The organism is Paracidovorax anthurii, from assembly GCF_003269065.1.
Taxonomy (GTDB): Bacteria; Pseudomonadota; Gammaproteobacteria; order Burkholderiales; family Burkholderiaceae_C; genus Paracidovorax; species Paracidovorax anthurii.
Map to the genome: position 1 here is coordinate 1 of NZ_QLTA01000027.1, position 55,801 is coordinate 55,801.

Consider the following 55,801-nt stretch of genomic DNA (forward strand, 5'->3'; position numbering starts at 1 on the left):
GCGTCGGCACACCGTGCTGAAGTCCGGCACCGGCCAGTCCAGCTTGGCCAGCCGCAGCAGGCTGTCCACCATGCCCAGCGCCTGCCGCAGGGGCTGGCCGAACAGGCACTTGATGCTCAAGCAAAACTGGATGGCTGCGTCCGAGAACGTCGGGCTGCGCCCGCGCTTGCCGTTCGGCTTGCCAAGCCACTGCATGCCTTCATCCAGCCACATCGTCAACGATCCTCGCGCCTTCAGCGCTGCGTTGTAGGCTTTCCAGTTCGTCGTGCGGTACTTGGTCCGCCTCTCGCTCTTTGCTTCCGTCACGCCTTCAGTCTACCGGTGTGGCCGGGGTGATTTGTGCAACAAAGCCGGTCTGGCATACGACAGACGCGCCGTAAGATTCTCCGGATTGCTTGATGCATATCCAAGGTTTCAAAAGCTGTAGCCGACGAAAATAGAGGCGCCCGCACAGGTCGCGCGACAGGTGGAAGCGGATGCTCTCCCAGTTGCCGGGCACGTCAACCAACGCCGCCACCACGCGCCGGGCCAGGAGACGGCCCGCCCGCCATTCGCTACTCTTTCAATAGCAAACTATTGAGCATTTACGGCGACATGGAGGCCAAGTCACCTGATTAGCGACGAATCTCAGACAAACGTAGCACTTTCACTGGCAGGGGCCTTGTAGTCGCCAACGCTCGCAGCAGCCTGGGCAGCATGGCTGGCAAATCAAAGCGGCGGTTGAAGCGGTAACAGAACTCCGCCAAGTAACGCGCCGCATATTTGGCATGGTCAAACGAATGGTACGTTCCCGCCATGCTGGTCTTGAGATTGCCCAGCAGGGTATTGACCCAGTGCAGTTGGGGCGTTTGAGCCCCTTGGCGGCCACCGCCGGTCACGTGGCGCTCATGTGTGGCCTGGGCCTGAAGCACCTGCGTGAAAGCGCGCGTGCCATCGCTGACCACATGGCATCCGGCAGCTAGGTAACGCTGGGCCCATTGCTGCATGTCCTTGTTCGTGAAGTCCTCCACGGGCGTCAGGCGCATGTACAGGGGGCTGCCATCTTCGCGCGTCTGCACGGCGGCCACGAAGGCGGTCTTGTTCGCTGCCTTGCGCCCACCGTTGATACTGCCTGCGCGCTCGCCCCCCAGGTAGGCATCGTCGATCTCCACACGCCCGCTCAAGAGATAACGCGCATCGCGCTGCGCCATGGTCTGCATCAGCTTGTGCTTGAGCAGCCACGCTGTCTTGTAGGACACGCCCAACTGGCGCTTGAGCGCCAGGGCACTGATGGCGTTCTTGTGCTGGGTGAGCAGGTACATGGCCAGGAACCACAGCCGCAGGGGTAGATGAGTGTGTTCCATCACGGTGCCCACGATGCTGGAGCTTTGGTAGCCACAGACAAAGCACTCCCACAGCAACCTCCCGGTGCCATTGCGTGTGTGAAAGAAGCGCTTGCAGCCGCAGTGTGCGCACTGCCAGCCGTGAGGCCAGCGAGCGGCCACAAGGGCGCGCTCGCACTGCTGCTCGGTGCCGTACAGGGCCTGGAATTGGGGCAGCGACAGGCCGTGCTGGAACTGGATGGCGTTGATGGACATACCGCGCTCCTTGGTCGATGACTCGGCATGGCATGTTGGATATCTGCCATGGCGCAACGTTCACGGCGGGTCTGAGGTTTGTCGCTAATCAGGCCAAGTCACTCCCAAACCCCGCTCACGGCCGCCGCAGGGCCGCCTGCGCGCGCACCCCGACCCCTACGGCCACCAGCACCGCGAAGCCGAACACCCACCCCGAGAGCGCCCCCGCGATGCCGCCCGACAGCAGCGTGCCGATGGTGCAGCCCAGGCCGGTCATGGCCCCCCAGCCCAGCAGCACGCCGCCGCCCAGGCCGCGCGCGGCATCGCGCCCGGTGGGCCAGCGGGGCGCGAACTGCCGGCTGGCGAACGCCGCCACGAACGCCCCCGCCACGATCCCGGCGAGCAGCACGGCATTGGGCGTGAGCCACTGCGCCTGCGGCGCGGTCGCGCAGCCGCCCAGGCTGTCGAGCCCCTCCAGCCGCTGCGGCACCCAGCCCCAGGCGGTGCCCAGCGCGCGGGCCGCGCCGCCCAGCGTGGCGGTGACGCCCAGCGGGCGCATGCGCACGATGACGAAAGCGGCGATCAGCCCCACCGCGAGGCCGCCCGTCCAGTACGGCCAGCGGCCCGCCCAGAGCCGCCGCCACACCGCGCCCAGCGGCGGCACGCCGGAGGCCGGGGCCGCCGCGCCCGCTGCACTCGCCTCCGCCGCCGGCCGCGCGAAGCCGCGCCAGAGCAGCGCCGCCCCGAGGGCCAGCACGCCCCCCTGCAGCGCGAGCGCGCCGCCATAGCCCAGGTGCGCGGGCAGCCAGACCACCGGCGCATCGGCGATCACGCCGGTGTAGAGCGGGTTCCAGGTCTGGAACCCGAGCAGGAACCCGAGCGCCGAGCCCACCAGCGCGAACGGCGCCACCGGCGAGCCCTCGGCCAGCCGGTACCAGTGGGCGCTGATGCACGAGCCCGACACCACCATGCCGGCGCCGAACGCGAGCCCCGCGGCCACCAGCGCCACGCTCACGGGCCCGATGTGCATGTCGGGCGGCAGCTGCCCCGGGGCCGGCACCGCCACCCAGCTGCCGAGCACCACGGTGGTGCCCAGGGAGCCCACGGCCAGCGCCAGCAGGATGGCCAGCAGGCCGCGCGGATCGCGCCGCTCGAACCAGTCGCGCGCGTGGCAGTAGAAGCAGAACCGCGTGCGCTGCAGCACGAGGCCGAGCACCGCGCCGCTCGCCAGCGCGAAGGCGAGCGTGCGCCCGCCGCCTGACGTTTGCTGCAGCGCGTGGCCGGCGGCCACGAGCCCGATCAGGAGCGCCACCGCGAGGGCGCGCGGGAACCAGGAAGAGAAAGCCATGGCATGAAGGCCCCGGGGTTGCCGGAGCGCGCGACAACGCCCCCGCGGGCGTCCCGGAGGCAAAAAAAAACCCGCGGGAGGCGGGCTGTCAAAAGAGACCCCCTACTGACAAACTCTCTGCCGCGCGCGGCGCCGGGGAAGCGTGCACGCTGGCCGCGCGGGCGGCGGGAGGCTCCGCCCGCGCGGCCCGGCCTTCATTTCGAGGCCCACACGGTGCCGGCCGGATTCGTGATGGGCACGCCCACGGCGTTGCCGTACTCGGTCCAGGAACCGTCGTAGTTGCGCACGGAGTAGCCCAGGATCTTGCTGAGCGCGAACCAGGTGTGGCTGGAGCGCTCGCCGATGCGGCAATAGGTGATGACGGGCTTGCTGCCGTCCACGCCCACGGCGGCGTAGAGCCTGCGCAGCTCGTCGGCGGACTTGAAGGTGCCGTCCTCGCGCACGGCCTGCCCCCAGGGCACATTCACCGCGCCGGGCACGTGGCCCGCGCGCAGCGACAGCTCGGGCACGCCGGGCGGCGCGAACACCTTGCCGGAGAACTCGTCGGCCGAGCGGATGTCGATGAGCTTGGCGTCGCTCTTGCCCTCGGCCACCGCCAGGGTGTCGGCCAGCCGCGCGCGCAACTGGGTGTTGACCGCCGTGACGCGGTAGGTGGTGGCGACGGGGTCGGGCACGCGGTTGTTCAGCGGGCGGTTCTCGGCCTCCCACTTCTTGCGGCCGCCGTCCAGCAGCTTCACGTTCTTCACGCTGTAGATGTCGAACACCCAGGCGCCCCAGGCGGCGAACCAGTTGTTGGTGTCGCCATAGAGCACCACCGTGGTGTCGGGGCCGACGCCGGCCCGCGAGAGCAGCGATTCGAAGGCTTCCTTGCCCACGATGTCGCGGCGCACCTTGTCGTTCAGGTCGTTGTGCCACGAGAAGTTGACGGCGCCGGGCACGTGGGCGCGCTCGTACAGGCCCGGGTTCACGCTGACCTCGACGATGCGGACCTTGGCGTTGTCCAGGTTCTGCGCGAGCCAGTCGGTGGACACCAGCGGCCCTTCGGGGATGGCGGTGGCCGCGAAGGCCGCCGCGCCGGCCAGGGCGCCGCACAGCGCCAGCGTGGCGCCGCGGGCGGCACGCCGCAGGCTGGCGCGCCAGGGCGCGGTGTGCGCGGCCGCACGGGGCGGGTGCGCGGCGGCGGTGCGGGTGTCGATGCTCATCCCTCGTCCTTTCTGTGGTGCTCTCTCGGGTGGTGCCGCCGGGGAGATTCCGCCGGCGGCTGAGAGGCACTGTAGGCCGCGCCCCGGGCCGCGATAAGCGACAAGATCGCGCTTCGTTATGCGCGAACCGACGAAGGGTCGCACCACCCAGGCCGCTACCGCTCCGGGGGCGGCGGCGACTTCGACTGGATCGCCGCGCGGCAGGTTTCCAGGATTTCGTCCGCCAGCGGAGAGTCGTCGGGGCAGGCCCGCGACAGCACGAGCGCACCGACGGCATGCGCGACGGCGTTGATGTTCCTGGCGCGCGTCTCGCGCGACATGGCCGCATCCGCGGTTGCATCGGAATCCGGATCAGGATTCAGCACCGCAAGCAAACGCTCCAGCCCCGCAGCGAAGGTCTCTCTGATGGGCTCGGGCTGGCGCGCCGCGTCGGCGCACAGCGCGGCCATCGTGCACCCCTGGCCGGGAGCATCGCGGTGCTGCCTGGACAAGTACTGCTGCACAAACGCCGCGAGATCGGCACCCTCGGTCATTGCCGCCGTTTGCGAGAAGCCGCAAGCCGCCGCTTCCGCCATCAGGTCGCCTTTGGATCGGAAGTGTTTGTAGAAGCCTCCATGGGTGAATCCCGCGGCGGCCATCAGATCAGCAACACCGACGCCGTCGTAGCCACGCTCGCGAAAGAGCGTAGACGCCGTTTCGACGATGTGCGCCCGGTTCGCAAGTGCCTGTGCCTTGGTGACCTTCATATCGAACTTCATTCATCTCCGCTTGGAGGTGCCACTATACATTGATGTCGATCATCATCAAAATCCTTGACAACATAGATGTCGATCATCATCATTAATGGATCGGACTTGGAAAAGGACTTTGGAACCATGAGCAACAGCCACCTGACCGCACCCACGCGCTTCATCGAAGTCGATGGCGACAAATTCGCCTATCGCCGCTGGGGCAACGCCTCCGGCTCGCAACCTCCGCTGTTTTTCGTGCAGCACTTCCGGGGTGGCATGGACCACTGGGACCCGCTGCTGACCGACGGACTGGCCGAAGGCCGCGAGGTCATCCTCTTCAACGGCCGCGGCATCGCCTCGTCGAGTGGCACCCCACGCAACCGCATCGAGGACATGGCCGACGACATTGCGCAGGTGATCCAGGCGTTGGGTCTGCCGCAGGTGGATCTGCTGGGTTTCTCGCTCGGTGGCTTCCAGGTGCAGGAGGTGGCGCTGCGCCATCCGCAACTCGTGCGCAAGTTGCTGCTGCTGGGCACCGGGCTGCGCGGGGGCGATCCGGATATGGAGCCCGAGGTGCTCGAAGTCGCGCCCCGCCCGGTGCCCACGGCGGAGGACTTCCTCTACCTGTTCTTCGGACGCTCCGAAGCCGCCCGGCAAGCCGGGCGGGCCTTCTGGGACCGCCGCCACCAGCGCGTCGATCAGGACCCGCCCAGTTCCGCCGCGGTCGCCCAGGCACAGGCCGAAGCCCATGCGGCCTACCTGCCGCCGCTGGCAGGCGAGAACCCCTATGCCTACCTGGGTGCCATCCAGCAGCCCACGCTGGTGCTCAACGGGATCAAGGACGTGATGATCCCGACGATCAACTCGTGGCACCTGGCACAGAACATCCCCAACGCCCAGTTGCTGATCTACCCGGACGCCGGCCACGGCGCGCAGTTCCAGTACCCCGAGCGCTTCCTCCGGCACGCCATTCAATTCCTGGCGGAGTGACGGTGCAGGCGGGCACGCACGCCAGCCATTGACCTCCCCTCGCCGGCCGCATGCCGCGCATCGGCCGCACGCTCATCCCTTCCAGAGAACGAATACCCGCATGACCAAGAAAGCGCTCTTCGAGCCGTACCCGCTGGGGCCTCTGACGCTCGCCAATCGCATCGTCATGGCACCGCTGACACGCAACCGTGCCGGCGCCGGGCTGGTGCCCGGCGAACTGGCCGCGACCTACTACGCCCAGCGCGCTTCCGCCGGCCTGATCATCACCGAGGCCACCCAGGTGTCGGCCCAGGCCCAGGGCTACCAGGACACCCCCGGCCTGTACACGCCCGGGCAGATCGCCGGCTGGCGCAAGGTCACGGACGCCGTGCATGCCAAGGGCGGGCGCATCTTCGTGCAGCTCTGGCACGTGGGCCGCGTCTCCCACGTCGATGTCCAGCCTGGCGGTGCCGCGCCGGTCGCGCCTTCGGCCATCCGCGCGGCGACCAAGACCTTCGTCAACAACGGCTTTGCCGACACCTCCGAACCACGCGCCCTCGAACCTCACGAGTTGCCGGGCATCGTGAACGACTTCCGCCAGGCCGCGGCCAACGCCATCGCTGCCGGTTTCGACGGCGTGGAGATCCATGGCGCCAACGGCTACCTGCTGGAGCAGTTCATCAAGGACGGGGCCAACCAGCGCACCGACGCCTATGGCGGCTCCATCAAGAACCGCTCACGCCTGCTGCTGGAAGTCACCACCGCAGTGGCGAAGGAGATCGGCGCCGATCGCACCGGCGTGCGCATCTCGCCCGTGTCGCCAGCCAACGGCATCTCCAGCAGCGATCCCCAGCCGCAATACGACGACCTCGTCGAGCAGCTCAGCACGCTGGGCATCGTGTATCTGCACGTGGTCGAGGGTGCGACGGGCGGACCGCGCGACGTGGCGCCGTTCGACTACGACGCGCTGCGCCGCCGCTTCCAGCGGACCTATCTGGCCAACAACGGCTACGACCTGGAACTCGCCACAGCCCGGCTCGATGCGGGCAAGGCCGACCTGTTCGCCTTCGGCAGGCCGTTCATCAGCAACCCGGATCTGGTCGAACGCCTGAAGAGCGGCGCGCCGCTGGCGCAGTTCGACCCGGCCACGCTCTATGGCGGCGGCGCCGCCGGCTACACCGACTATCCCACGCTGGCCGAGGCCCGGTAAACACCAGGCGCCAGGCCGAACGCTGTGCCGTTGCGGCCCGGAGCCCCCCTGATCTGCGGAGTACTCTCACATGCCCCCCCATTCCACCGTCCTGATCACCGGCGCTTCGACCGGCATCGGCGCCACCTACTCCGAGCGCTTCGCGCAGCGCGGCCACGATCTTGTGCTGGTCGCACGCGACAAGGCACGCCTGGATGCCGTTGCGCAGCGCCTGCGCGGCGAACACAAGGTTGCCGTCGAAGTGCTGCCGGCCGATCTGACCCATCAGGCCGACCTGGCCGCCATCGAAACCCGACTGCGTGACGACGCCCGCATCAACATCCTGATCAACAACGCCGGCATGGCCCAGTCGGGCAGTTTTCTGCAGCAGACGGCAGAAAGCATCGAACGCCTGCTCGCGCTCAACACCACCGCGCTGACCCGGCTCGCCGCTGCGGTCGCTCCGCGCTTCGTGCAGGCGGGCGCGGGCTCGATCGTCAACATCGGCTCGGTGGTGGGCTTCGCACCCGAGTTCGGCATGTCGATCTACGGCGCCACCAAGGCCTTCGTGCTGTTTCTGTCGCAGGGCCTGAGCGTGGAGCTGGCGCCCAAGGGGGTCTACGTGCAGGCCGTGCTGCCGGCGGCCACCCGCACCGCAATCTGGGAGCGCGCCGGCATCGACGTCAATACGCTGACCGAAGTGATGGAAGTCGGCGAACTGGTCGATGCGGCCCTGGTCGGCTTCGACCGCCGCGAGGGGGTCACGATCCCGCCGCTGCACGTGGCCGGGCGCTGGGACGCACTGGACGGTGCGCGCCAGGCACTGCTTTCGGACATCCGGCAGGTCCACGCAGCCGAGCGCTATCGACTGCCATCCTGATCGCCGCCCACATCCCCATCGATCCCCTCCCCCCTCCCTTTCCCACAGAAACACCATGCTTTACCTCTCCCGAGTCGGCCTGTGCCTGCTCGCACTCTCCGCCACGCTGCTGCCGGCCTGCGCCACGGCCGACAAACCACCCGTGGCTGCCAGTTCACCCGCAACCATCGCTGCGACGCCGGGCACGACATGGAACACCGTGCCAACGCAGGTCCTGTCCGCGGGCGGCATCGACTTCGCTTACCGCGAGCTGGGCCGGAAGAACACCGGCACGCCGGTGATCCTGCTCACCCACCTGGCCGCCGTTCTGGACAACTGGGACCCCCGGGTGGTGGATGGAATCGCCGAGAAACATCACGTGGTCGCGTTCGACTATCGCGGCGTCGGGGCCTCCACCGGCTCGCCGGCCAACACCATCGAACAAATGGCGGACGACGCCATCACCTTCATCAAGGCCAAGGGCTTCGAGCAGGTGGATCTCTTCGGCTTCTCGATGGGCGGAATGATCGCCCAGGAGATCGTGCTGAAAGAGCCGCAACTCGTGCGCAAACTGATCCTGACAGGCACGGGCCCCGCGGGTGGTCCGGGCATCAGCACCGTGGCGGGCGTGGCGAACCTCGACCTGCTGCGCGCGGCGTTCACCGGCCAGGACCCGAAGCAATACCTCTTCTTCACGCGCACGCCGAACGGCATCCAGGCGGGCAAGGCTTTCCTGGGGCGCCTGCAGGAGCGCACCGAAAACCGTGACAAGGAGATTGCCGCGGGCGCCTACGTGGCCCAGCTTCAGGCGCTCAGTGCGTGGGGGCAGAAGCGCCCGGCCGACCTGTCGGTGGTCCGGCAGCCCGTCCTCGTGGCCAATGGTGAAGAGGACCGGATGGTGCCGACCCGCAATACCTACGACCTGGCCAGGCGTTTGCCCCATAGCGAGCTGATCGTCTACCCCGATGCGGGCCACGGGGGCATCTTCCAGTACCACGACGACTTCGTACGCAAGGCACTGGCCTTCCTGGCGAAGTGAAGCCACGTCGGCCTCTTGCAAGCGGCTCGGACATTCAGAGAAATCGAAAGACCACACGATGAAAGCCTTCACCATCGATCGCTACGGCAAGAAAGAAACCGGCCGGATTGCCGACGTGCCGGAGCCCGAAGTGCGGGACGATGACGTCCTGATCCAGATCCATGCGGCAGGTGTCAATCTTCTCGACGCCAAGATCAGGAACGGGGAGTTCAAGCTCGTCCTCCCGTATCGCATGCCCCTCGTGCTGGGCCACGACGTCGCCGGCACGGTGGTCCGGGTCGGCCCGCGCGTGCGCAAATTCAAGCCGGGCGATGAGGTCTATGCACGGCCGGATGATTTTCGGATCGGTACCTTCGCCGAGTACATCGCCGTCCAGGAAGGATCGCTTGCGCACAAGCCCGCCAACCTGACCATGGAGGAAGCGGCCTCCATACCACTGGTCGCCCTGACCGCCTGGCAAGTGCTGGTGGAAACCGCCCAGCTGAAGAAGGGGCAGAAAGCCTTCATCCAGGCAGGCTCGGGTGGGGTGGGCACCATCGCCATACAGTTGGCAAAGCATCTGGGCGCGTTCGTCGCGACGACCACCAGCATCAGCAACGTCGAGTGGGTCAAGGCGCTGGGCGCGGATATCGTCATCGACTACAAGAAGCAGGACTTCGCCACCCAGCTGCGTGACTACGACGTGGTGCTGAACAGCCTGCCCAGCGACGCGTTGGAAAAGTCGCTGCAGGTGCTCAAGCCGGGCGGCCATCTCATTTCCATCTCCGGCCCACCCACGCCAGAGTTTGCGGCCGACCAGAAACTGGCCTGGCCGCTCAAGCAAGTGATGCGCCTGATGAGCCATGGCATCCGGAAAAAGGCCCAGCGGCGCGGCATCCGCTACTCATTTGTTTTCATGCGGGCCAGCGGAAGCCAACTGGGCGAAATCAGTTCCCTGATGGAGTCCGGCGTCATCCGACCCGCCGTGGATCGGGTATTCCCATTGGACTCGGTCGCGGATGCCTTGGCCTACGTCGAGACAGGGCGGGCAAAAGGCAAGGTGATCATCCAAGTGAAGCCATGACACCTGAATCGCCCCAGGGGCGATTCACTCACCGCGCTCGCCGGCCAGCGCCTCGTCCACCGCCTCGCGCGTGAGCGTGGGCACGAAGGTTTCGATGAAGCGGTAGGCGAAGCCGCGCAGCCAGCTGCCGCGCCGCAGGCCCAGCCGCGTGAGGTTCACCTCGAAGAGATGGCGCGCGTCGATCATGCGCAGGTGGCGGTCGCGCTCCGCGTCCACGGCGATGGAGGCGACGATGCCCACGCCCATGTCCAGCTCCACGTAGGTCTTGATGACGTCCGCGTCCATGGCGGTGAGCACCACGTCGGGGTGCAGGCCTTCGCGCGCGAAGGCCTCGTCGATGTGGGCGCGGCCGGTGTAGCCCAGCTCGTAGGTCACGATGGGAAAGCGCGCGAGCTGCTGCAGCGAGGGCGGCCCGGGCAGGTCCAGCAGCGGGTGGCCCGGCGGCACGACGATGCTGTGCGACCAGCGGTAGCACGGCAGGGTGACGAGTTCGCCGTAGCCGGCCAGCGCCTCGGTGGCCACGCCGATGTCGGCCTCGCCCGAGAGCAGCATCTCGGCCACCTGCCGGGGCGAGCCCTGGTGCAGGTGCAGCGACACCTGGGGAAAGAGCGCGCGGAAGTCGCGGATCACCTGCGGCAGCGCATAGCGCGCCTGCGAGTGCGTGGCCGCGATGGACAGCTTCCCCTCCCCGCTCGCGCGGAAATCGTGGCCCGCGCGCCGGAGGTTCTCGGCCTCCAGCAGCAGCCGCTCCACGATGGGCAGCAGCGCGCCGCCCGGCGGCGTGAGCCCGGTGAGGCGCTTGCCGGCGCGCACGAAGATCTCCAGGCCCAGCTCCTCCTCCAGTTCGCGGATCTGCCGGCTCACGCCGGGCTGCGAGGTGTGGAGCATGTGGGCCACCTCGGTCAGGTTGAAGCCGCAGCGCACGGCCTCGCGCACGGAGCGCAGTTGCTGGAAGTTCATATCCGTTGCCAGTCGTTCTTTTTGCTATGTTTTTAAGAGCACACTATCCAGATTCGATGGCGACATGGAGCCCGCCAGAGGAGAAAACCGCCTCCGGTGCCCGCCCACGCCCCCTCCGAACCATTTTTTTCTCATGGCGCCAGCGCGCCGCCCGCAACGCATGAAACCGGCGCCGCGTCCCCCTTCCGATGGCCGCGGAGCAGGCCACGCCAGCAGACGCCGTGGAGCCGGCTCTGCCGGTCCACCGGCGTCGTCTCCCTCGGGGGGAAGGCGCCGCAGGCGACTCAGGGGGGGGGCCGCTCAATCTGCGATGAACCCCGACGCCTCCACCACCGGCCGCCATTTGGCGATCTCGGCCACGCGCAGCGCTTCGAGCTGCGCGGGCGTGCGCGGATCGGGGTCGAGCGCGAGTTCCGTCAGCCGGCCGCGCACGGCGGGCTCGCCCAGGGACTGGTTCAGCGCACGGTTGACGGCCGCCACGGCCGCGGGCGGCGTGCCGCCCCGCGCCCACAGGCTGTACCACCCGCTGCCCACGGCGCGCGGGTAGCCCGATTCGGAGAACGTGGGCACGTTCGGCAGCTCCCGCGTGCGCTTGTCCGAGAAGGTGCCCAGGATGCGGATGCGGCCCTGGCGGTAAAGCGGCAGCAGCTCGGTCACGGTCTGGATCGCGGAGCTGAGCTGGCCGCCGACCAGGTCGTTCAGCATCGGCGCGCCGCCCTTGTAGGCCACATGCACGATATCCACCTTCGCCGCGCTGCCCAGCAGCAGGCCGAAGAAATGCGGCAGGCTGCCCGCCGCGGGGCTGCCGAAGTTGGCGCGGTCCGGATGGGCTCGCAGCCAGGCGATGAACTCGTCCACGGTCTTCGCGGGGTGGTTGGCCGGCACCGCCAGCGCGAACTGGAAGTGCGCGACCAGCCCCACGGGCACGAAGTCGGTGGCCGGGTCGTAGCCCGGCTTGCGGTAGACGATCTGCGAGAGCACGGGCGTGATGAGCGGCGCGAGCAGGTAGGTGGCGCCATCGGGCGGCGCCCCCAGCAGCGCCTGCGCGGCGATCTGGCCGCTGGCGCCGGGCCGGTTGTCCACGATCACGTGGTGGCCGGGGCCGAGCAGCGGGCCGATGCGCTCGGCCACGGTGCGCCCCAGCAGGTCGATGCCGCCACCGGCACCGAAGCCCACGAGGATGCGCGCGGAGCCCGGCACCGGCGACACGGCCGCCGACGCTGACGGCGCCCAGCCGGCCGCCGGCAGCGCGGCCGCGCAGGCCAGGGAGCGCACGAGCATGGCGCGGCGGGTGGGATGCATGGCGGCCTGCGGCGCGGCACGGGTGCGGTCGGGAGCGGCCATCACAGCTTGGCGATCGACACTTCGGTCGATTTCACCAGCGCCACGACGTCGGAGCCGACCTGCAGGCCGAGGTCGTCCACCGAGCGGGTGGTGATCACGGAGGTGACGATGCCCCAGGGGGTTTCGACATCGACCTCGGAGACGACGTCGCCGCGGATGATTTCGCGCACTTTGCCCTTGAACTGGTTGCGCACGTTGATGGCTTGGATGGACATGGGGGTTGCTCCTGTGGTGGGTTGGAAAGAAAAAAAGAAACGAACGGATGGATGGAGGCGGACGGCGGCGGCGGCTCAGATCGCCCAGCGCAGCCCGTGCGCGGGCACGCCGGGCCAGCCCCCCGCGCCCGTGGAAGCCTCCGGGTCCTCGGGCTTTTGCAGCACGCGGTCCAGGATGCGCTTTTCGATGGCGGCGAAGTCCGCGTCGCCGTGCGAGCGCGGCCGCGCCAGCGGGATGCGCTCGTCCAGCGCGATGCGGCCGTCCTCGATCAGCACCACGCGGTCGGCCAGGGCCACGGCCTCCTGCACGTCATGGGTGACCAGCAGGGCCGTGAAGCGGTGGCGCAGCCACAGGCTCTCGATGAGGCGGTGCATCTCGATGCGGGTGAGCGCGTCCAGTGCGCCCAGCGGCTCGTCGAGCAGCAGCAGGCGCGGCCGGTGCACCAGCGCGCGCGCCAGGGCCACGCGCTGGCGCTGGCCGCCCGACAGGCGCGCGGGCCATTCGCCGGCGCGGTCGGCCAGGCCCACCTGGGCCAGCACCTCGCGGCCGCGATCGAGCGCCGAGGCCGGCAGGCCGAGCGTTACGTTGTCGAGCACGCGGCGCCAGGGCAGCAGGCGCGCCTCCTGGAACATGATGCGGGTGTCGCCGTGCAGGCCGGCCACGGGCTGGCCATCGACCTCCAGCGCGCCGCCGCTGGCGGCCTCCAGGCCGGCCACGAGGCGCAGCAGCGTGCTCTTGCCGCAGCCGCTGCGGCCCACGATGGCGATGAATTCGCCGGGCTCCACGGCGAGCTGCGCGCTGCGCAGCACCTCGCGCGGGCCGTAGCGCTTGGTCAGGCCCCGGGCCTGCAGGCGCACGCCGCCGGCGGTGGCTGCTGCGGCGGCTGCTGCGGACACGGGCGCGGAATCGGAAGACGGGGTGGAGGAAGGCGCGGTCATGGGGGATCAGGCTCCGATGGAAAAGAGGGGCGAGGCCAGCGCGTCCACACGGCGCGGCAGCAGCTTCTCGGCGAAGAAGGCATCGGCGATGCGCTGCTGCTCGGCCAGGCCGTCCCGCACGACCGGGCGCACCGCGTAGCTGCGCTGCGCGTTGGCCTGCTCGACGATGGCGGCGTCCAGCCCCCACACCGGCGCGAGCAACTGGGCGGCCTCGCGCGGGTTCTGCTTGACCCAGCGGCCCGCCTGCTCCAGCTCGGAGTAGATGGCCCGCACCACGTCGGCGCGCGCCTGGGCGTAAGCCATGCCGGCGAGGTAATAGCGCTGGTACGAGGCCAGGCCCGTGCCGTCGGCCAGCACGCGCGCGCCCGACTGCTGCCGCGCGGCGGTGAGGAACGGGTCCCACACCACCCAGGCGTCGATGGCGCCGCGCTCGAAGGCCGCGCGGCCGTCGGCCGGTGTGAGGTAGGCCGGCTCGACGTCCTTGAGCGAGAGGCCGGCCTTGTCCAGCGCGGCCAGCAGCAGGTAGTGCGCGCCGGCCGCCTTGGCGAAGCCCACCTTCCGGCCGCGCAGGTCGGCCACCGCGCGCAGCGGCGAATCCGCCCGCACCAGGATGGCCTGGGCCGTGGGCGACGGCGCTTCCTGCGCCACGAAGGTGATCTGCGCGCCCGCCGCCTGGGCGAACACCGGCACGGTGTCGGCCACGTCGGCGCTGAAGTCGATGTGCCCCAGGTTCAGCGCCTCCAGCAGCGGCAGGCCGCTGGTGAATTCATGCCACGTGGGCGCCACGCCCAGCGGCGCGAGCCGGCGCTCCAGCACGCCCCGGGCCTTGAGGACCACCGTGAGGGTGGACGATTTCTGGTAGCCGATGCGCACGGCGGCGGCCTCGGGCCGGGGCTGCTGGGCGCGGCCGGCCAGGGGGCCGGCGAGCGCGATGCCGCCCAGGGCGGCCAGCAGGGCGCGGCGCGTGGCGCGGGAGGAATCCTTGCGGTGCATGGTGCCCTCCTCCCCTCAGGCCTTGGCCTGGTAGCCGGGGTGCCAGCGCAGCCACCAGTGCTCCAGGCCGCGCGCGAACACGTCGGCCAGCTTGCCCAGCAGCGCGTAGAGCAGGATGCCCACCAGCACCACGTCGGTCTGCAGGAACTCGCGCGCGTTCATCGTGAGGTAGCCGATGCCCGCCTGCGCGGAGATGGTCTCGGCCACGATCAGGATCACCCACATCAGCCCGAGCGAGAAGCGCAGCCCCACGAGGATGGACGACAGCGCCCCGGGCAGGATCACCTCGCGGTAGAGCTGCCAGCGCGAGAGGCCGTAGGTGCGGCCCATCTCGATCAGGCCGGGGTCCACGTTGCGGATGCCGTGGAAGGTGTTGAGGTAGATCGGGAAGAACACCGACACGCTGATCAGGAACAGCTTGGCCGACTCGTCGATGCCGAACCACAGGATCACCAGCGGGATCAGCGCCAGCGCGGGAATGTTGCGCACCATCTGGATGGTGGAGTCGAGCAGCGTCTCGGCCGTGCGCAGCGAGCCCGTAAGCAGTCCCAGCAGCAGCCCCAGGCCGCCGCCGATCGCCAGCCCCGCGAGCGCGCGGCCAGCGCTCACCTTCACGTGCGTCCACAGCTCGCCCGACTCGGTGAGCTGCCACCCCGCCTTGAGCACGTCGAACGGCGCCGGCAGCACGCGGCTGGAGAGCCACCCCTGCGCCGAGGCCACCTGCCAGGCCGCGATCAGCGCCACCGGCACCAGCCAGGGCAGCAGCCGCTGGCCCACCGCGCCGGCCCACTGGCGCAGGACCGCGGGCAGCGGGGCCCCGGGGGAATCGGGCGTTTCCGTGGCGGGGGAGACCTGCAGTTCCCGCACGGCGGGGGAGAGATGGGGCGTTGTCATGCCAAGGCTCCTGGTTCGGTGTCGGGTTCGAGGAATTCGAGCTGGTTGCCCGCCGGGTCTTTCACGTAGAAACGCAGGTAGCCCGGCAGCGAGCGGTTCTCCACCACGGACAGCTCGGCCTGCAGCAGCCGGCCCCGCAGCTCGGGCAGGTTCTCCACCTCGAAGGCGAGGTGCGAGGCGACCGGCGCGGGCTGCCAGCGGGCCGTGGGCACCAGGGCGATGCGCTGGCTGCCGGCCACGAAATGCAGCGCGTTCTCGGCCGGATAGTTCACCTCGGGCAGGCCCAGCAGGCCGGTGTAGAAGTCGCGGATCTCGCCCTCCGACCCCGCCGGAAAGGCCAGTTGCACGTGGTTGATGGAATGGATGACCATGTGGTGCCCCCCTGCCCCGTCAGCTCTGCGCCGCGCGCGGCGCGTACTGGTTGCCCACGATCTCGCCGAAGGGCCCGGTCAGCGGGCGCCCCGGCCCGGCCCCGCCCGCGATGCGCTCGCGCGTCTCCAGCGGCAGCAGCGGGAACACCAGCTCCGCGAAGCGGTAGGCCTCCTCCAGGTGCGGGTAGCCCGAGAGCACGAAGGTGTCGATGCCCAGGTCGGCGTACTCCTGCATGCGTGCGGCCACCGTCTGCGGGTCGCCCACCAGCGCCGTTCCCGCGCCGCCGCGCACCAGGCCCACGCCGGCCCAGAGGTTGGGGCTGATCTCCAGGTCGGCGCGGCTGCGCCGGGCGCCTTGCACATGCAGCGCGGCCATGCGGCGCTGCCCTTCGGAATCCATGCGCGCGAACACCGCCTGCGCCTGCACCACGGTGTCGTCGGTGACGCGGCTGATGAGGTCTTCCGCGGCGGCCCAGGCGGCGGCCTCGGTCTCGCGCACGACCACGTGCAGCCGGATGCCGAAGCGCACCGTGCGGCCGTGGCGCGCGGCGCGCTCGCGCACGTCGGCCACCTTGCGCGCCACCTCGGCCGGCGGCTCGCCCCAGGTGAGGTAGGCATCCACCTGCTCGGCGGCCAGATCGTGCGCCGCCTCGGAGGAGCCGCCGAAGTACACCGGCGGATAGGGCGCCTGCAGCGGCGGATAGAGCAGCTTGGCGCCCTTCACCGTGAGGTGCTCGCCCTCGTAGTCGAAGCCCTCGCCCGCATGGCTGCGCGCCAGGATCTCGCGCCAGATGCGGATGAACTCGGCCGACTGCTCGTAGCGCTGCGCGTGGTCGAGGAACACGCCGTCGCCCTCCAGCTCCACGCGGTCGCCGCCAGTCACCAGATTGATGAGCAGGCGCCCGCCGGAGATGCGGTCGAACGTGGCAGCCATGCGCGCGGCCAGCGCCGGCTGGTGCAGGCCGGGGCGCACCGCCACCAGGAACTTCAGCCGCCGCGTGACCGCCACCAGGCTGGAGGCGACCACCCAGGGGTCTTCGCACGAGCGGCCCGTGGGGATCAGCACGCCCTCGTAGCCCAGGCTGTCGGCCGCGACGGCCACCTGCCGGAGGTATTCGTGGTTGACGGGGCGCGCGCCCTCGGAGGTGCCGAGGTAGCGGCTGTCGCCATGGGTGGGGATGAACCAGAAGACTTGCATGGGAATTTCTCGCGTGGAATGGGACTTGCCGGGGCCGGAGCGGTGCCGGCGTCGGTACGGGTCAGTACGAAATCGCCAGGTACGGGGCACGCCCGCGCACGGCCGCCAGGCGGCACACCGGGGCCGCGGACGGCCCGGCGGGCGCCAGGCCCCAGGCGCGGGCCGTGACCTCCAGCAACCGCCGCGCGCGCAGCGCCAGGGACAGGGACGAAGACAGGGTGGACATGGAAGGACTCCCCGGAAAATGCCGGCCGCGGCTCATGACAGATCCACCGGCGCGGCGTGGAGGACGTTGAGCTTCTTCGGGATCAGCTTGAGATCGAAGAAGGTGTCCGCGATGGCCTGCTGCTCGGCCAGGATCTCGCGGGTCACCACGCGCGTGCCGTAGCCCGCGCGGCCGACGAACAGCTCGGTGACGGAGCGGTCCAGGCCCAGCACCTGCGCCAGTTCGGCGGCGGCCTCGCCCTTGTTGCGGGAGACCCAGGTATCGACGGCATCGATCTCCTCGATGGCGGCGCGCAGCACGTCGGGGTTGCGGGTGGCGAAGTCGCGCGAGGTGAAATAGAAGGCCCGGTTGTTCGCCACGCCCGTGGCGTCGGCCAGCACGCGCGCGCCCAGCGTCTTCTCGGCCGAGGCGAGGAACGGGTCCCAGATCACCCAGGCATCCACGGCGCCGCGCTCGAACGCCGCGCGCGCATCGGGCGGCGCGAGGAACACCGACTGCACGTCGCGGTACTGCAGGCCGTGCTTCTCCAGCAGCCTGACCAGGAAGTAATGCACGTTGGAGCCCTTGTTGTAGGCCACGCGCTTGCCCTTCAGGTCCGCGACGCTGCGGATGGACGACCCCTTGGGCACCACCACCGCCTCCAGGCCCGGGCGCGGCACGGTGGCGCCGGCATAGACCAGCGGCGCGCCGGCGGCCTGCGCGAAGATCGGCGGGGCCTCGCCCACGTCGCCGAAGTCGATGGAGCCGACGTTCAGCGCCTCCAGCTGTATCGGGCCGGCGTTGAACTCCGTCCAGGTCACCTTGGCGCCCAGCGGGGCCAGGCGCTTTTCGAGCGTGCCGCGCGCCTTCAGCAGCGACAGCCAGCCCTTCTGGTGGCCCACGCGCAGCGTGCGCTCGGCGCCGGACGGCTGGGCCAGGGCCGGGATCGCGCCCAGCGCGGCGGCGCCCAGGCCGGCGGCGATCCAGCGGCGGCGGCTGGACGAAAGGGCCGGGGCCCCGGGACGGGAATCGGAAAGGGACATGGCGGAAAACTCCTTGCAATGCCAGGGGCCGCGCGGGCAAGGCTGCGCCCGGCCTCCTCCTGCGGAAGCGGCGGACCCCTGTGGGGAAACCAACGGTGGAGGACGCGGCCGGGACCGGCGCCGGCAGGCGGCGGGCCCCGCGGCGCGCGGGCGGCGGCGTCAGACGCTACATCGCACCTGCGCGAACGGCACCGGCGGAAAGCGCGTGGCCTGCACCGGCACGGATCGCAGGATCTCGGTGACCAGGATGTCCACCGCCTCGTCCAGCCGGCTGGAGATGTCGGGGACGATGTCGTAGGCCCCCTCGGGCGTGAGGGCCACCTGCGCGTCGGTGGCGTACACCCCGGGCAGGATGTGCTTGGCGCCCAGCGACTGCAGCACGGGCCGCAGCGCGTAGTCGAGCGCCAGCATGTGGTGCGGGCTGCCGCCGGTGGCCAGCGGCAGCACCGCCTTGCCCTTGAGCGCCGTCTGCGGCAGCAGGTCGAGGAACACCTTCAGCACGCCGCTGTAGGCCGCCTTGTACACGGGCGTGGCCACCACCAGCACGCTGGCCTGCGCCACCCGGTCCACCGCCTGGGCGATGGAGCGGTGGCCGGTGTCGGCCAGCAGCAGCGCCTGCGGCGAAAGATCGCGGATGTGCAGGCGGTGCACCTGGGCGCCGCGCACCGACAGCCGCAGGGACACGGTGTCCAGCAGCGCGGCCGAGCGCGAGCGCTCCGAGGGGCTTCCGGCGATCAGGAGAACGGACATGGGCAGGGGGCTTTCGTTCGAAGGGGGTGGGCGCGGGGCGGCGTCACTTCTTCGTGTAGATCTGGTCGAAGCTCCCGCCATCGGCGAAATGGTCCTTGTCCGCCTTGGTCCAGCCGCCGAACGCCTGATCGATGGTCACCAGCGTGAGCTTGGGGAACTGCGCGTCGTACTTGGCCTTGGCCTTCTCGCTCGTGGGGCGGTAGAAGTGCTTGCCGGCGATGTCCTGGGCCTCGTCGGAATACAGGTACTTCAGGTATTCCTCGGCCACGGTGCGCGTGCCCTTCTTGTCCACCACCTTGTCCACCACCGCCACGCTGGGCTCGGCCAGGATGGACAGCGAGGGTGCGACGATCTGGAACTTGTCGGCGCCGAACTCCTTGAGCGCCAGGAAGGCCTCGTTCTCCCAGGCCAGCAGCACGTCGCCCACGCCGCGCTGCACGAAGGTGATCGTGGAGCCGCGCGCGCCGGTGTCGAGCACCGGCACGTTCTTGTAGAGGTTGCCCACGAACTCCTTCGCCTTGGCGTCGCCGCCGTACTTGCGCTTGGCGAATTCCCAGGCGGCCAGGTAGTTCCAGCGCGCGCCGCCGGAGGTCTTGGGGTTGGGCGTGATCACCTGAACGCCGGGCTTGATGAGGTCGTCCCAGTCCTTGATGCCCTTGGGGTTGCCCTTCTTCACCAGGAACACGATGGTGGAGGTGTAGGGCGCCGAGTTGTGCGGCAGGCGCTTTTGCCAGTCCGCCTTGACGAGGCCGCCGTTCTTGACCAGCGCATCGATGTCGCCGCCCAGCGCCAGCGTGGCCACGTCGGCGTCGATGCCGTCGATGATCGAGCGCGCCTGCTTGCCCGAGCCGCCGTGCGACTGCTTGACCTGCACGTCCTGGCCCGTCTTGCCCTTCCAGTACTTCGCGAAGACCTGGTTGTATTCCACGTACAGCTCGCGCGTGGGGTCGTAGGACACGTTGAGCAACTGCACGGGCTGCTGGGCGAACACCGGCGCGCCGATGGCGGCCAGGGCGCCGGCCAGGAGGGCGGCGGCAGGAAACTTGATAAAGTCGCGGCGAAGGTTCATTGGAGGCTTTCTGGGGGAATCCGGTCACGGTGAAGCACCGATGCAGCGCATTCTGAAAGCCACTCTTCAAAACTGAAACTACTGAAATTTCAGTTTTAAATACCCAAAACATCTGTAGAACCTTTTCCTCCACAGAGAGCGCATGGCGCTGCGGGGTTTTCGGGGCCCGATATCCTTCGCGCTCGCTCCGCTTCGTCACTCTTTTTTCCCGTCAGAACAAGGAACCCACCCATGGCCCGTACCGTCCAGTGCATCAAACTCGGCAAGGAAGCCGAAGGCCTCGACTTCCCCCCCTATCCGGGCGAGCTGGGCAAGCGCATCTTCGAAAGCGTCAGCAAGGAGGCCTGGGCCGCATGGCTCAAGCACCAGACCATGCTGGTGAACGAGAACCGCCTCAACCTCGCCGACGCCCGCGCCCGCCAGTACCTCGCCCGCCAGATGGAGCAGCACTTCTTCGGCGGCGGCGCGGATGCCGCAGCGGGCTACGTGCCGCCCAGCGCCTGATCCCCCCTCCCCTCGCCCACCCGCCCGGCCCCGCCGGGCGTTCTTTTTCCAGCGCCAGGCGCTGGGAACGTGTTCACGATCTGATGCCGCGCAAGCCCGGGCCGCAGGCGCCGGCACCGGCCGGTGCGCGGCGCCGACAATCGGCGCCATGTCCGAACCCATCGACTGGCTCCCCGACGGAACCCCCTACAGCCCGCGCTTCGGCGACCGCTACCACAGCCACACGGGCCTCGCCCAGGCCCGCGAGGTCTTCCTGCACGGCTGCGGCCTGCCCGGGGCCTGGGCCGGGCAGCCGCAGTGGCGGGTGCTGGAGACCGGCTTCGGCTGCGGGCTGAACTTCCTCGCCACCTGGGCCGCATGGCAGGCCGATCCGGCCCGGCCCCGGCTGCTGCACTTCATCTCCTGCGAGGCCTTTCCCGTGGCGGCCGACGACCTGCTGCGCGCCACCGCCGGCCACCCCGACCTCGCCCCGCTCGCCCGCGCGCTGCACGCCCAGTTCTGGGGCCTGCTGCCGGGCGTGCACCGGCTGGCCTTCGAGGGCGGGCAGGTGCTGCTCACGCTCTGCATCGGCGATGCGCAGGCCATGCTGCGCCAGCAGCAGCCCGTGGCCGACTCGGTGTACCTGGACGGCTTCAGCCCCCAGGTCAATCCGGACCTCTGGGACCCGCACACCCTCAAGGCGGTGGCGCGCTGCTGCCGCCGCGGCACGCGGCTGGCCACCTGGTGCGTGGCGGGCGCCGTGCGCGGCGCGTTGGCCCAGTGCGGTTTCCATGTGCAGAAGGTGCCGGGGCTGCCACCCAAGCGCAGCAATCTGCAGGCCGTGTTCGACCCGGCCTGGGAGCCCCGCCCCTCCCGCCCCGACCTGCCCGACGTGCAGGTGCAGGGCGCGCCCTCGCAGGCGCTGGTCATCGGCGGGGGGCTCTCGGGCGCCGCGGTGGCGGCCAGCCTGGCGCGGCGCGGCTGGCAGGTGCGGGTGCTGGACGAAGCCATGGAGCCGGCGGCCGGCGCTTCGGGCCTGCCGGCGGGCGTGTTCGCGCCGCACGTGTCGCCCGACGACAGCCTGCTCTCGCGCCTGTCGCGCTGCGGCGTGCGGGCCACATTGCAGGCCGTGGCGCCCCTGACCGAGGGCGAGGACTGGAGCGCCTGCGGTGTGCTGGAGCACGAGGTGGACGGCAAGTCGCGCCTTCCGGCAGCATGGGCGCACGGCGCCGGCGCAGGCGCCGAATGGAGCCGCCCCGCCGATGCCGCGGCCTTGGCCGCCGCGGGCCTGCCGCCCGGCACGGTGGCCTACTGGCACGTGCGCGGAGGCTGGATCCGCCCGGCCCGGCTCGTGAATGCCCTGCTGGACCACCCGGCGATCGCCTGGCAGGGCGGCAGCGCCGTCGCACGCCTGGAACGCGTGCCCTCTCCCGGCGGCGGCACGCGCTGGCAGGCGCTCGACGGCAACGGCGCGCTGCTGGCCGAAGCGCCCCATGTGGTCATCGCGGCCGGCTACGGCAGCCGGCCCTGGCTGCCTGCGCGCTACCCCATCCACCCGCTGCGGGGCCAGGTGAGCTGGGGGCCGCGGGCACAGGGCCCGGTGGCGGCGTGGCCGCCCTTTCCCGTCAACGGCCACGGCAATCTGGTGCCGCAGGCCGGCCCGCCGGACGGCGCCATCTGGGTGATGGGCTCCACGTTCGAGCGCGGGCAGACCGGGCTGCCGCCCGCGCCCGAGGAACAGGCCGGGGCCCATGCGGCCAACGCGGTGAAGCTGGAGCGCCTGCTGCCGGCGCTGGCGCAGGGGCTCGCGCCCGCCATTGCGGGGCCGGGCGCCGCCCCCGGGCACTGGGCGGCCGTGCGCTGCACCGCGCCCGACCGCTTGCCCTTCGTGGGCCCGGTGGATGCGGCAGGCCAGCCCGGCCTCTGGGTCTGCGCCGCCATGGGCGCGCGCGGCCTCACGCTGTCGCAGCTCTGCGGCGAACTGCTGGCCGCCCGCATGGCGGGAGAACCACTGCCGGTGGACGTGCGCCTGGCGCGGGCGCTGTCCACCGAGCGGCTGTCCGGCGCCTGAGAGACGGGCGCACCGCCCCCGCCAAGCACCGCACGCCGCCTCAGCCCGGCGGCCCCTTCGCCTTCCTCGCCGGAATCCACACGCCGAGCATCGTCGCCGCCGCGAGCGCCAGCAGGCCCGTGACCGCGATGCCGCCGGCCAGCGAGGCCGTCGCCACCAGGGCCGACAGCAGCGCCGGCCCGCAGGAGCCGCCGACGTCCGACAGGAACCGCCACACCGCCAGGAAATACGCGCGGCCATGGCGCGGCGCGAAGTCCGCGCCCAGCGTCATGATCAGGCCCGACCCGATGCCGTTGCCGAAACCGATCGCCGTCGCGGCGATCAGCAGCGTCGTGAAACCGACCGTGAACGGCATCAGCAGCAGCGCCACGCCGATGATCGCCATCGACGGCACGGCGACCCAGCGGCGGCCCTTCAGGTCCATCACGCGGCCCGCCGGATAGAACAGCAGCATCTCGATGCCGCCGGAGATGCCGTAGATCATCGACGTCACCGCCGGCGCCAGCAGCAGATGGTCTGCCCACAGCGGAATCACCGCCTGCCGCGACGCCCGCACCGCGCTCACCAGCACCACGCCGAGGCCCAGCGTCAGGAAGACCTTCCGATGGTCCGCCACGATGGAGGCGAGACTCACCGGCGCGGGTGCGGGCGCGCCGGCGGGATGCGGCGGCGCCTTGAGGTCCGGCAACCTCGCCCCGATCGCCGCCGCCGCGATCACGCCCGCGATGCCGACGCCGAACGCGGCCTGCAGCCCGAAGGCATGCACCGCCGCCGCCGACAGGAACGGCCCGATGAACATGCCGATCCGCATCACGCCGCCCAGCGTCGACAAGGCCCGCGCGCGATAGGCCGCCGGCACGGCCTCGGTGAGGTAGCTCTGCCGCGCCAGGTTGTAGATGGCCTGCGACATGCCCACCATGAAGCAGCCGATCGCCAGCGGCACCACGCCGGGCAGAAGCACGGCCAGCGCCATGCCCAGCGCGCTCCACACGCCCGCGGCGACGATCGCCCAGCGCTCGCCCCAGCGCATGGTGATCACCGACGCCGGGATGTTGTTCAGCAGGGACCCCAGCCCGATCAGCGTCACCACGAAGGCCGCCATCGACACCGACGCCCCCAGTTCCCGCGCCAGCAGCGGCACGATCGGCAGGATGGCGCCCTCGCCCAGCCCGAACAGCAGCGACGGTCCGAAGGCCGGCACGGCGATCCGGCGCAACGAGAAGCCGGAAGCGTCGGCACTGGCGGTGAGGGGGGTGGGCATGTCGGTCATGGGCGCGGGGCAGCGGCGAGGCAGGGGGCAAGGTCTGTGCCGACGATACGCGAAGCCCGGGGCCCCTGCCGCGCTTCGCCCCGGCCCCAAGCGTGCCCCGGACTTCGAGGACCGGCTTCGCCCAGCCCCGACGACGCCGCCACATCGGCGCCCGCCTCGCCCGATCCGCTGTCAAGCGGCGGCCCTCCACGACCGGGAAGAATTCCATTGATATACATATATCGATATACCAGCAGGAACAAACAATAGTTTGAAACCATAAGACAAACGCCTAAAGTCACGCCCCATGCACGATTTGGCGTTTGTCTTCGCGGGGTTCGCGGTGGGCCTGATCGTCGGCCTCACCGGGGTCGGCGGCGGCTCGCTGATGACGCCCGTGCTCATCTTCTTCTTCGGCGTGAAGCCCCACCTGGCCATCGGCACGGACCTGCTGTTCGCGGCCTTCACCAAGATGGGCGGCACCGTGAGCCTGGCGCGCCAGCGCCTCGTGCCCTGGCGCGTGGTGGGCCTGCTGTGCGCGGGCAGCCTGCCGGCGGCGGTGCTCTCGCTGTGGGCCCTGCGCGCCCTGGGGCCCGCCAGCGGCACCGCCCAGGGCATCATGACGACCACCCTCGGCGTGGCGCTGCTGCTCACCGCCGCGGCCACGCTCTACAAGGCCTTCGTGTTCTCGCCCGCCCGCCAGGCCGCCGAGCGGGCGGCGCGGCAGGACCGGGGCGCGCAGGCCGACCGCCCCCGCCACTGGAGCCTGCCCGTGCTGCTGGGCGCGGTGATCGGCACGCTGGTCACCTTCACCTCGGTGGGCGCGGGCGCCATCGGCGTTACCGTGCTGCTGATGGTGTTCCCGCTGCTGCCGCTGCCGCGCGTCATCGCTGCCGACATCGCCTATGCCGTGCCGCTCACCCTGGTGGCCGGACTGGGCCACGCCACGCTCGGCTCCGTGGACTGGCCGCTGCTGGCCCAGTTGCTGGCCGGCTCCCTGCCCGGCATCTGGCTGGGCTCGCGCCTCGTGTCCCGCGCGCCCGAGCGGCTCATCCGCTCGGCGCTCTCCGTGCTGCTCGCCTGGGCGGGCGCCAAACTGGTTCTGATCTGAGTGCGCCCCACGCGCACAGCCCCACCATGTACCAATACACAGAATTCGACCAACAGTTCATCCGCCTGCGCGCGGACCAGTACCGCGATCAGCTCGACCGCTTCCATGCCGGCAAGCTCTCGGGCGACGAGTTCAAGCCGCTGCGCCTGCAGAACGGCTGGTACGTGCAGCGCTACGCCCCCATGCTGCGCGTGGCAGTGCCCTATGGCGAGCTCTCCAGCGCGCAGCTGCGCGTGCTGGCCCGCATCGCGCGCGAATACGACCGCCCCGACGACGCCCTGCTGGCCGAAGCGCAGGCCACGCAGGAAAAGCTCGGCGACATCCCGCTGGCCGACGGCCGGCGCATCGGCACCCAGCTGAAGTACGGCTACGGCCACTTCACCACGCGCACCAACGTGCAATACAACTGGATTCCGCTCGACAAGAGCGCCGACGTGATGGACCTGCTGGCCTCGGTGCACATGCACGGCATCCAGACCAGCGGCAACTGCATCCGCAACATCACCAGCGACGCGCTCGCCGGCATCGCCGCCGACGAGATCGCCGACCCGCGCCCCTTCGCCGAGATCCTGCGCCAGTGGAGCACGCTGCACCCCGAGTTCGCCTTCCTGCCGCGCAAGTTCAAGGTGTCGCTCAACGGCGCGCGGGAAGACCGTGCCGCGCTGGGCTGGTACGACGTGGGCCTGCAGCTCGTGAAGAACGACGCGGGCGAGCTGGGCTTCCAGGTGCGCGTGGGCGGCGGAATGGGCCGCACGCCGGTCATCAGCCCCGTGGCGCGCGAGTTCCTGCCCTGGAACCAGCTCATGAACTACCTGGAGGCCGTGATCCGCGTCTACAACCGCTACGGCCGCCGCGACAACCTCTGGAAGGCACGCATCAAGATCCTCGTGAAGTCCGAGGGCCAGACCTACATCGACCAGGTGGAAGAGGAATTCCGCCAGATCGTCGAGGCGGAAGGCGGCCCCCACACCATCACCCAGGCCGAATACGACCGCGTGGCCGCCTGCTTCCACGACCCCGTGCCCGACCTGGGCGGGGCCGATGCCGAAAGCCAGACCCTGTCGCTGCTGCGCGCCGCCGCCGAGGGCGACACGGGCTTCGCGCGCTGGCTCACGCGCAACGTGCTGCCGCACCGCCACCCGCTGCTGCGCGCCGTGGTGCTGTCGTTCAAGCGCGTGGGCTATTCGCCGGGCGACGCCACGGCCGACCAGATGGACGCGGCCGCGGACCTGGCCGACCGCTTCTCGTGCGGCGAGGCGCGCGTGACGCACGAGCAGAACCTCGTGCTGCCCTGGGTGCGCGCCGACCAGCTGCCCGCGCTCTACCAGGAGGCCCGCGCGCTGGGCCTCGCGCAGCCCAACATCGGCCTGCTCACCGACATGATCGCCTGCCCCGGCGGCGACTTCTGCTCGCTGGCCAACGCGCGCTCGCTGCCCATCGCCGAGGCGATCACCGAGCGCTACCAGGACCTCGACGAGCTGTGGGACCTGGGCCAGATCGACCTGCACATCAGCGGCTGCATCAACTCCTGCGGCCACCACCACAGCGGCCACATCGGCATCCTGGGCGTGGACAAGGACGGCAAGGAGTGGTACCAGATCACGCTCGGCGGCGCCGACGGCACCGACCTCTCGGGCCCCGCCGTGCCCGGCAAGATCATCGGCCCCTCGTTCAGCGCGGCCGAGGTGCCGGGCGTGATCGAGGCGCTGCTCGCCACCTACCGCGCCGAGCGCCAGCCGCTGCCCGCCGATGCGCCCGGCTCCGCGCTGGGCCAGAAGCACGAGCACTTCATCGACACCGTGCGCCGCGTGGGCATCGAGCCCTTCAAGGCCGCCGCCAACGCCGCGCGCCACCCGGCCGAGGCCGTGTCCGCCTGAACCGGCCAGCACGCCCTCCCAGAGAGTTCACTATGAAAATAATAGCAGCCCACGACCATTCGACGACGACCCCGGGCCAGAACGTGCTCGAAATGCCGAACGACGCCGACCCGCTCGCGCAGGACCTCGCCGGCATCGACCGCATCGACCTGCACTTCCCCAAGTTCACCGACGGCCGCGCGTTCAGCCAGGCACGCCTGCTGCGCCAGCGCCGCCAGTTCCGGGGCGAGATCCGCGCCACGGGCGACGTGCTGATCGACCAGCTCGTGCAGATGGCGCGCTGCGGCTTCGACGTGGCCGTGCTGCGCGAGGGCGTCGATCTGGCCGACGCGCAGCGCCAGTTCGACCGCTTCCACGCCTTCTACCAGGGCGACGTCGCGCACCCCCTGCCGCACTTCAGAGATGCCGCCTGACGCGGCACCCCTTCCACGTCCACGAGCCCGCCGCATGAACGCCCGCACCGAACCCCAAGTGCTGAACCAGCTCAGCAACCGCCACCTCGACGCGCTCGAGGAGGAGACCATCTTCATCCTGCGCGAGGTGGCTGCCGCCTTCGAGCGCCCCACCCTGCTGTTCTCGGGCGGCAAGGATTCGCTGGTGATGCTCAAGTGCGCCGAGAAGGCCTTCGGCGCGGGCCGCATCCCCTACCCGCTGCTGATGATCGACACGGGCCACAACTTCCCCGAGGTCACGGACTTCCGCGACTTCCGCGCGAAGGAGCTGGGCGCCGAACTCATCGTGCGCAGCGTGGAGGATTCGATGGCGCGCGGCACCGTGCGCCTCGCCCACCCCGGCGAGAGCCGCAACGTGCACCAGTCGGTGACGCTGCTGGAGGCCATCGAGGAATTCCGCTTCGACGCGCTCATCGGCGGCGCGCGCCGCGACGAGGAGAAGGCCCGCGCCAAGGAGCGCATCTTCTCGCACCGCGACAGCTTCGGCCAATGGCAGCCCAAGGCCCAGCGGCCCGAGCTGTGGACGCTGTTCAACACGCGCCTGGCTCCCGGCGAGCACTTCCGCGTGTTCCCGATCAGCAACTGGACCGAGCTGGACGTGTGGCAGTACATCGACCGCGAAGCCATCGCCCTGCCCTCGCTCTACTACACGCACCCGCGCCAGGTGGTCGAGCGCAAGGGCCTGCTCGTGCCCGTGACCGAACTCACGCCGCCGCGCGAGGGCGAGGAAGTGGTCACGCGCGACGTGCGCTTCCGCACCGTGGGCGACATCACCTGCACCTGCCCCGTGGCGAGCGGCGCCGCCACGGCGGCCGACATCGTCATCGAGACCCTGGCCGCCGAGGTCAGCGAGCGCGGCGCCACGCGCATGGACGACAAGACCTCCGACGCCTCGATGGAAAAGCGCAAGAAGGACGGGTATTTCTGATGAGAACTACCAATTCGATAGCAAACAACGCAGCAAACACGGCGACATCCGGCCATTCCGACCACAATGCGGCGCTGCGCTTCATCACGTGCGGCAGCGTGGACGACGGCAAGAGCACGCTCATCGGCCGCCTGCTGGTGGACAGCCGCGCCGTGCTGCAGGACCACCTGGCCGGCGTGACGCGCGGCGGCGAGACCGATCTCGCGCTGCTCACCGACGGCCTGAGCGCCGAGCGCGAGCAGGGCATCACCATCGACGTGGCCTACCGCTACTTCGCCACCGAGACGCGCAAGTTCATCATCGGCGACGCGCCGGGCCATGAGCAGTACACCCGCAACATGGTCACCGCCGCCTCCAGCGCCGACGCGGCCGTGGTGCTGGTCGATGCGACCAAGCTCGACTGGCGCGACCCGCAGCTCGCCCTGCTGCCGCAGACGCGCCGCCACTCGCTGCTGGTGCACCTGCTGCGCGTGCATTCGCTGGTCTTCGCCGTGAACAAGCTCGACGCCGTGGAAGACCCCGCGCTCGCCTGGAAGCACATCCGCGCCGCGCTCGAAGCCTTCGCCCAGGCCGCCGGCATCGCCGCGCGCGCCACCGTGCCCGTCTCGGCGCTCAAGGGCTGGAACGTGGTGGACGCCCAGCCCGGCTGGTGCGGCTACGAAGGCCCGAGCCTGCTGCAGATCCTGGAGCAGCTGCCGCACACGCCCGCCGACACGGGCCTGGCGCTCGCCTTCCCCGTGCAGTGGGTCGAGAAGTTCTCGTCTTCCGCCGACACCACCCAGGGCCGCCGCGTGTTCTGGGGCCGCGTGGCCTCGGGCCAGGTCGCGCCGGGCACGGCCGTGCAGATCTTCCCGAGCGGCCAGCTCGCGCAGGTGGCCCAGGTGCTGGACCACGCGCGCCGCCCGCAGGCCGTGGAGGCCGGCACCAGCGCCGGCATCGTCCTCGACCGCGAGGTGGACGTCTCGCGCGGCGACTGGATCATCGCCGCACCCGCCCCGGCGCCGGCCGCGGCCGACGATTTCGATGCGCCCGCGCCCGTGCCCGCCTGGCCCGCGCGCCGCGAAATCCGGGCCACGGTGGCCTGGATGGACGACGAGCCCCTGGTCGCCGGCCGCGTGTACTGGGCGCTGCACGGCCACCGCTGGGTGAAAGCCAAGGCGCAGCGCGTGGTGCACCGCCTCAACATCCACACCCTGGCCGAGGAGGACGCCTCGCAGCTCGAACCCAACGCCATCGGCCACGTGGACCTGCTGCTGCAGGAAGCCCTGCCCGCCGCCCCCTTCGGGCAGGCGCGCGTGCTGGGCTCGCTGATCCTCGTGGACACCGCCAGCCACCGCACCGCGGCGGCCGTGCTCGTGAACTGACCCGCGGGCCGGCACGAAGCTCCACACCATTGCCTGACTTCCCGCGATGGCGCAAGGGGCGGCGCCGGGCCCCGGGCCCGAACCGCCCTAAAATTGCGGGTTACCCCCGATCCAGAAATCTCCTCTCATGACTCACGTCGTCTCTGAAAACTGCATCAAGTGCAAGTACACCGATTGTGTGGACGTGTGCCCCGTGGACTGCTTCCGCGAAGGTCCGAACTTCCTCGTGATCGACCCCGACGAGTGCATCGACTGCGCCGTGTGCATCCCCGAGTGCCCGGCCAACGCCATCTACGCCGAGGAAGACCTGCCCGCCGATCAGCAGGCGTTCATCAAGATCAATGCCGAGCTCGCCCCGCAGTGGAAGAGCATCACCAAGCGCAAGGCCTCGCTGCCCGATGCCGACGAGTGGAACGGCAAGCCCGGCAAGGTCTCCGACCTGGTCCGCTGACCCTGCGCCCCTGAACCCGGTGCCCGCCCCTTCTTCCACCGCCCCCATCGCCGCGGATGCCGTGGTCATCGGCGCGGGCCCGGTGGGCCTCTTCCAGGTCTTCCAGCTCGGCCTGCAGGGCATCAAGGCCCACGTGATCGATGCGCTGCCGCACGTCGGCGGCCAGTGCGCCGAGCTGTACGCGGACAAGCCCATCTACGACATTCCCGGCGTGCCGGTCTGCACCGGCCGCGAACTGGTCGCGCTGCTGTCGCGGCAGATCGCGCCCTTCGCGCCCCGCCTGCATCTCTCCCAGCAGGTCGCCACGCTGCAGCCCGGGCCCGACGGCCAGTTCCTGCTGGCCACCACCGCCGGCACCACCTTCCTGGCCCGCACCGTGGTCATCGCCGCCGGCGTGGGCGCCTTCGTGCCCCGCACGCTCAAGATCGAGGGCATCGAGCGCTTTCTTGGCACGCAGGTCTTCCACCACGAAGAGCCGGCCGACACGGCGGGCCGGCACGTGGTCGTGCACGGCGGCGAGGACACCGCCGTGGCACGCGCCATCGCGAGCGCGGAGGCCGGCCCCCAGGCCGCCGCCAGCGTCATGCTGCTGCACCGCCGCGATGCCTTCCAGGCCGCGCCCGAAGCCCTGGCCCGCCTGCGGGCGCTGCGCGAGAGCGGCCGCATCCAGGTGGTCGCCGGGCAGATCACCGGCCTCGAAACCGCCGCGCAGCCATCACTGCCGGGCGGCCTGCTCGCCGCTCTGAAGGTCCTCGACCCCCAGGGCACGGAGCAGCGGCTGCCGCTCGACACCCTGCTCCTGTGCCTGGGCATCTCCCCGCGCCTGGGGCCCATCGCCGACTGGGGCCTCGCCATGGAGCGCAAGCAGTTGGCCGTGGACACGGCCACGTTCTCGGCGGGCGTGCCGGGCCTCTACGCCGTGGGCGACATCAACACCTACCCGGGCAAGCGCAAGCTCATCCTCTGCGGCTTCCACGAGGCCACGCTCGCGGCCTTCGCGGCGGCGGAGCACATCTCGGGCGCCCCGGTGGCGCTGCAATACACGACCACCAGCACCCGGCTGCACGAAAGACTGGGGGTCACGCCCCCATCGGCCCCGGCCCGTTGATCCGGATACCCCGCTGATACGGGGTTGCCATCCAGGAGAGAACAAGGCGCGAAGCTGCAGACAGTGCCGTAGCGCGGCTAGGCGAAGCAACGCAGTGATCTCCTGGATTGCAGGCCCGCATGAAAAAAGCAAAGGCCCATCTGCATGCATGCAGATGGGCCCGTGCCCCGCACCGCTTCCCCCTCAGGAATGGCACGGCTTCTTCTTTTAGCGATGCACTCGCTTCTCCTCCCCGGCTTGGTCAGCCGTTTTCTTTCTTCAATCAGCAATCACCTGCAGACCCGCTCCGAGCCGGTGGGCCTGCAGACAATGTGTTCCCAGCTCCCGCAGGAACGCGCTCAGCGGGCCCTGCGACGAAAACCGGGCCAGAACCGCCTCGCACTCCTCACTCCAGCGCAACAGGTCGGCTCCCTCGACAAGCATCTCCGCCGATGCACCGTAGTAGTGCTTCCAGAACGTGAACAGGGGCCCCTCTGCGGGGGCGGTGTCCATCACATCCCGGTAGTGCGACTCCCACAGAGACTCCGGCTGCCACAGATCCGCAACTTCCGCGCCCCCGCCCTGCGGCTTCGCGGCGGTGATCAACGTGATGCGTCTCACGGCGCGCGCTCCAGGGGCCAGACCCTCTTAATCAGCAAGTCGGCGGCGCATTGGAGGACTCGGGAAACTCGGTCACGACGTTGCCGCTGGTGTCCATGATCATTCGCCCGCAGCGCTGGCCCGCCGTGCCCACCACCTTGCCCAGGTTCGCGTCATACCGGATACGGCCATCGGGCTGGACGACGCGGTACTTGCTCGGAGCGGACTGGACCATGCGGCAGAACTGCTGCGCCGATGCGGCGTTCTGGCAATACACGCCCAGGAGCTGGTCCGCCCCCGACGACGGAGTGCAATGCCGCTGGTAGATGTGGTTGAACGCGGATTGCGAGACGGTGCACGGGGCATCCGCTGCAGCCGCCGCTTCGGCCGCCACGGCGACTTCTGCCTTCGGGGCGCTTTGCGGAGCCGTCTGGCATGCGCTGAGCACGGCACCCGCCAGCAGGTATCCGCAGGCGCGCATCAAAAAACGTTGTGGCTGCATAGGGTTCTTCTCTCTTGAACGGTCCATGGCGCAGGAGGATTTCTCACCCCTGGCGCCCCCTCTGTTCCAACCGGGCTTGTCTGGATGTCTGCGTCTCGTGACGCGGTAGCCCGTAATTTAGAGAAGAACCGGGCAGCAGCCCATTACAAGAGATTACAAAACCGGTGCCAGCAACTCGCCTTCCGGCAGCCCGCATTTGCGGATACGGAACGCGTGGTCTCCGAAGCGCACCTCGCCCCGGCGGCGCTCCACCACCGTATCCCGCGCGATGCCGAGCGCGTTCTGGATCTGCCGGCGTGCCCGAAAGAGCTGGATGTTCAGATGGGGAACATCCACGCCCAGCATGCGTGCCAGATCCTCGATACCGAGCCAGCCCTGGCTGGGAGGGGGCAATCCGCGCCGGGCATCCTGCAGGCGATGCCGCGCCAGCGTGGCAAGCGTGTAGTGGTGGATGCGCTCGCCCAGCGGCAGGTCCCGGCCTTCGAGATGGATGTCCAGGTTGACATGCTCCTCGTTCTGGCTCAGGTGAAAGTCGAACACCGCCGCCGGCGAGGCCGATACCGGCGGTGTACGGGGAAGATCCTGCGTGATGCCGAGGTCTTCGCAGAGGATGAACTCCCAGCGCTGGCTTCCCGCCTGCACGATATGGCCGTCGAGCAGCGGAACCACGCGGTCCATGCGATCCCACCACCAGCGCCCCTCCAGCTGGAACACGTTGGAATCGGCCTGCGAAGGGTTGGGCAGCAGGTTCTCCTGCGCATCCAGCACCCGCAGCACGCCTTCGCCCCCCGGCGGCCAGAGGCCCGTCCTGGGCGCAGACGCATCGATCAGGCTCCACGCGCCGGCGGACGACGCACCGAAACGGATCTCCGACCCCACCTGCAAGCCATGCCACTGGGCGGGGGCCAGCCGCTGCCCGTCCAGCAAGGTGCCATTGCGGCTCTGGTCGCACAGCTCCCACCGCGTGCCGGACCAGCGCACCAGGGCGTGGAGCTTGGAGATGTCGGCCTCCTGCAGCACGGTGCGGCATGAGTCCGGATGCCGGCCAAAGGTATGCAGAGGGCGGAGCACCATGCTCCGTCCGCTCGGAAGGTTGCGCAAAATCGCCATCGTGCTCTGTCAGGACGCGTTCAAATCAGACGTACAGGGGCCACGGATTGAGTTCTTCCTCTTTCAGCGCGGCATCGCGCCACCCCATCGCCACGGGCACGCGGTACAGCCGCGGATTCGCGAGCTCCGGCCAGATATGGCATGCGCCGGGCAGCGTGGTCTTGACGGTGCGCAGCGGGATGTCCGGGCGCGAATAGTCGTGCACCACCACCTCCATGCCGCATTCCCGGACCGCCGCCACGCAGGCCGCGATGTCCGCACTGATGCCCAAGCCTTGTTCATCCTCGCCGGATCGGCGCGTGCCCCTGGTCCGCCGATTATCCTGCCCGGCAGGCCACAAAAACAGGGGGGACGCGCCACGCAGGCCATTCCAGTGCGCCGGCAGCGTCTTGCCCACGGCCACGAGCTGCACGAGTTCCGTCAAGGCCCGCTCGCAGGCCATGGCCGCATCCAGGCTGCACCCGAAGCCCAGCGCCCAGGCCCCGTCTCGCTGCCCCACGGCGGCCACCACGGGAATCCCCAGGTCGTGGGTCAAGTCCAGCGCCCAGAACGACCATTCGGGCCCCAGCGTGCGCTGCACGAGGCGCACTTGCCCCGCCGCCACGCGGTCCAGATCGAAAGCCGGCATCGGCAGTTCGTTGTACCACCAGATGGCCGTCGCATCCCGCTCGACCACTTCCAGCAGCCCTTGCAGGACGGCCTCCTCGATGCAGTTGCCGGCGGCGCATCCGTTCGAGTTCCACTCACCATGGCGCGACCAGCGCCCGGCCACGCCCGAATAGCAGTGGGCCAGCGGCAGGAAGCACGGGGCATCGCGGGTCAAGGACCATGCCGGAGCCCACGCCAAGGCCTCGGCAGGCCCATGGGGAACGAGCCGCCGCACGCGATCATCCTGCGCACCGGGCCGGGCACGCTGTCGGTCGCTGATGAACACGAGGGCCTCCGGGCCGAAGCCCGGGCCGGGCAGATCCGCCGGCCGCGCCTCGGTCCAGGCCTCGTCGCCCTGAAAGCACGCCGCATAGCGCTCGACGGCCTCGCACAGCGCGCTTGCCTGGGCCTGGATATCCGTCATGCCCTTGCCCAGGCACCAGCGCGCGGCAGCGGGCCATCCGTCCGGGCCGCACACGGGATGGAAGGCACTGCGATAGACGGCAATGGCATCCACCGCCCCCCGGGGCAGCGGAGTGCATTCCGTCACCACGCCCGCGACCCCATCGACCCACGGCAGCAAGGACTGAACGGTCGCCTCTGGCGTGACGGATCGGGCCCCTCCATGCGCGCCCGCCAGGGCGCGCACGGCGCCGGGGCGCACCGGATGGCGGGCCTGCCGCCCCATCCAGCCAGGATCGCCGCAACCATCGCACTGCGGCCGGCTCCGCACCCCGTGCCACTGCGGCGTGCCGCCCTCGCCGTCCCTGAGCGTGGCAAAACGCCCCGGAACGGCTTCGGACACCAGCCGGCGCAGTGCGTCCCGCATCCCGTCCAGCCGCGTCCGGGCCGCTTGCAGATTCCAGGGCAGGGGCACCAGCCCGTGGGAGTCGGGCGACTCCCGCGCCAGCCAGTCGCGCTCGGGGCTGTTGCGCCGCAGACGGTGCAAGAAGCAATGCCAGCAGGGCCCCTCCTGCCCCGCCGTGTCGAGCAGCGGCCCGGCGATCGCCACCGAGCCGCCCACGCGCACAGGCAGCCACCACCGCGGCTGGCCGGGGCCGCGCGCTTGCGCCCACGCATCCTTCAGCCGGGGGTCGAAGTAGTCGTCGCACACCAGCACGTGCAGATCGCCGGCGTCCGTGCCAGTGCACGCCGCCAGCCAGTCACTCCACGGAAAGCCCTCCACGGCCCCCGGTTGGCGGGTCAGCAGCGTCACGCGCCCGGCGGTGGTGGCGTGCCGCAGCGGTGGCACCTGCACGTCCGGAACGAACCATCCGGCCCTTTCCGCGCCCCGCTCGACCAGATAGCCTTGCCGCCCCAGCGACTCCATGGCCCACAGCAGGCCGGGCACGTGCCGGGGATCGCCACCGGCAGCGCACCACGCCGCCGGGGACAACCCGCTGGCGACCAGGTGGGCGAGGACGCCGACCTGCGCGAGCGGAAAACGGAGTGCGCCCCCCTCCTCCACCAGCACGAGGTCGGAGGAAGATTCCCCATGGACTTCGGCCCCGGGCAGTACCGGACGGAATCTGGGGTGCCAGTCAGGCACGGAATGGAACCAATCCATGGTCGTTCGTGGGTTCGGCGCGACTCTGGGCTGCGGGCGGCGCGGCCGCAGGCCCGGAATCAGCGCTCCAGTTGCAGGCAGGCCACGGCGTAAGGCGCATGGCCATGGCGCATCCGGTAATCGCTCTCGAATCGCCGGTGGCCATCGGAAAACAGGCCGAACGGCTCGCACTCGTGCACCACGCGAAAGCCGGAGCGCCCTGAATCCAGTTCGCTGGCATCGCGGAATCCGCTCACGACCGGCAACACGGCGGGCCCCGCCTGCAGTGCCGCGACCGGCACGAAGTCCCGATGCAGATAGTCGAGCACCACGCGGCAGCGGCAGTCCTCCTGCCGCGCCCGCCGTGCCAGCGCCTGCAGCATGCCCTGGATGGCAGCCTCCGGCACATAGGGCGCAACGCCCTCCAGCAGCACGACGAACAACCGCCCCCGCTGCCAGGGAATGGCGTCGAGCCAGGCTGGCTCCGAGAGGCTGCAGGCCACGAAGCGGCTGTCCCGCGCCCCGTCCTCCAGGAGAAGTCGCCGCAGGGCGATCACCTCCGGCAGATCGACGTCGATCCAGCGTTGCACGCCCCGCACGCCCGCGAGCCGCCCCCAGCGGGTACACAGCCCGGCACCGACGCTCACCACCGCGTGGACATCCTCCTGCGCGCAGGCGTCCCGCACATGGTCGTCGAAGATCCGGCTGCGCACCACGATCGCCCGCACGAGCGATTCGTCATTGGCCACCGGGCGCAGATCCCAGGGGCATTTCTCCAGCAGCCGCTCCGCCCAGGCGTCCTCCCACTGCGCGTCGATCTGCCGCGCCAGTGGAGAGGCTCTCGCACTCAGTGTCAGTGCCAGGGTGACCGAACTGCCTCGAAGCGCGTACCACGCGTCTTCGAGGCCACTCAACCCTTCACGGAGCACGGCAGACCCTCAGCACGTGAACGGGTAGGCGCTTCCGGTGTTGTTGTAGGACGTGAGGGAGATCGGCCAGAACTCCTGCGCCTCGGGGGCATTCGGGTAGTTCAGCACGATGCGGTTCTTGATCAGGCTGCCATCCGGATTGCGGCGGTTCCAGCAGTTCGCGGAGGCATCCCAGACCAGGGCCTCATTCGGCACGAACTTGATGGAGAAGTTGAAGGGGTTGTTGTACCCCAGCCATTGGCTCAGCACCGACGCCACATTGGAGGAGGCGGGGTCCAGCAGTTCCGCCTTGAACTCCTTCGACTGCCAGGCCAGGGCGATGGCGCGCAGCACCACGCCGCCAAACGCCAGCAGGGAGCCCGGATCGCCCCCGGGAATGCCCAGCCCGGTGGGCAGCGCGGCATCCACCACGTGCGACGGTCCCTGGGGAGGAACAGGGTCATTGCCCAGCAGCGCCGATGCGCCCATCAGGGTGGGGAACAGCTGGTAATAGCTTGCCAGGGCCTCCGTCGCCCGCTCGGAGGGCGCCTGGGGGAAGACGATCTCGAACGCATCGTCCAGACCGATCCAGCCCGCGGTCAGCACAGGCTTCCAGAGGGTCTGGTCACGGGGATCGTCACTGCGGTTCAACACCACATCCAGCCAGGGCCAGATGGTCCTCAACCCGAAGTCCTCGCTCAGGATCGGCTGGATATCCTTCACCTTCAGCAACCGATCGCGGTAATCGGGCTCGCTCCACGACTTGGCGATCGCACGCAGATAGGCCAAACGGAATTCCAGCAACGGATCACCGGGCTGTTGTTGAGCAAAACTCATCGCACACTCCTCCTCTTCATCATCGAGTCAACGCAGGGATGCTTCCAGCTCTGGACGCACACCCAACAAAGCCTGCAACCGGCCCTGGTCCCCGTCAGTCCATGACGCAGGATCCAGGCCGCGCAGGCGCCACAAGGCTTCCGCCTCGACACGGTGCTTGCCCCCTGCACGCGCGACCTGGACCGCCTGCTTCAATGCCGCGACCACATCAACGGTGCCCGAATGCCCCAGCAACAGATACTTGGCTTTTTGCAGCCATAACTCCGCAGTGTATATGCCCTCGCCGAGCTCTTCGGTCAGTTGCAGGCAGTGGATCACGCGGTCCGCGGCCTCGGTCCAGCGGCCTTTCCGGGCCAGGATCTCGGCGGCAAATGCCCGGTAATACGTTTGGCAGTACTTGCAGCCGATGTTCCAGAGCGCCTCGATGGCGGCGTCGGCCCCTTCGAGGTCGTCCGCCACCCAGCAGCGGATGACCTCCGCGTATCCGCGGAAGGCCGGCAAGCCATAGCGCCCGGACAACTCGATCAGTTCATCGACCACCTGCCGGGCATGGTGCAGTTCCTGCCGCCCCAGGTGGCCCAGCGCCTTGTACAGCATCGCCATGCCCATCGAAGGAATGTGCGCCAGCGCACGCGCACGCTCCAGGGCCTGCTCCGCATCCTCCCGGGCCGGAGCATCCCAGCCGCAGCCCCAGCGAACCAGCGCACGCGCGGTCTGCGCCCAGGACACCGTATCGAGCCCCAGTTGGGAGGCGTGGTAGTCCGATGCGTCGCCGCGATGGCCGTCCACGGCTTCCGACAGGAAGCGCTCTGCCTCCTCGAACTGCCCTTCGGAATAGAAAGCCAGCCCGATCCAGATGGAAGCGACCGCGCGAATGCCCGCGTCGCCGCGCTGGCGCGCCAACTCTTGCAGCTGAAGGCCCAGGCGCATCACTTCCGCGCGGTGGCTCGCCACATGGTGGTAGGTGAGCATGAACCCGATGTGCTGGACCCGCAGTTCCACGGAGATGTCCCGCTTCACGATGTCCTGCGACATCGCGATCCGCTGCTCCACCTGCGGATGGGCCCAGCCATGCTTGTTCATCAGCGCCTGGATCACGTAGCCGTTCAGTGCCAGCCTCGGCTCCCACCGGGCGGACTCGTCCAATCGGTCGATCCAGTCTTCGACCGACCTGGCGTAGGTGATCGTTCCGTCGTTCAGCGAACGGTGCTGCGTCATGCGCAGCTGCGCCAATCCCGCGGGAACCGCGTTCGCGTAGTCCTTCGCCAGCGCGTAGTGGTGCGCCAGCACGCCGGGCTCCTCGTCCCGCACACGCTCGCGGCGCCGCAGGAGGACTTCCGCGGCGACCCCGTGCATGCGTACCCGCTGGGTCGCGAGCATGCTGTCGTAGGCGGCATCCCGGATCAGCGCATGCCGGAACAGGTACTGGCCCGCGGCTTCCGCGGGCATCAGCAGCCCTACGTCCACGAGCGTCCGCAGGCTGGCGGACACATCCTGCAACCCGCAGTCCGGGAGCAGCCCGGCATCGAACCGCCGCCCCCAAATGGCCGCCCAGCGCAGCACTTCGCGCGCGGAGCCGAGCTGCATGAAGCGGCTCTCCAGGGAGTCGCGCAGCGTGATGGGAATGGCATCCAGATCGGCATGCTCCTCGAAATCCCACTGACCGCCGCGCTCGACCAGGCAGGTCTCGAGCAGCATGCGCGCCAGCTCCTGGACGAACAAGGCCACGCCATCGGTGCGCGCCACCACGTGGTCGATGACCGCGCGCGATACCTGCCGGGGGGCCAGCACGTGCCGGACCATCGCGGCGGCTTCCGCGGGCCCCAGCCGGCCCAGCTCCAGCGACTGCAGCCGCTCGTGCATGCGCGGGGGAGCCTCCCATTCCGGCCGGGCCGTCACCAGCAGCATGCAGCGCTCATGCGCCATGGCCTCGGTCAGCTCCGCCAGCCAATCCAGGGTCGCGGAATCGGCCCAGTGCAGATCCTCCACGATCAGCAGCACCGGCGCCTCGCCGGCCTTGAGCTTCAGCCAGCGCAGCGAAGCCTCCATCAGCAGCGCTTTCTGCAGGGCCGGCGCGATGTCCGTCACATGGTGCGCACCCGCCCGCAGGGAAAGCCACACGCAGAAGATCGGAAGCACCCGCTCCACGTCGCAACCCGATGATTCGAGCATCCGGGAAAGGCGGGCCACGACGACGTCATCCGCATCGCCCGCATCGCCGCACTGCGCGCGGATCAATGCCAGCATGGGGGCCAGGGCGCTGTTTTCCTGCTCTGGCCAGCATGTGGCGTGCAAGGCCACCCCTTCCCGGCTCTCCACATGCCATCGAAATGTTTCGCTCAGGCAGGATTTGCCGATACCGGCCTCTCCGCGCACCACCACCGCACGGCCCTCGCCCCGGCATGCGGATCGCCAGTTGCGCCGCAGCATCAGCAGCTCCCGCCACCGTCCGACGGACTCCCGCTGCCAGACCGGAGAAGCCCCGGCGCCCTCATCCTCCAGCAAGCCGTAGCAAGGCGTCTCCGTGGCGGAGCCGGACAGCCGCACGCCGCCCTGCGGCGCAAACTTGGCATGGTGCCTCAACCTCTGGCGCGCGGCCTCGCTCACCACGATCTGCCCGTCGGACGCGGCCCCTTCCATGAGCATGGCGATATTCAGCGCGCGGCATGGCACCACGGAGCCGCTTTCGATGAGCACGGTGCCCGTGTGCAAACCCACCCGCACGTCCCAGCAGACCTCGTCGCCGCCGGCTCCCGCGCATGACCGGACCAGCTCCCGGGCGATCTGCACGGTCTGGCGGGCATCGGATTCGGCATTGACGGAATAGCCCAGCGTGACGAGGAAGTGCGTGCCCAGGGTGCCTCCCAGCGTCCCGCCGCGCTGCACGGCGATGTCGATGAGTCGGCGCAAGACGTTGCGCTGGGACATCTCCTGCCGCTCCGCGGCGTCTTCGTCCCCGGCCTCCGGCGGCTGCGCGAAATAAACGCCGCAGTACAGCAGCGTGAGCTGCCGCTTTTCCTCGTGGGGCGTGCCGAACGCGACCGTGGGCGCAATCCCGCTCGCGCCGGAGCTCGCCTGGACCCGCAAGACCCCGACCAGGTCGTCGAGACGGAGCATGGAGGACTTTTCCCACAATTGCCGCGCCGAGGAGGCCCGGTCCTGGGGCCTCTTGCGCAGCGCGCTGCGCAGCAACTCCGCCAGCGGATGCCCCTGAATCGCCCGCGGCAGGCTGATTTCCTGCGGGGAGAGCTGCCGCTGGTAGATCTCGGCGGTGGACTCGCCCGTCAGCACGCGGCCGGTCAGGCACTCCAGGAAAATCAATCCCCAGGCATACAGGTCCACCTGGGGCGTCACGGCCTCGCCGCGCAACTGCTCGGGTGCGCTGTAGGCGGGCGTGCCGACGTACTCGCCATCGCGCGTCAACTGCGTGGAGTGCGCGTCGCCGAAGCCGGGCAGCAGCGTGCTGATGCCGAAATCGAGCACCTTGGCATGCGACGTCAGGCCCGAGGCGCCGATCATGATGTTCTCGGGCTTGAGATCGCGGTGCGCGATGCCCGCATCATGGGCACATGCGATGGCATCCAGCACCTGGAGCATCAGGCGGCCCGCCTCCGCCGCAGGAAAAGCGCCCTGCCGCTGCAGCATCTGCCGGAGGGTCACCCCCGGGACGAACTCGAACACCGCGAAGACGTAAGGACCGCACACCCCTTCGTCGAGCAACTGCACGATGTGGGGGTGATGGAGCCTGGCGCACGCCGCGATCTCCCGGCGGAAACGCTTGAAGAGCCGCTCATCCTCATCGATGCGGACGAACTTCAGCACCACCTTCTGGCGCGTCTGGTGCTGGACCGCGGAGAACACGGTGCCGTAGGAGCCCGTGCCGATCACGTCCTGCAGGACATACCGCTGAGCGAGCTCGCCATGCGTGACAAAGGTTTCCCGGATCTGTCCGGGGTCCGGTGGACGAAAACTCATGCGTACTCCTGATCTCGCCGCTGGCACCGAATCAACGGGTTCGCCCGGCCGGGGCCGGGACACCATGGATGCGCTGCGCCACGGGCGCATGCCCATGGTCCAGAGGACCCGCGCCATGGCCCGTGCGCACGAGCGCCCCGGCCTGGATCGCCGCCTGCACATAGGCATGGGCCTGCGCCACCGACTCCCGCAGCCCCAGCCCCAGCGCCAGATGGGCGGCGATCGCGGAGGACAGGGTGCAGCCCGTGCCGTGACCATTGCGGGTGGCGATGCGCGCGGCACGCAGATGCAGGGCCTGCGCCTCGCCCCGCAGGGTGAACACATCCACCAGTGCATCTCCCGGCAGGTGCCCTCCCTTGAGCAGGACGGCCGAGGCGCCGAGGGAGAGGAGATCCTGGGCGGCGGCTTTCATCGCGCTTTCATCCGCGATGCCGCGACCCAGCAGCATCCCGGCCTCGTCGAGGTTCGGCGTCACCACGGCGGCCAGGGGGAAGAGCGCGCTCACCAGCACGCCCACGGTCTCCGGGGCGATGAGCCGGTCGCCGCTGGTGGCGACCATGACGGGGTCGAGCACCACATGCGGCAGCGCGTGGCGGCGGATGGCATCGGCGACCACCTCGACGACCTCGGGGTCATGCAGCATGCCGATCTTGACCGCGTCCACGCCGATGTCTTCCACCACCGCGTCGATCTGGTCGCGCAGCACGGCGGGAGGCACCCCGTGGATGGAGCGCACGCCCTGGGTGTTCTGGGCGGTGATGGCCGTGATGGCGGTCATTCCGTAGCAGCCCAGGGCCGCGAAGGTCTTCAGGTCGGCCTGGATTCCCGCCCCCCCCCCGCTGTCGGACCCCGCGATGGACAGTACGCGCACATAACGAGGTCCATCCAGGGCGTCCGCCGACGCTCGGGGTGGGTGAAGGGGCTGGGAATTCATAGGCAAAAATTATGGCTCATGCGCGATGTCAAATATCCTGTTCGCGGTGCTGTGCTGTAATCCGGCGCACGGACGAAACAGGGGTGCCGCGCCATGCGCGGCTGAGAAATACCCTCGGCACCCGATCCAGGTCATGCTGGCGTGGGGAGTTTCGATGGTGGATTGCCGCCTGTTCTGCGTCCCGTGCGCCGTCCGCGCACGCCCACTATGACGAGAACGCATTTCCACCGCATGTCCATCCCTGCACCGCTGTCTCCGCATTCCTCCATCGCCATCCTGGGCGCGGGCCTCATGGGCCGGCTGCTGGCCGTCGAACTCGCGCGCCAGGGCCATGCGGTGACCGTGTACGAGGCCCAGGGCCCCGATGCCCAGGGTGCGGCCGCCCGGATCGCTGCCGCCATGCTCGCGCCGCTGGCCGAATCGGCCGTGACCGAAGCGGGTGTCGTGCGCATGGGCCACTACGCGCTCACGCGCTGGCCCCGGCTGCTGGCAAACCTGGAATGGCCCGTCTTCTTCCAGCAGGAGGGCACGCTCATCCTCTGGCACCGGCAGGACGCGGCCGAGGCCGCGCGGCTGCGGGGCGTGCTGGAACGCACGGCGGCAGCCCAGCCCGAGCTGCCGCCGCTCGAAGCCCTCGATGCCGCCGGCACCGAGGCGGCCGAGCCGGCGCTGGGCCGACGCTTTCACCAGTCGCTCTTCCTGCCCGGCGAGGGGCAACTGGACAACCGGCAACTGCTCGCGGCGCTGGAGCACGCCATGCGCTCCCTGGGGGTGCAGATGCACTGGCACAGCGCCCGGGCCCCTGCGGACTTCATGCCGGGCACGCCCGGCCAGCCCGACTGGGTCCTGGACTGCCGGGGCCTGGGGGCCCGCGGCGAATGGCCGGCCCTGCGGGGCGTGCGCGGCGAGGTCGTGCGGCTCCACGCCCCCGATGTCACCCTGCGCCGCCCGACCCGGCTGGTGCACCCGCGCTACCCGATCTACATCGCGCCCAAGGAAGACCATGTGTTCGTGATCGGTGCGACCGAGATCGAGTCGGACGACCTCTCGCCCGCCAGCGTGCGCTCCACGCTGGAGCTGCTGAGCGCCGCCTATGCCGTGCACCCCGGCTTTGCCGAGGCGCGCATCCTGGAAGTGGCGACGCAATGCCGCCCCACCCTGCCCGACAACCTGCCCGCGATCCGGCAGCCCTCGCCGCGCGTGCTGCAGATCAACGGGCTCTACCGCCACGGCTTCATGATCTCCCCGGCCATCCTCGACGTGGTGATGGAATTGCTGAACGAGGGACAATCGCGGCTTGCACCACGCTTCGATCTGGCCCTGGATCTCCACCCCGCGCACGATCCCGCCGCCGCCCTGCCATGAACGTCATCATCAACCAGCACCCCACCGACCTGCCCGATGGGGCCACCGTGGCCCAGGCGCTGGCCGCCATCGCCGCCAAGCCCCCGTTCGCCGTTGCCGTCAACACCGTGTTCGTGCCCCAGGCGCGCCATGGGGAACAGCGGCTGCAGGCCGGCGACCGCGTCGAGGTCATCTCGCCGGTCACCGGCGGCTGAGCCCGGGCGCCTCGCCCGCGGACCATCCCGTTCCACCCCCCCCGGGGCCCCACGCCCCGCCGTCACTGCCCTCCTCACTGCCATGCCATCCCCTGCCTCCGACGATGCCCTGGTCCTCTACGGCCAGCGCTTTGACAGCCGACTGCTCCTGGGCACCGCGCGCTACCCCTCCCCCAGCGTGCTCGAAGCGGCCGTGCGGCGCGCCCGCCCGGCGATGGTGACGGCTTCGCTGCGCCGCCAGGGCAGCAATCCGGCGGAGGCCGGCAGCGGCTTCTGGGAACTGCTGCGCGGCCTCGGCGTTCCCGTGCTGCCCAACACGGCGGGCTGCCACAGCATCCAGGAAGCGGTCACCACGGCGCAGATGGCGCGCGAGGTGTTCGGCACGCCCTGGATCAAGCTGGAGCTGATCGGCGACGACTACACGCTGCAGCCCGACACGCTCAACCTCGTGGAGGCCGCCTCGCAACTGGTGCGCGACGGCTTCCACGTGCTGCCCTACTGCACCGAAGACCTCGTGCTGTGCCAACGCCTCGTGGACGTGGGCTGCCAGGCCGTGATGCCCTGGGCCGCCCCGATCGGCACGGGCCGGGGCCCCGTCAACCCCTATGCACTGCAGACGCTGCGCGAGCGGCTCGACGTGCCCCTGCTGGTCGATGCGGGCCTGGGCCTGCCCTCGCATGCCTGCCAAGTCATGGAATGGGGCTACGACGGCGTGCTGCTGAACACCGCCGTGGCCCTGGCACAGGACCCCGTGGCCATGGCGGGAGCCTTCGCCGATGCGGTGCAGGCCGGCCGCGCCGCGCGCCGGGCAGGTGCCATGCAGGCACAGGACGCCGCCCAGCCCAGTACGCCCGTGCTCGGCACCCCCTTCTGGCACCACGACCATGGCTGATACGGACATCGAGCGCATGGCGCACGGCATCGTGCAGGCCCACGCGGCGGCCTTCGCGGATTTTCCCGCCCAGCCTCTCCCGCCAGCGCCGGTCGCCCCTGCCGGGCCCGTGTACCTCGCGGCACTGCGGGCCTGCAGCACCCTGGGCTTCATCGCCGTGGATGCGCACTGCCTGGCCGGCGCCTGGCAGGCACAGACCGATCGGACGGGCCGCTTCGATCCGGCCCGCTGGCCCGACGCCCCCGAGGATTTCCGGCTGCAGCCGCGCCCGCACCCACGCCCCTTCGCCCCGTGCCCGCAGCACCTGGGCCTGTATGCGGTGCTGCCCGACGCCCCGTGGGTAGGCCGCATGGCACGCGCGGGCGTGCCGACGGTGCAGTTGCGCTTCAAGTCGGACGACCCCCAGGCCATCGCGCGCGAAGTCCGCGCGGCAGTGGAAGCCGTGCGCGGCACGGACGCCCGCCTCTTCATCAACGACCACTGGCAAACCGCCATCGATGCGGGTGCGTACGGCGTGCACCTCGGCCAGGAAGATCTGGACGCCCTGCCCGCGCACGCGCTCGAAACGCTGCGCGCCAGCGGACTGCGCCTGGGCGTGAGCACCCACGGGTATGCCGAGATGGTGCGCGCCGACGCTGCGGCGCCGAGCTATATCGCCATGGGCGCCATCTTTCCGACCACGCTCAAGAAGATGGCCACCGTCCCGCAAGGACTGGCACGGCTGGCAGGCTATGCGCGGCTGGTGCGCGGCTATCCGCAAGTGGCCATTGGCGGCATCGGGGCAGAGCAGTTCGCGCAGGTTCGCGCCTCCGGCGTCGGATCGATCGCTGTGGTACGCGCCCTGGTGAATGCCCCGGACCCGGAAGCAGCGGCACGCGACCTGATGCAGCGCATGGTGGCTTAGGCGGCGGGCAGGCACTGCGCAGGCCCTCGCCCTCTCTTGCCTCCTGAACGGCAGCGCACCGCCACTGCTGGCCACAGCCCCGCCGCTTTCACGCCGGCACAGCCGGCGGCGATCACTCGCCGGGTTTGTGCTTGCGCTGGATTTCCTCCAGCTCCAGCCGCAGCTCCAGCTTGTCGTTGTCCATGCCGAAGCCCACGGGCTCGCCGGACGATGGCGGCGCCGTCACCGGCACCGGCGGCAGATCGCTGAGCGTGAGATGCGGCGGATCGGTGAGATCGATGTCCAGCATGGAGTCGGGCGGTGGCTCTGGAGCCGGGGCCGGCGGAGGGGGCAGCGGCGTGGGCAGCGGCGTGGGCAGCGACTCCCATTCAAGACCGGCGGAGAGCGAATCGAGCGAACGCAACTCCTGATCCCTGCCCGCCTCCTTCACGGAAAACGCGCTTGCGGAAGAGGCAGGAAGCGCAGGCTGGGCCGCCAGCACCTCGTCGCCGGGCACCTCGTCCGGCGTGGTGCGGGAACGCGGCGGCGCGGGGCCGCGTGCGCTTGCGGGCGTGGTCTGGGCGATGGCCAGCAGCAGCAGCAGATCGTCATAGGCGGCCAGATCGAACTGGGGCGCGTCAGGCACGTCCGACTGGCGGAAGAGATAGCCCTCGATGATGCCCAGCACGGCCGGCGACGACCATTCGGCCTCGATCTCCGCCAGAGCCTCCGGAAAGCCCTGCAGCGTGCGACCGCTGCGGTGAAACGCGGAGAACTCGGGCACGAATGCATTGAACTGCGCGTGGAACTGATCGCGCAGCTGGTTGAAGTTCTCCACCCGTCCGAGCGTGTGATAGAGCCGCAGCAGTTCCAGGTAGGCAAAGGCGGAGGTGTCGCCGTGGGCTGCGATGTGCTGCTTGAGCACGGCAATCGCCTGCTCGTGCTCGCCCACCGACACGAAGAATTCGGCCTGCTGCTGGATGTCGAAGAGATCCTCCGGATGGGCACCGGGCGAGCGGCCCTCCAGCGGCATCGGCGCCGAGGCACGCGGCGCGGCCGGCTTCGGGGGCGGCGGAGCCCGGCGCGTGATGGTCGGCCCTTCGACCACGATCGCCCCCGAGAGCGAGTCTGCGAACGTCGGGAACGCGGGGCCCGCGGGCATGGGCGCCGTGGCGCGGGCAGGTACCGTCGCCGGCTCGGCCGGTGGCGGTGCCGGACGGGTGACGGGGGCCGCCGGGCCGGGTGCGCGGGGCGTGACGCGCGAGGCCGGGGGCTGGCTCTGCGGCGCGCTGGCCCAGTCGTCGGCAGGCTGCGGCTCGACCTGCAGCGCATCGCGCCCGCCGGGGCCCTTCGTCACGACCCCGCCCGGCGCCTGTGGCTGGCTGCTGGCCGCGACGGCCTGCGTCCAGGCCGATTCGCCGGCACGGCGCGCGCGGCTCCAGAGCCAGGCGATCGCCGCCAGCAGCACCGCGAGCAGGCCCAGCAGGCCGTAGCCCAGCCAGGTGGGAAAACTGTCGGCTTCGGCACTCTCCAGACGCTGCCGCAATTCGGCCGCGGCGGCGCGCTCCGATGCGGCACGGGCACGCTCCGTGGCGACGCTGGCTTCCAGCTGGCCAGCGCGCGCGGCGGCGCGCTGTATCTCCTCCACGGGGGTGTTGAGGGCCTTCCACAGCGCCGCGGCTTCCGCGCGCTGCTCGGCCGTGGCGGGAGCAGTGGCCGTGGGCAGCTCGGGAGAGGTGCGCAGCGGCAGCGGCGATTCCAGCCACACGTCGAGGGGTTCCATCACCAGCCGGGCCCGGTCCGCTGCCGGCGAGGCCGAGGCCACCGGCAAAGCGGGCGCTGGAGCACGGGACACGCGGGCCGCGGCAGCCGATGCGGCCGGGCGCGAACGCACGGTGCGCGGGGAGGATGGCGCCGCTGAAGACAAGGACAGGGAACCGGAGGCCTCCTGGCCGCCGCCTGCCGCTGCAGGCGCTGGGCGGCGGGGCACGCTGGCCGCCGGCGCCGCCCCGGCCAACTGGCCGATATCCACCAGGCGCGAAGAGGACGCCGCGGCGGAGTCCGGCAACTGGGAAAGGAAGGTGTAGTGGCGGGTAACGCCGCCGCTGCACCCCGCCACGACAGTGGCGGTGACCACGGGTTCGTCCACGGTGATGAAGGCGCGCACGCGCACGCCGGCCCCCCGGCCCGCCGCCGGCGCCATGGGCTCGACCTGCACCTTGGAGTCCGCGATCGGGGTTTCGCCCGAGACGATGCGCACCCGCACACACGACGAAGCCACATCGCCGCCCGGGTCGGGCTGCACGTCAAAGACGAGGTCCAGCGGAGCGCCCAGCACGACCGTGCCGTGGCTGGCGCCCAGGGAAAGGGCCGAGGCGCTGCAAGCCATCGCGGACAGGCCTGCTCCAAGTATCGCGTTACTTAGCTTCACAATAGTTGCGTTCTTATTCGGACCATTCTTGCACATAACGCCCATCTTTCCCCCGCCTCCATAATGGCGCTCCATGACCAACCCTTACCCGATCGTAGGCATCATAGGCACGGGCGCCATGGGCCAGGGCATCGCCCAGATGGCAGCACAGGCAGGCAGCCAGGTTCTTCTCTTCGACAGCCGCCCCGGCGCCGCGGACACGGCACTTCACCATATCCAGCAGCAATGGCAACGCCTTGTAGGCAAGGGGCGCATCACCGATGAAGAGGCCGGCGAGTTACGCAGCCGCCTGGGCACGATGGCCAGCCTGGGCGATGTCGCCCGATGCAGCCTCATCATAGAAGCGATCGTGGAGCGGCTGGACGCAAAGCAGGCGCTTTTCGCCGAAATCGAGGCGATCGCCGGCACCGGCACGGTGCTTGCCACCAACACGTCGTCGCTGTCGGTGACGGCGATCGGAGCGGCGCTGAAGCGCCCCGAGCGCCTCGCGGGGTTCCATTTCTTCAATCCCGTTCCGCTCATGAAAGTGGTGGAAGTCATCGCCGGGCTGAAGACGGACCCGGCCGTGTGCGACCAGCTGGCGGCCTACGCCCGGAGCATGGGCCACGCTCCGGTGCGCGCCCAGGACACGCCCGGCTTCATCGTCAACCACGCGGGCCGGGGCTTCGGCACCGAGGCGCTGCGCATCGTGGGCGAGGGCGTGGCCGACTTCGCCACGGTGGACCGCATCCTGCGCGACCAGGCCGGCTTCAAGCTCGGGCCGTTCGAGCTGATGGACCTGACCGCGCTGGACGTATCCCACCCGGTCATGGAATCTATTTATCACCAGTATTACGAAGAGCCGCGGTATCGGCCCAGCGCCATCACCGCGCAGCGGCTCGCGGGCGGATTGCTGGGGCGCAAGACCGGCGAAGGCTTCTACCGCTACGTGGACGGCGTAGCCCAGGTGCCCGCCGAGCCGCCCGCACCCCGGGTGGACCGGATTCCCCCGGTGTGGGTGTCCTCGCGCGCGGCGCGCCGCCCGGAGGTGTACCAGTTGCTCAAGGACCTGGACGCCCAGATCGAGACCGGCAGCGCGCCCTCCCCCCAGGCCATCTCGCTCGTGGCGCCGCTGGGCTTCGACATCACCACCGTGGCCGTGGTCGAGCGCCTCGACCCGGCCCGCACGGTGGGCATCGACATGCTGATCGAGGACGGGGCCACGCGCCGGCGCGTGCTCGCCACCAACCCGGCCACGCGCGCCGACATCCGCGATGCGGCGCATGCCCTCTTCGCGCGCGATGGCAAGCCCGTGAGCGTGATCCGCGACAGCGGCGGCTTCGTGACGCAGCGCGTGGTGGCCACCATCACCAACATCGCCAGCGACATCTGCCAGCAGGGCATCTGCAGCCCGGCCGACCTGGAAACCGCCGTCACGCTGGGCCTGGGATACCCCATGGGCCCGCTGGCGATGGGCAACCGCTGGGGGCCCACCAACATCCTCGAAGTGCTCTTCAACCTGCAAACGGTCTATGGCGACCCGCGCTACCGCCCCAGCCCCTGGCTGCGCCGCCGCGGCGCCATCGGCCTGAGCCTGCTGCAGGAAGAATACTGAGAACGTGTTCACGATCTGAGACCTCGCCACGCCCCACACCCACCCACCACCGCCGCCACCACGCCATGCCCGCGAGACTCGAAAGCACCAGCCACGGACAGACCCTCCTGCTGACCATCCGCAACCCGGAGATGCGCAACGCGCTCGACCCGGCCATCTATGCGGCCGGGGTCGAGGCGCTGGGCGTCGCGGAGCGCAATCCGGATGTGCGCACCGTGGTGATCACCGGCGCGGACGGCCATTTCTGCGCGGGCGGCAACCTGCAGCGGCTGCAGGCGCTGCGCCAGGAAGGCGCGGAGATGCAGGCCCAGGGCGTGGAGGGGCTGCACCAGTGGATCGAGGCCATCCGCACCTATCCCAAGCCGGTGATCGCCGCCGTGGAGGGCGCGGCGGCGGGCGCGGGCTTCTCGCTGGCGCTGGCCTGCGACCTCGTCGTCGCGGCGCGCAACGCGGCCTTCGTGATGGCCTATGCGGGCGTCGGGCTCTCGCCGGACGGCGGCGCCACCTGGAGCCTCGCGCACGCCCTGCCGCGCCAGCTCGCCACCGAGCTGCTGCTGTGCGGCGAGCGCATCGGCGCGGAGCGGCTGCACGCGCTGGGACTGGTCAACCGCCTGGCGCCACCCGGCGAGGCGCTGGCCGGCGCGCTCGCCCTGGCCGACGTGCTCAATGCCCGCGCGCCCAATGCGCTCGCGAGCACCAAGGAGCTGCTGGCCGATGCGCCGCAGCGCACGCTGACGGAACAGCTCGCGCAGGAGCGCGGCCAGTTCGTGCGCAACCTGCAGCATCCGAACGCTGGCGAGGGCATCGCGGCCTTCCTCGAAAAACGCACGCCACGCTACAAATAAGATAGCGAACAATGTAGCGTTTACGGCGACGTGCGGGCGCTGCAATCCTGAAAAGTGCCGTACGGTGCCTCAATGGCCGCCGCGCGCTAGCCCTGAATGGCCCCGCGCGCCCGGGTGCCGCCGTGCTCCGGCACCGGGCCCCGCGCCCACCCCGCAGACGCGCACGCGACATGGCTCGGCGCCCGCACGGCCGTGGGCCAGGTCCCGCGCGCGACAATGCCACGGTCACCAGTCACGCAAAAGACAGACCATGGACGACCCCATTCTTACCATCGAAGAACGAGAGGCGATCAATACCGGTCGCTGGTTTTCCTCCCTTTCCCCCTCGCTGCGGCACGACATACTCCGATGCGCCTACGTCAAACGCTTCAAGGACGGTGGACTGATCGCCGCCCGCGGCGATCCACCCGAGGAGTGGATCGCGTGCGCCAAGGGCGCGGTGCGCGTGAGCTCCACGTCGATCTCGGGCAAGCAGATCACGCTGACCTACGTAGAGCCGGGCATCTGGTTCGGCGACGTGTCGATCTTCGACGGCGACCGGCGCACGCACGATGCCTACGCGCACGGGGACACCACGATCCTCTGCGTGGCCAAGGCCGATTTCCGCAAGATCCTGGCCGTGCACACCGAGCTGTACGAAGCCATGCTGCGCCTGCATGCGCGGCGCATCCGGCAGCTGTTCGGGCTGGTGGAGGATCTCAACACCCTGCCGCTGCGCTCGCGGCTGGCCAAGCAGTTGCTGCACCTCGCGCGCAGCTACGGCATCCCGAGCCTGTCGCACGGCAGCGAGGTGCGCATCGGCCTGCAGCTCGCGCAGGAAGAGCTGGCTCAGTTGCTGGGCGCCTCCCGCCAGCGCGTGAACCAGGAGCTGAAGGCCATGGAACGCGAGGAGGCCATCCGTATCGAACCGGGCGGCCTCATGGTGCGCGACCGTGAAGCCCTGATGCGCATCGCCGAAACCGACCACTGACCCCTGGCACCGCCCCTCACTCCCCCTGCCACCCCCTCCATGTCCTACGAGCACTTCATCGGAACCCGTCCCGTCTCCGGGCCGCATGCCTTCGATGCGGAAGCGCTGTCGGCCTGGATGGATGCCCACGTGGAAGGGTTCAGCGGGCCGCTCGCGGTGGAGATGTTCAAGGGCGGCCAGTCCAACCCCACCTACAAGCTCAATACGCCCGCGCGCAGTTACGTGATGCGCGCCAAGCCCGGGCCGGTGGCGAAGCTGCTGCCCTCGGCGCACGCGATCGAGCGCGAGTTCCAGGTGATGGGCGGCCTCGCGGGCACCCCGGTGCCCGTGCCGCGCATGCTCGCGCTGTGCGAGGACGAATCCGTCATCGGGCGCGCGTTCTACGTCATGGATTTCATGCAGGGCCGCGTGCTGTGGGACCAGGCCCTGCCCGGCATGGAGCCCGGCGAGCGCGCCGCCCTCTACGACGAGATGAACCGCGTGATCGCGGCGCTGCACACGGTGCCCTTCGCCGCGCGGGGCCTCGCGGGCTACGGCAAGCCGGGCAACTATTTCGAGCGCCAGATCGGCCGCTGGAGCAAGCAGTACGTGGCCTCCGTCACCCAGCCCATCGAGGCGATGGAGCGGCTCATGGAGTGGCTGCCCGCGCACATGCCGGCGAGCGCCCGCGACGAGGGTCGCACAGCCATCGTGCATGGCGATTTCCGGCTCGACAACCTCATGTTCCATCCCACCGAGCCGCGCGTGATCGCGGTGCTCGACTGGGAGCTGTCCACCCTCGGCCACCCGCTCGCGGATTTCAGCTACCACTGCATGGCGTGGCACATCCCGCCCGGCATGTTCCGCGGTATCGGCGGGCTGGACCACGCGGCGCTGGGCATTCCCTCCGAGGACGAATACATCCGCCGCTACTGCGAGCGCACGGGCTTCGCCACGCCCGAGGCGCTGCGCGCCGACTGGAATTTCTACCTCGCCTACAACCTGTTCCGCCTCGCTTCCATCCTGCAGGGCATCGCCAAGCGCGTGGAGGACGGCACGGCCTCCAGCGCCCAGGCCCGCACCTCGGGCGAAGGCGCGCGGCCGCTGGCCGAGATGGCCTGGGGATTCGCGCAACGCATGTAGGCGCGGCGGCCCGTGGCCGCCGGGCACCACGATTTCAAACGGAGAACCGCGATGGATTTCGACTACTCCCCCAAGACCCGGGATCTGCAGGCACGGCTGCTGCGGTTCATGGACCAGCACATCTATCCGGCCGAGGCCGGATACCAGGCCGAACTGGCCGCCAACACCGCGGCCGGCCGGCGCTGGACGGCGCTCAAGACCATCGAGGACCTCAAGCCCAAGGCGCGCGCGGCGGGCCTGTGGAACCTGTTCCTGCCGGTGGATTCGGCCGCCGCCTCGGGCTACGAGGGCGCGGGCCTCACCAACCAGGAATACGCCCCCCTGGCGGAGATCATGGGCCGCGTGCCCTGGGCCAGCGAGGTGTTCAACTGCTCCGCGCCCGACACCGGCAACATGGAGACCATCGCACGCTACGGCAGCGAGGAGAACAAGGCGCGCTGGCTGCGGCCGCTGCTGGAGGGCGAGATCCGCTCGGCCTTCGCGATGACCGAGCCCGACGTGGCCTCCAGCGACGCGACCAACATCGCCACGCGCATCGAGCGCCAGGGCGACGAATACGTGATCAACGGGCGCAAGTGGTGGATCTCCGGCGCGGCCGACCCGCGCTGCAAGGTGTTCATCACCATGGGCAAGACCGACCCGGAGGCGCCCAGGCACTCGCAACAGAGCATGGTCCTGGTGCCCGCCGACACGCCGGGCATCCGCATCCTGCGCCCGCTCAACGTGCTGGGCTACGACGATGCGCCGCACGGCCACGTGGAGATGGTGTTCGAGAACGTGCGCGTGCCGGTCAGCAACATGCTGCTGGGCGAGGGGCGCGGCTTCGAGATCGCGCAGGGCCGGCTCGGGCCCGGGCGCATCCACCACTGCATGCGCCTCATCGGCCTGGCCGAGCGCGCGCTGGAGCTGATGTGCCGCCGCGCCTCCTCGCGCACGGCCTTCGGCAAGACCGTGGCGCAGCAGACGGTCACCCAGGAACGCATCGCCGAGGCCCGCTGCAAGATCGACATGGCCCGGCTGCTCACGCTCAAGGCCGCATGGCTCATGGACGTGGCCGGCAACAAAGTGGCCCGGACCGAGATCGCGATGATCAAGGTGGTGGCGCCCAGCATGGCCTGCCAGGTGATCGACTGGGCCATGCAGGCGCATGGCGGCGGCGGGATGTGCGACGACTTCCCCCTGGCCTACGCCTATGCCGGCGCGCGCACGCTGCGCTTCGCCGACGGCCCCGACGAGGTGCACCGCAACGCCATCGCCAAGTGGGAGCTGGGCAAGTACGCGGCCTACGGGCGCGACGCCGAGGTGCCCGTCACCCGGGGCTGCTGAACCTTCTGGCGGGCACCCGCGCTCCCCGCCCTCCCCGTACTCAAGCGCCGCGGGTCTCGGTCCGCAGCGCGTCCACCAGCCGCTGCACCTCCGACTCGCGGGTATAGAGGGCCGGCTCCACGCGCAGGCACGGGCCCCGGGTCAGGCCCGTGCGCACCACCGTCAGCACGCGGTACTTGTCGCGCAGCAGGGCCGCGAAGGCCCCGGCATCGGCGGCCGTGGCATGGCCCCGCACGCGCAGCGAGGTGATGCCGCCGCTCATCCCGGGCTCGTCCGGCGTGAGGATTTGCACGCCCGGCATCCGCCGGGCCTCGGCCACCCACAGGTCGCGCAGGTGGCGCAGCCGCGCGGCCTTGGCGGGCGTGCCGATCTGGCGGTGCAGCCGCACCGCGGCGGGCAGGGTCAGCGTGGCCGCGAAATTGACGGTGCCCGTGTGCACGCGCGAGCGGATGTCGTCGGCCGGGTTGTCGCGGTCCCCCAGCTGGGTGTCGATGTCCGCGAGCCGGTCCTTGCGGATATAGAGAAAGCCGAGCCCGATCGGCGCGCCGATCCACTTGTGCAGGTTGAAGCCGATGAAGTCGATGCCCAGGTCGCGGGGCTCGAAGTCGATGTGGCCCCAGGAGTGGGCGGCGTCCAGGATCACATCCACCCCGCGCTGCCGTGCCAGGGCCGCGATCTCGCGCACCGGCAGCACCAGCCCCGTGCGGTGGCTGACGTGGGTGAGCAGCAGCAGCCGGAGCCGGGGATGCGCCTCCAGGGCCTGGGCATAGGCATCGATCACCGCCTGCCGCGTCGCGGGCTCGGGCAGGTCGATCCGGACCACCTGCACGCCCCGGCGCCGGGCCAGCGACTCCATCGCGTACTGCATGGAGTCGTAGTCCAGGTCCGCACAAAGCACCGCATCGCCCGGTGAGAGGCGCTGGTAGTTGCCGATGAGCAGTTGCAGGGCCTCGGTCGCGCCGCGCGTGAGCGCCACCTCCGAGACGTCGAACCCGGCGGCGGCGGCCACGGCCTCGCGCGCGGCGCGCCAGTCGGGGCCCATGCGGTTGCGCGCATAGGCGGTGTTCTCGCGGTTGATCCGGGCGGTCCAATGCAGGTATTCGTCCAGCACGGGCCGTGCCATCGCACCCCAGTAGCCGTTTTCGAGATTGGCCAGATCCCCCCGGTCCACGTCGTAGAGGCCCTGCACGGCCTGCCAGTAGGCGGCGTCGGCCCCGATGGGGCCGCGCGGCGCGGGCAGCACGGGCCAGCCGGGCTGCGGCGCGGATGCGGAGCCCCCCGAGGCGCCTCCCCAGGCCAGCAAGGGCGCGGCAGCGGCGGTGCCCAGGAAATGGCGGCGGTGCGCCCCGGAAGACGGCATGGAGGATTCCTCGCGCTGCGCGGCCGGGACGGACCGGCCCCTGCACACCGCGCTGGCGGGTTTATGCCCGCGCCATGTGACAGAACCCGCGCCCCACGCCCGCACAGCGCGCGGCCCTGCCCCGCCCCGGGCTTGCCGGGCTCAGGGATTCAGGGTGAGCGCATGCACCCAGCGCTGCGGCCGCAGCTGCAGGGGCCGGTAGCCGCCCCCCACCCAGGCCTCGCGCATGTCGCGGTAGCGCGGCGAGAACACCAGCCCGCTCTGCCCGGTCTGGTAGATGAAGAGCGACTGCTCCAGGTCGGCCAGGTCGTACACCGCGCGCAGCGAGGCCGCGTGCCGGTTGACGAACGGCCCCGAGGCATTGCCCGCGTCGTACTGCCCCACGTTGACCGTGTAGGCATCTCCGGGCGATGGCACCCGCACGTCGAAGAAGCGCGCCAGCGCCGGCACGCTGCCGAAGGGGCGGTGAACGCTCAGCGCCGGGTGCGCCACGCCCCAGCGCCAGCGGGCGGGATCGGCCCCCTGCGCGGCCTGCAGCCGGTCGAGCGCCCGGGCCAGGGCATCGGCGGACTGGCGCTCGCAGGTCGTGGGCTGGCACCACCACGCATCGCCGCGCTCCAGGATGCCCTCCAGGCCCGCGCGGTAGTCGCGCTTGCCATAGGTGGCCTCGAAGCGCTCGGCCCCGATGCGCGCGGCGATGGTGCCCCGCGCCAGCTCGTCCACCCAGGCGGCGAAGACGAGGGGCGCCG

At 70.2% G+C, this 55,801-nt stretch carries 52 protein-coding genes and 1 riboswitch (1 of these 53 cut by a window edge); of the genes, 23 read left to right on the top strand and 29 right to left on the bottom strand.

Annotated elements, in window-relative coordinates; translation table 11 throughout:
• The 5 genes from AX018_RS13820 to AX018_RS13840 all read right to left on the bottom strand — a co-directional run.
• A partial coding sequence (locus AX018_RS13820; protein WP_211322435.1) for a transposase occupies positions 1-306 on the bottom strand: 306 nt, incomplete at its 3' end.
• Positions 307-614: 308 nt separating this feature from the next.
• Entirely contained in the window at positions 615-1,577 is a 963-nt protein-coding gene (locus AX018_RS13825) for an IS1595 family transposase (protein WP_111877997.1), read from the bottom strand.
• A gap of 115 nt (positions 1,578-1,692) precedes the next feature.
• The gene (locus AX018_RS13830; protein ID WP_111878000.1) at positions 1,693-2,904 is read right to left on the bottom strand and encodes a YeeE/YedE thiosulfate transporter family protein; all 1,212 of its coding nucleotides are present in this window, start codon (positions 2,902-2,904) and stop codon (positions 1,693-1,695) included.
• A gap of 194 nt (positions 2,905-3,098) precedes the next feature.
• The gene (locus tag AX018_RS13835) at positions 3,099-4,106 is read right to left on the bottom strand and encodes a sulfurtransferase (protein ID WP_111878003.1); all 1,008 of its coding nucleotides are present in this window, start codon (positions 4,104-4,106) and stop codon (positions 3,099-3,101) included.
• A 155-nt stretch (positions 4,107-4,261) separates the two neighbouring features.
• Entirely contained in the window at positions 4,262-4,852 is a 591-nt protein-coding gene (locus AX018_RS13840; protein WP_111878138.1) for a TetR/AcrR family transcriptional regulator, read from the bottom strand.
• A 129-nt stretch (positions 4,853-4,981) separates the two neighbouring features.
• On the opposite strand from AX018_RS13840, the gene AX018_RS13845 reads away from it, so the two are divergent.
• The 5 genes from AX018_RS13845 to AX018_RS13865 all read left to right on the top strand — a co-directional run bounded on the left by AX018_RS13845 (position 4,982) and on the right by AX018_RS13865 (position 9,956).
• Entirely contained in the window at positions 4,982-5,827 is an 846-nt protein-coding gene (locus AX018_RS13845; RefSeq protein ID WP_111878141.1) for an alpha/beta fold hydrolase, read from the top strand.
• A gap of 100 nt (positions 5,828-5,927) precedes the next feature.
• On the top strand, positions 5,928-7,016 hold the full coding sequence (locus tag AX018_RS13850; RefSeq protein ID WP_111878006.1) for an alkene reductase: 1,089 nt from the start codon (positions 5,928-5,930) through the stop codon (positions 7,014-7,016).
• A 70-nt stretch (positions 7,017-7,086) separates the two neighbouring features.
• Positions 7,087-7,875, top strand: coding sequence for an SDR family NAD(P)-dependent oxidoreductase (locus AX018_RS13855; RefSeq protein ID WP_111878009.1), 789 nt, complete (start codon positions 7,087-7,089; stop codon positions 7,873-7,875).
• 55 nt (positions 7,876-7,930) lie between these two features.
• Complete coding sequence (locus AX018_RS13860) at positions 7,931-8,893, top strand: alpha/beta fold hydrolase (RefSeq protein ID WP_111878012.1); 963 nt, start codon at positions 7,931-7,933, stop codon at positions 8,891-8,893.
• A 58-nt stretch (positions 8,894-8,951) separates the two neighbouring features.
• Positions 8,952-9,956 carry an NADP-dependent oxidoreductase gene (locus AX018_RS13865; protein WP_111878014.1) on the top strand — a complete coding sequence of 335 codons (1,005 nt, stop codon included), beginning with the start codon at positions 8,952-8,954 and terminating at the stop codon, positions 9,954-9,956.
• Positions 9,957-9,980: 24 nt separating this feature from the next.
• On the opposite strand, the gene AX018_RS13870 is transcribed toward AX018_RS13865, so the two are convergent.
• From AX018_RS13870 to AX018_RS13920, 12 genes are all read right to left on the bottom strand, one after another.
• Entirely contained in the window at positions 9,981-10,916 is a 936-nt protein-coding gene (locus AX018_RS13870) for a CysB family HTH-type transcriptional regulator (RefSeq protein ID WP_111878017.1), read from the bottom strand.
• A 300-nt stretch (positions 10,917-11,216) separates the two neighbouring features.
• Positions 11,217-12,260, bottom strand: coding sequence for a tripartite tricarboxylate transporter substrate-binding protein (locus tag AX018_RS13875; RefSeq protein ID WP_245951551.1), 1,044 nt, complete (start codon positions 12,258-12,260; stop codon positions 11,217-11,219).
• Positions 12,260-12,475 (bottom strand): TOBE domain-containing protein, encoded by a 216-nt coding sequence (locus AX018_RS13880; RefSeq protein ID WP_011796117.1) that lies wholly within the window; start codon positions 12,473-12,475, stop codon positions 12,260-12,262. The genes AX018_RS13875 and AX018_RS13880 overlap by 1 nt, the downstream gene beginning before the upstream one ends.
• Positions 12,476-12,550: 75 nt before the next feature.
• Positions 12,551-13,414 (bottom strand): ATP-binding cassette domain-containing protein, encoded by an 864-nt coding sequence (locus AX018_RS13885; RefSeq protein WP_111878020.1) that lies wholly within the window; start codon positions 13,412-13,414, stop codon positions 12,551-12,553.
• 6 nt (positions 13,415-13,420) lie between these two features.
• A complete protein-coding gene (locus tag AX018_RS13890) occupies positions 13,421-14,407 on the bottom strand; it encodes an aliphatic sulfonate ABC transporter substrate-binding protein (RefSeq protein WP_111878023.1) in 987 nt (328 codons plus the stop codon).
• A gap of 15 nt (positions 14,408-14,422) precedes the next feature.
• A complete protein-coding gene (gene ssuC, locus AX018_RS13895; protein WP_111878026.1) occupies positions 14,423-15,301 on the bottom strand; it encodes an aliphatic sulfonate ABC transporter permease SsuC in 879 nt (292 codons plus the stop codon).
• Entirely contained in the window at positions 15,298-15,672 is a 375-nt protein-coding gene (locus AX018_RS13900) for a VOC family protein (RefSeq protein ID WP_111878028.1), read from the bottom strand. The genes ssuC and AX018_RS13900 overlap by 4 nt, the downstream gene beginning before the upstream one ends.
• 19 nt (positions 15,673-15,691) lie before the next feature.
• Positions 15,692-16,870: an FMNH2-dependent alkanesulfonate monooxygenase gene (ssuD, locus tag AX018_RS13905; protein ID WP_111878030.1), complete on the bottom strand. Its 1,179-nt coding sequence runs from the start codon at positions 16,868-16,870 to the stop codon at positions 15,692-15,694.
• 61 nt (positions 16,871-16,931) lie between these two features.
• Positions 16,932-17,096 carry a hypothetical protein gene (locus tag AX018_RS25250; protein WP_170146258.1) on the bottom strand — a complete coding sequence of 55 codons (165 nt, stop codon included), beginning with the start codon at positions 17,094-17,096 and terminating at the stop codon, positions 16,932-16,934.
• A gap of 32 nt (positions 17,097-17,128) precedes the next feature.
• Positions 17,129-18,118 (bottom strand): sulfonate ABC transporter substrate-binding protein, encoded by a 990-nt coding sequence (locus tag AX018_RS13910; protein WP_111878033.1) that lies wholly within the window; start codon positions 18,116-18,118, stop codon positions 17,129-17,131.
• Between the two features lie 159 nt (positions 18,119-18,277).
• Complete coding sequence (gene ssuE, locus AX018_RS13915) at positions 18,278-18,868, bottom strand: NADPH-dependent FMN reductase (protein ID WP_111878035.1); 591 nt, start codon at positions 18,866-18,868, stop codon at positions 18,278-18,280.
• A 43-nt stretch (positions 18,869-18,911) separates the two neighbouring features.
• Positions 18,912-19,937: a sulfate ABC transporter substrate-binding protein gene (locus AX018_RS13920; RefSeq protein ID WP_111878038.1), complete on the bottom strand. Its 1,026-nt coding sequence runs from the start codon at positions 19,935-19,937 to the stop codon at positions 18,912-18,914.
• A 231-nt stretch (positions 19,938-20,168) separates the two neighbouring features.
• Between AX018_RS13920 and AX018_RS13925 the strand changes: the two genes are divergently transcribed.
• Together AX018_RS13925 and mnmC are read left to right on the top strand one after the other, a co-directional pair.
• A complete protein-coding gene (locus AX018_RS13925; RefSeq protein WP_111878040.1) occupies positions 20,169-20,441 on the top strand; it encodes an oxidative damage protection protein in 273 nt (90 codons plus the stop codon).
• Positions 20,442-20,589: 148 nt separating this feature from the next.
• The gene (gene mnmC / locus AX018_RS13930; RefSeq protein ID WP_111878042.1) at positions 20,590-22,491 is read left to right on the top strand and encodes a bifunctional tRNA (5-methylaminomethyl-2-thiouridine)(34)-methyltransferase MnmC2/FAD-dependent 5-carboxymethylaminomethyl-2-thiouridine(34) oxidoreductase MnmC1; all 1,902 of its coding nucleotides are present in this window, start codon (positions 20,590-20,592) and stop codon (positions 22,489-22,491) included.
• A 40-nt stretch (positions 22,492-22,531) separates the two neighbouring features.
• Here mnmC and AX018_RS13935 read toward each other — a convergent pair whose 3' ends face one another.
• Complete coding sequence (locus AX018_RS13935) at positions 22,532-23,752, bottom strand: MFS transporter (protein ID WP_415842143.1); 1,221 nt, start codon at positions 23,750-23,752, stop codon at positions 22,532-22,534.
• A 295-nt stretch (positions 23,753-24,047) separates the two neighbouring features.
• Between AX018_RS13935 and AX018_RS13940 the strand changes: the two genes are divergently transcribed.
• The 7 genes from AX018_RS13940 to AX018_RS13970 all read left to right on the top strand — a co-directional run bounded on the left by AX018_RS13940 (position 24,048) and on the right by AX018_RS13970 (position 31,031).
• Positions 24,048-24,851 carry a sulfite exporter TauE/SafE family protein gene (locus AX018_RS13940; RefSeq protein ID WP_111878048.1) on the top strand — a complete coding sequence of 268 codons (804 nt, stop codon included), beginning with the start codon at positions 24,048-24,050 and terminating at the stop codon, positions 24,849-24,851.
• A 26-nt stretch (positions 24,852-24,877) separates the two neighbouring features.
• Entirely contained in the window at positions 24,878-26,728 is a 1,851-nt protein-coding gene (locus AX018_RS13945; protein WP_111878051.1) for a nitrite/sulfite reductase, read from the top strand.
• A gap of 32 nt (positions 26,729-26,760) precedes the next feature.
• Positions 26,761-27,141 (top strand): DUF934 domain-containing protein, encoded by a 381-nt coding sequence (locus AX018_RS13950; protein WP_111878054.1) that lies wholly within the window; start codon positions 26,761-26,763, stop codon positions 27,139-27,141.
• 34 nt (positions 27,142-27,175) lie between these two features.
• Positions 27,176-28,108, top strand: coding sequence for a sulfate adenylyltransferase subunit CysD (gene cysD, locus AX018_RS13955; RefSeq protein ID WP_111878056.1), 933 nt, complete (start codon positions 27,176-27,178; stop codon positions 28,106-28,108).
• Entirely contained in the window at positions 28,108-29,472 is a 1,365-nt protein-coding gene (locus tag AX018_RS13960; RefSeq protein WP_111878058.1) for a GTP-binding protein, read from the top strand. Before cysD ends, AX018_RS13960 begins: the two co-directional genes overlap by 1 nt.
• A gap of 127 nt (positions 29,473-29,599) precedes the next feature.
• Entirely contained in the window at positions 29,600-29,923 is a 324-nt protein-coding gene (gene fdxA / locus AX018_RS13965) for a ferredoxin FdxA (protein WP_111878061.1), read from the top strand.
• A 19-nt stretch (positions 29,924-29,942) separates the two neighbouring features.
• Positions 29,943-31,031, top strand: a complete 1,089-nt coding sequence (locus tag AX018_RS13970; protein ID WP_245951552.1) for an NAD(P)/FAD-dependent oxidoreductase — start codon at positions 29,943-29,945, stop codon at positions 31,029-31,031.
• Between the two features lie 258 nt (positions 31,032-31,289).
• Here AX018_RS13970 and AX018_RS13975 read toward each other — a convergent pair whose 3' ends face one another.
• From AX018_RS13975 to thiD, 8 genes are all read right to left on the bottom strand, one after another.
• Positions 31,290-31,631 (bottom strand): hypothetical protein, encoded by a 342-nt coding sequence (locus AX018_RS13975; protein ID WP_111878066.1) that lies wholly within the window; start codon positions 31,629-31,631, stop codon positions 31,290-31,292.
• Positions 31,632-31,662: 31 nt separating this feature from the next.
• Entirely contained in the window at positions 31,663-32,112 is a 450-nt protein-coding gene (locus tag AX018_RS13980) for a hypothetical protein (RefSeq protein WP_146749317.1), read from the bottom strand.
• Between the two features lie 153 nt (positions 32,113-32,265).
• A complete protein-coding gene (locus AX018_RS13985) occupies positions 32,266-33,186 on the bottom strand; it encodes an FHA domain-containing protein (RefSeq protein ID WP_245951553.1) in 921 nt (306 codons plus the stop codon).
• Positions 33,187-33,247: 61 nt separating this feature from the next.
• Positions 33,248-35,437, bottom strand: coding sequence for a TOMM precursor leader peptide-binding protein (locus tag AX018_RS13990; protein WP_111878074.1), 2,190 nt, complete (start codon positions 35,435-35,437; stop codon positions 33,248-33,250).
• A gap of 59 nt (positions 35,438-35,496) precedes the next feature.
• Positions 35,497-36,330 carry a class I SAM-dependent methyltransferase gene (locus tag AX018_RS13995; RefSeq protein WP_245951554.1) on the bottom strand — a complete coding sequence of 278 codons (834 nt, stop codon included), beginning with the start codon at positions 36,328-36,330 and terminating at the stop codon, positions 35,497-35,499.
• 24 nt (positions 36,331-36,354) lie between these two features.
• Complete coding sequence (locus AX018_RS14000) at positions 36,355-37,161, bottom strand: BMA_0021/BMA_0022 family TOMM bacteriocin (protein WP_111878079.1); 807 nt, start codon at positions 37,159-37,161, stop codon at positions 36,355-36,357.
• 27 nt (positions 37,162-37,188) lie between these two features.
• Positions 37,189-41,136 carry a TOMM system kinase/cyclase fusion protein gene (locus tag AX018_RS14005; protein WP_111878081.1) on the bottom strand — a complete coding sequence of 1,316 codons (3,948 nt, stop codon included), beginning with the start codon at positions 41,134-41,136 and terminating at the stop codon, positions 37,189-37,191.
• A 31-nt stretch (positions 41,137-41,167) separates the two neighbouring features.
• On the bottom strand, positions 41,168-42,070 hold the full coding sequence (gene thiD / locus AX018_RS14010; protein ID WP_111878083.1) for a bifunctional hydroxymethylpyrimidine kinase/phosphomethylpyrimidine kinase: 903 nt from the start codon (positions 42,068-42,070) through the stop codon (positions 41,168-41,170).
• Positions 42,071-42,139: 69 nt separating this feature from the next.
• A riboswitch (TPP riboswitch) is annotated at positions 42,140-42,235 on the top strand.
• Positions 42,236-42,301: 66 nt separating this feature from the next.
• On the opposite strand from thiD, the gene thiO reads away from it, so the two are divergent.
• From thiO to AX018_RS14030, 4 genes are all read left to right on the top strand, one after another.
• The gene (gene thiO / locus AX018_RS14015) at positions 42,302-43,435 is read left to right on the top strand and encodes a glycine oxidase ThiO (protein ID WP_170146259.1); all 1,134 of its coding nucleotides are present in this window, start codon (positions 42,302-42,304) and stop codon (positions 43,433-43,435) included.
• On the top strand, positions 43,432-43,629 hold the full coding sequence (gene thiS, locus AX018_RS14020; protein ID WP_111878086.1) for a sulfur carrier protein ThiS: 198 nt from the start codon (positions 43,432-43,434) through the stop codon (positions 43,627-43,629). Before thiO ends, thiS begins: the two co-directional genes overlap by 4 nt.
• Before the next feature lie 82 nt (positions 43,630-43,711).
• Positions 43,712-44,521: a thiazole synthase gene (locus AX018_RS14025; protein WP_111878088.1), complete on the top strand. Its 810-nt coding sequence runs from the start codon at positions 43,712-43,714 to the stop codon at positions 44,519-44,521.
• On the top strand, positions 44,514-45,425 hold the full coding sequence (locus AX018_RS14030; RefSeq protein WP_111878091.1) for a thiamine phosphate synthase: 912 nt from the start codon (positions 44,514-44,516) through the stop codon (positions 45,423-45,425). Before AX018_RS14025 ends, AX018_RS14030 begins: the two co-directional genes overlap by 8 nt.
• A 112-nt stretch (positions 45,426-45,537) precedes the next feature.
• Here the strand turns inward: AX018_RS14030 and AX018_RS14035 are convergent, their stop codons facing one another.
• Positions 45,538-47,793, bottom strand: coding sequence for a hypothetical protein (locus tag AX018_RS14035; protein WP_245951555.1), 2,256 nt, complete (start codon positions 47,791-47,793; stop codon positions 45,538-45,540).
• Between the two features lie 115 nt (positions 47,794-47,908).
• Between AX018_RS14035 and AX018_RS14040 the strand changes: the two genes are divergently transcribed.
• The 5 genes from AX018_RS14040 (at position 47,909) to AX018_RS14060 (ending at position 53,692) form a co-directional block, all read left to right on the top strand.
• Entirely contained in the window at positions 47,909-49,429 is a 1,521-nt protein-coding gene (locus AX018_RS14040; RefSeq protein ID WP_111878096.1) for a 3-hydroxyacyl-CoA dehydrogenase, read from the top strand.
• Between the two features lie 65 nt (positions 49,430-49,494).
• Positions 49,495-50,274, top strand: a complete 780-nt coding sequence (locus AX018_RS14045) for an oxepin-CoA hydrolase, alternative type (protein ID WP_111878099.1) — start codon at positions 49,495-49,497, stop codon at positions 50,272-50,274.
• A 250-nt stretch (positions 50,275-50,524) separates the two neighbouring features.
• Positions 50,525-51,244, top strand: coding sequence for a Crp/Fnr family transcriptional regulator (locus AX018_RS14050; RefSeq protein ID WP_111878101.1), 720 nt, complete (start codon positions 50,525-50,527; stop codon positions 51,242-51,244).
• A 39-nt stretch (positions 51,245-51,283) separates the two neighbouring features.
• On the top strand, positions 51,284-52,366 hold the full coding sequence (locus tag AX018_RS14055) for a phosphotransferase (protein WP_111878104.1): 1,083 nt from the start codon (positions 51,284-51,286) through the stop codon (positions 52,364-52,366).
• 51 nt (positions 52,367-52,417) lie between these two features.
• Positions 52,418-53,692 carry an acyl-CoA dehydrogenase family protein gene (locus AX018_RS14060; protein ID WP_111878106.1) on the top strand — a complete coding sequence of 425 codons (1,275 nt, stop codon included), beginning with the start codon at positions 52,418-52,420 and terminating at the stop codon, positions 53,690-53,692.
• A gap of 40 nt (positions 53,693-53,732) precedes the next feature.
• Here the strand turns inward: AX018_RS14060 and AX018_RS14065 are convergent, their stop codons facing one another.
• Both AX018_RS14065 and AX018_RS14070 read right to left on the bottom strand, forming a co-directional pair.
• Positions 53,733-55,052 carry an aminotransferase class V-fold PLP-dependent enzyme gene (locus AX018_RS14065; protein ID WP_111878108.1) on the bottom strand — a complete coding sequence of 440 codons (1,320 nt, stop codon included), beginning with the start codon at positions 55,050-55,052 and terminating at the stop codon, positions 53,733-53,735.
• A 141-nt stretch (positions 55,053-55,193) separates the two neighbouring features.
• Positions 55,194-55,801 carry the 3' end of a penicillin acylase family protein gene (locus AX018_RS14070; RefSeq protein WP_111878110.1) on the bottom strand. It continues 1,945 nt past the right edge of the window, so the window shows 608 of its 2,553 coding nt (coding positions 1,946-2,553); its start codon lies beyond the right edge, outside the window; its stop codon occupies positions 55,194-55,196.

Excerpts from the sequence above, each read along its gene's own strand:
- AX018_RS13940 (WP_111878048.1), top strand. The coding sequence starts at position 24,048 with ATGCACGATTTGGCGTTTGTCTTCGCGGGGTTCGCGGTGGGCCTGATC.
- AX018_RS13830 (WP_111878000.1), bottom strand. The coding sequence starts at position 2,904 with ATGGCTTTCTCTTCCTGGTTCCCGCGCGCCCTCGCGGTGGCGCTCCTG.
- thiO (WP_170146259.1), top strand. The coding sequence starts at position 42,302 with ATGTCCATCCCTGCACCGCTGTCTCCGCATTCCTCCATCGCCATCCTG.
- AX018_RS14005 (WP_111878081.1), bottom strand. The coding sequence starts at position 41,136 with ATGAGTTTTCGTCCACCGGACCCCGGACAGATCCGGGAAACCTTTGTC.
- AX018_RS13985 (WP_245951553.1), bottom strand. The coding sequence starts at position 33,186 with ATGGTGCTCCGCCCTCTGCATACCTTTGGCCGGCATCCGGACTCATGC.
- AX018_RS13920 (WP_111878038.1), bottom strand. The coding sequence starts at position 19,937 with ATGAACCTTCGCCGCGACTTTATCAAGTTTCCTGCCGCCGCCCTCCTG.
- AX018_RS14055 (WP_111878104.1), top strand. The coding sequence starts at position 51,284 with ATGTCCTACGAGCACTTCATCGGAACCCGTCCCGTCTCCGGGCCGCAT.
- AX018_RS13825 (WP_111877997.1), bottom strand. The coding sequence starts at position 1,577 with ATGTCCATCAACGCCATCCAGTTCCAGCACGGCCTGTCGCTGCCCCAA.
- AX018_RS14030 (WP_111878091.1), top strand. The coding sequence starts at position 44,514 with ATGGCTGATACGGACATCGAGCGCATGGCGCACGGCATCGTGCAGGCC.
- AX018_RS13875 (WP_245951551.1), bottom strand. The coding sequence starts at position 12,260 with ATGGCCGCTCCCGACCGCACCCGTGCCGCGCCGCAGGCCGCCATGCAT.
- cysD (WP_111878056.1), top strand. The coding sequence starts at position 27,176 with ATGAACGCCCGCACCGAACCCCAAGTGCTGAACCAGCTCAGCAACCGC.
- AX018_RS13870 (WP_111878017.1), bottom strand. The coding sequence starts at position 10,916 with ATGAACTTCCAGCAACTGCGCTCCGTGCGCGAGGCCGTGCGCTGCGGC.
- AX018_RS13855 (WP_111878009.1), top strand. The coding sequence starts at position 7,087 with ATGCCCCCCCATTCCACCGTCCTGATCACCGGCGCTTCGACCGGCATC.
- thiS (WP_111878086.1), top strand. The coding sequence starts at position 43,432 with ATGAACGTCATCATCAACCAGCACCCCACCGACCTGCCCGATGGGGCC.
- AX018_RS14025 (WP_111878088.1), top strand. The coding sequence starts at position 43,712 with ATGCCATCCCCTGCCTCCGACGATGCCCTGGTCCTCTACGGCCAGCGC.
- AX018_RS14065 (WP_111878108.1), bottom strand. The coding sequence starts at position 55,052 with ATGCCGTCTTCCGGGGCGCACCGCCGCCATTTCCTGGGCACCGCCGCT.
- AX018_RS13960 (WP_111878058.1), top strand. The coding sequence starts at position 28,108 with ATGAGAACTACCAATTCGATAGCAAACAACGCAGCAAACACGGCGACA.
- AX018_RS14040 (WP_111878096.1), top strand. The coding sequence starts at position 47,909 with ATGACCAACCCTTACCCGATCGTAGGCATCATAGGCACGGGCGCCATG.
- AX018_RS13935 (WP_415842143.1), bottom strand. The coding sequence starts at position 23,752 with ATGCCCACCCCCCTCACCGCCAGTGCCGACGCTTCCGGCTTCTCGTTG.
- mnmC (WP_111878042.1), top strand. The coding sequence starts at position 20,590 with ATGTCCGAACCCATCGACTGGCTCCCCGACGGAACCCCCTACAGCCCG.
- AX018_RS13865 (WP_111878014.1), top strand. The coding sequence starts at position 8,952 with ATGAAAGCCTTCACCATCGATCGCTACGGCAAGAAAGAAACCGGCCGG.
- AX018_RS13945 (WP_111878051.1), top strand. The coding sequence starts at position 24,878 with ATGTACCAATACACAGAATTCGACCAACAGTTCATCCGCCTGCGCGCG.
- AX018_RS13880 (WP_011796117.1), bottom strand. The coding sequence starts at position 12,475 with ATGTCCATCCAAGCCATCAACGTGCGCAACCAGTTCAAGGGCAAAGTG.
- AX018_RS13950 (WP_111878054.1), top strand. The coding sequence starts at position 26,761 with ATGAAAATAATAGCAGCCCACGACCATTCGACGACGACCCCGGGCCAG.
- ssuE (WP_111878035.1), bottom strand. The coding sequence starts at position 18,868 with ATGTCCGTTCTCCTGATCGCCGGAAGCCCCTCGGAGCGCTCGCGCTCG.
- thiD (WP_111878083.1), bottom strand. The coding sequence starts at position 42,070 with ATGAATTCCCAGCCCCTTCACCCACCCCGAGCGTCGGCGGACGCCCTG.
- AX018_RS14050 (WP_111878101.1), top strand. The coding sequence starts at position 50,525 with ATGGACGACCCCATTCTTACCATCGAAGAACGAGAGGCGATCAATACC.
- fdxA (WP_111878061.1), top strand. The coding sequence starts at position 29,600 with ATGACTCACGTCGTCTCTGAAAACTGCATCAAGTGCAAGTACACCGAT.
- ssuD (WP_111878030.1), bottom strand. The coding sequence starts at position 16,870 with ATGCAAGTCTTCTGGTTCATCCCCACCCATGGCGACAGCCGCTACCTC.
- AX018_RS14035 (WP_245951555.1), bottom strand. The coding sequence starts at position 47,793 with ATGGCTTGCAGCGCCTCGGCCCTTTCCCTGGGCGCCAGCCACGGCACG.
- AX018_RS13980 (WP_146749317.1), bottom strand. The coding sequence starts at position 32,112 with ATGCAGCCACAACGTTTTTTGATGCGCGCCTGCGGATACCTGCTGGCG.
- AX018_RS13890 (WP_111878023.1), bottom strand. The coding sequence starts at position 14,407 with ATGCACCGCAAGGATTCCTCCCGCGCCACGCGCCGCGCCCTGCTGGCC.
- AX018_RS14000 (WP_111878079.1), bottom strand. The coding sequence starts at position 37,161 with ATGAGTTTTGCTCAACAACAGCCCGGTGATCCGTTGCTGGAATTCCGT.
- AX018_RS14045 (WP_111878099.1), top strand. The coding sequence starts at position 49,495 with ATGCCCGCGAGACTCGAAAGCACCAGCCACGGACAGACCCTCCTGCTG.
- AX018_RS25250 (WP_170146258.1), bottom strand. The coding sequence starts at position 17,096 with ATGTCCACCCTGTCTTCGTCCCTGTCCCTGGCGCTGCGCGCGCGGCGG.
- AX018_RS13860 (WP_111878012.1), top strand. The coding sequence starts at position 7,931 with ATGCTTTACCTCTCCCGAGTCGGCCTGTGCCTGCTCGCACTCTCCGCC.
- AX018_RS13840 (WP_111878138.1), bottom strand. The coding sequence starts at position 4,852 with ATGAAGGTCACCAAGGCACAGGCACTTGCGAACCGGGCGCACATCGTC.
- AX018_RS13845 (WP_111878141.1), top strand. The coding sequence starts at position 4,982 with ATGAGCAACAGCCACCTGACCGCACCCACGCGCTTCATCGAAGTCGAT.
- ssuC (WP_111878026.1), bottom strand. The coding sequence starts at position 15,301 with ATGACAACGCCCCATCTCTCCCCCGCCGTGCGGGAACTGCAGGTCTCC.
- AX018_RS13910 (WP_111878033.1), bottom strand. The coding sequence starts at position 18,118 with ATGTCCCTTTCCGATTCCCGTCCCGGGGCCCCGGCCCTTTCGTCCAGC.
- AX018_RS14060 (WP_111878106.1), top strand. The coding sequence starts at position 52,418 with ATGGATTTCGACTACTCCCCCAAGACCCGGGATCTGCAGGCACGGCTG.
- AX018_RS13925 (WP_111878040.1), top strand. The coding sequence starts at position 20,169 with ATGGCCCGTACCGTCCAGTGCATCAAACTCGGCAAGGAAGCCGAAGGC.
- AX018_RS13835 (WP_111878003.1), bottom strand. The coding sequence starts at position 4,106 with ATGAGCATCGACACCCGCACCGCCGCCGCGCACCCGCCCCGTGCGGCC.
- AX018_RS13990 (WP_111878074.1), bottom strand. The coding sequence starts at position 35,437 with ATGGATTGGTTCCATTCCGTGCCTGACTGGCACCCCAGATTCCGTCCG.
- AX018_RS13850 (WP_111878006.1), top strand. The coding sequence starts at position 5,928 with ATGACCAAGAAAGCGCTCTTCGAGCCGTACCCGCTGGGGCCTCTGACG.
- AX018_RS13885 (WP_111878020.1), bottom strand. The coding sequence starts at position 13,414 with ATGACCGCGCCTTCCTCCACCCCGTCTTCCGATTCCGCGCCCGTGTCC.
- AX018_RS13900 (WP_111878028.1), bottom strand. The coding sequence starts at position 15,672 with ATGGTCATCCATTCCATCAACCACGTGCAACTGGCCTTTCCGGCGGGG.